This is a genomic window from Streptomyces sp. NPDC104307 (assembly GCF_055584045.1).
The window spans coordinates 1,563,376-1,603,972 of sequence record NZ_JBVJMU010000001.1 but is presented as its reverse complement, the minus strand read 5'-3'; the positions used below and the strand labels follow the sequence as shown (position 1 = coordinate 1,603,972).

Annotated in this window: 36 protein-coding genes and 2 pseudogenes (1 of these 38 cut by a window edge); 18 read left to right on the top strand and 20 right to left on the bottom strand. The window is 68.6% G+C overall.

Going from position 1 to position 40,597, the window contains the following annotated elements; genetic code table 11:
• Positions 1–323: 323 nt before the first annotated feature.
• Both ACZ601_RS06705 and ACZ601_RS06700 read right to left on the bottom strand, forming a co-directional pair.
• Complete coding sequence (locus tag ACZ601_RS06705; protein ID WP_469533740.1) at positions 324–1,073, bottom strand: SDR family NAD(P)-dependent oxidoreductase; 750 nt, start codon at positions 1,071–1,073, stop codon at positions 324–326.
• A gap of 811 nt (positions 1,074–1,884) precedes the next feature.
• Positions 1,885–2,331, bottom strand: a complete 447-nt coding sequence (locus ACZ601_RS06700; protein WP_469533738.1) for an ATP-binding protein — start codon at positions 2,329–2,331, stop codon at positions 1,885–1,887.
• Positions 2,332–2,453: 122 nt separating this feature from the next.
• Between ACZ601_RS06700 and ACZ601_RS06695 the strand changes: the two genes are divergently transcribed.
• Complete coding sequence (locus ACZ601_RS06695; RefSeq protein WP_469533736.1) at positions 2,454–3,122, top strand: GntR family transcriptional regulator; 669 nt, start codon at positions 2,454–2,456, stop codon at positions 3,120–3,122.
• 10 nt (positions 3,123–3,132) lie between these two features.
• Here ACZ601_RS06695 and ACZ601_RS06690 read toward each other — a convergent pair whose 3' ends face one another.
• A complete protein-coding gene (locus tag ACZ601_RS06690; protein ID WP_469533734.1) occupies positions 3,133–3,903 on the bottom strand; it encodes an SDR family NAD(P)-dependent oxidoreductase in 771 nt (256 codons plus the stop codon).
• Between the two features lie 90 nt (positions 3,904–3,993).
• On the opposite strand from ACZ601_RS06690, the gene ACZ601_RS06685 reads away from it, so the two are divergent.
• From ACZ601_RS06685 to ACZ601_RS06660, 6 genes are all read left to right on the top strand, one after another.
• Positions 3,994–4,641 (top strand): bifunctional 4-hydroxy-2-oxoglutarate aldolase/2-dehydro-3-deoxy-phosphogluconate aldolase, encoded by a 648-nt coding sequence (locus ACZ601_RS06685; protein WP_469533731.1) that lies wholly within the window; start codon positions 3,994–3,996, stop codon positions 4,639–4,641.
• Entirely contained in the window at positions 4,638–5,585 is a 948-nt protein-coding gene (locus tag ACZ601_RS06680) for a sugar kinase (RefSeq protein ID WP_469533728.1), read from the top strand. The genes ACZ601_RS06685 and ACZ601_RS06680 overlap by 4 nt, the downstream gene beginning before the upstream one ends.
• Before the next feature lie 23 nt (positions 5,586–5,608).
• Positions 5,609–6,535, top strand: coding sequence for an SMP-30/gluconolactonase/LRE family protein (locus tag ACZ601_RS06675; protein ID WP_469533725.1), 927 nt, complete (start codon positions 5,609–5,611; stop codon positions 6,533–6,535).
• Positions 6,536–6,660: 125 nt separating this feature from the next.
• On the top strand, positions 6,661–7,986 hold the full coding sequence (locus tag ACZ601_RS06670) for an MFS transporter (RefSeq protein ID WP_469533722.1): 1,326 nt from the start codon (positions 6,661–6,663) through the stop codon (positions 7,984–7,986).
• A gap of 47 nt (positions 7,987–8,033) precedes the next feature.
• The gene (locus tag ACZ601_RS06665) at positions 8,034–9,209 is read left to right on the top strand and encodes a mandelate racemase/muconate lactonizing enzyme family protein (RefSeq protein ID WP_469533719.1); all 1,176 of its coding nucleotides are present in this window, start codon (positions 8,034–8,036) and stop codon (positions 9,207–9,209) included.
• Positions 9,210–9,300: 91 nt separating this feature from the next.
• Positions 9,301–10,764 (top strand): twin-arginine translocation signal domain-containing protein, encoded by a 1,464-nt coding sequence (locus ACZ601_RS06660; protein ID WP_469533716.1) that lies wholly within the window; start codon positions 9,301–9,303, stop codon positions 10,762–10,764.
• Between the two features lie 527 nt (positions 10,765–11,291).
• Here ACZ601_RS06660 and ACZ601_RS06655 read toward each other — a convergent pair.
• Both ACZ601_RS06655 and ACZ601_RS06650 read right to left on the bottom strand, forming a co-directional pair.
• Positions 11,292–11,501 carry a hypothetical protein gene (locus ACZ601_RS06655; RefSeq protein ID WP_469533713.1) on the bottom strand — a complete coding sequence of 70 codons (210 nt, stop codon included), beginning with the start codon at positions 11,499–11,501 and terminating at the stop codon, positions 11,292–11,294.
• 741 nt (positions 11,502–12,242) lie between these two features.
• Positions 12,243–13,296: pseudogene (locus ACZ601_RS06650) on the bottom strand (IS701 family transposase); the annotation flags it as partial.
• 214 nt (positions 13,297–13,510) lie between these two features.
• Here ACZ601_RS06650 and ACZ601_RS06645 point away from each other — a divergent pair.
• Both ACZ601_RS06645 and ACZ601_RS06640 read left to right on the top strand, forming a co-directional pair.
• A complete protein-coding gene (locus ACZ601_RS06645) occupies positions 13,511–13,816 on the top strand; it encodes a hypothetical protein (RefSeq protein ID WP_469533710.1) in 306 nt (101 codons plus the stop codon).
• Between the two features lie 61 nt (positions 13,817–13,877).
• A protein-coding gene (locus ACZ601_RS06640; protein WP_469533708.1) for an IS630 family transposase occupies positions 13,878–14,944 on the top strand; the annotation gives its coding sequence in 2 pieces (ribosomal slippage) (positions 13,878–14,324 and positions 14,327–14,944; 1,065 coding nt in all).
• Between the two features lie 104 nt (positions 14,945–15,048).
• On the opposite strand, the gene ACZ601_RS06635 is transcribed toward ACZ601_RS06640, so the two are convergent.
• The 3 genes from ACZ601_RS06635 to ACZ601_RS06625 all read right to left on the bottom strand — a co-directional run bounded on the left by ACZ601_RS06635 (position 15,049) and on the right by ACZ601_RS06625 (position 17,307).
• Entirely contained in the window at positions 15,049–15,666 is a 618-nt protein-coding gene (locus ACZ601_RS06635; protein ID WP_469533705.1) for a DUF6461 domain-containing protein, read from the bottom strand.
• 798 nt (positions 15,667–16,464) lie between these two features.
• Positions 16,465–16,869 (bottom strand): hypothetical protein, encoded by a 405-nt coding sequence (locus ACZ601_RS06630; RefSeq protein ID WP_469533704.1) that lies wholly within the window; start codon positions 16,867–16,869, stop codon positions 16,465–16,467.
• Positions 16,870–16,884: 15 nt separating this feature from the next.
• On the bottom strand, positions 16,885–17,307 hold the full coding sequence (locus ACZ601_RS06625) for a hypothetical protein (protein ID WP_469533700.1): 423 nt from the start codon (positions 17,305–17,307) through the stop codon (positions 16,885–16,887).
• Positions 17,308–17,755: 448 nt separating this feature from the next.
• Between ACZ601_RS06625 and ACZ601_RS06620 the strand changes: the two genes are divergently transcribed.
• Together ACZ601_RS06620 and ACZ601_RS06615 are read left to right on the top strand one after the other, a co-directional pair.
• Positions 17,756–18,022 carry a hypothetical protein gene (locus tag ACZ601_RS06620; protein ID WP_469533698.1) on the top strand — a complete coding sequence of 89 codons (267 nt, stop codon included), beginning with the start codon at positions 17,756–17,758 and terminating at the stop codon, positions 18,020–18,022.
• 29 nt (positions 18,023–18,051) lie between these two features.
• Positions 18,052–18,324: a hypothetical protein gene (locus ACZ601_RS06615; RefSeq protein ID WP_469533696.1), complete on the top strand. Its 273-nt coding sequence runs from the start codon at positions 18,052–18,054 to the stop codon at positions 18,322–18,324.
• A gap of 143 nt (positions 18,325–18,467) precedes the next feature.
• Here ACZ601_RS06615 and ACZ601_RS06610 read toward each other — a convergent pair whose 3' ends face one another.
• Positions 18,468–19,997, bottom strand: a complete 1,530-nt coding sequence (locus ACZ601_RS06610) for a helix-turn-helix domain-containing protein (RefSeq protein WP_440573498.1) — start codon at positions 19,995–19,997, stop codon at positions 18,468–18,470.
• Positions 19,998–20,253: 256 nt separating this feature from the next.
• Here ACZ601_RS06610 and ACZ601_RS06605 point away from each other — a divergent pair, with 256 nt between their 5' ends.
• Positions 20,254–20,904 carry an MOSC domain-containing protein gene (locus ACZ601_RS06605; protein WP_469533693.1) on the top strand — a complete coding sequence of 217 codons (651 nt, stop codon included), beginning with the start codon at positions 20,254–20,256 and terminating at the stop codon, positions 20,902–20,904.
• 175 nt (positions 20,905–21,079) lie between these two features.
• Here ACZ601_RS06605 and ACZ601_RS06600 read toward each other — a convergent pair.
• From ACZ601_RS06600 to ACZ601_RS06585, 4 genes and pseudogenes are all read right to left on the bottom strand, one after another.
• Positions 21,080–21,310, bottom strand: a pseudogene (locus ACZ601_RS06600) (AraC family transcriptional regulator); the annotation flags it as partial.
• Between the two features lie 21 nt (positions 21,311–21,331).
• Positions 21,332–21,742, bottom strand: coding sequence for a VOC family protein (locus ACZ601_RS06595; RefSeq protein WP_328695290.1), 411 nt, complete (start codon positions 21,740–21,742; stop codon positions 21,332–21,334).
• Positions 21,743–21,768: 26 nt separating this feature from the next.
• Complete coding sequence (locus ACZ601_RS06590; protein ID WP_469533690.1) at positions 21,769–22,611, bottom strand: class I SAM-dependent methyltransferase; 843 nt, start codon at positions 22,609–22,611, stop codon at positions 21,769–21,771.
• Between the two features lie 158 nt (positions 22,612–22,769).
• Positions 22,770–24,998, bottom strand: a complete 2,229-nt coding sequence (locus ACZ601_RS06585) for an MMPL family transporter (protein ID WP_469533688.1) — start codon at positions 24,996–24,998, stop codon at positions 22,770–22,772.
• Between the two features lie 186 nt (positions 24,999–25,184).
• Between ACZ601_RS06585 and ACZ601_RS06580 the strand changes: the two genes are divergently transcribed.
• The 3 genes from ACZ601_RS06580 to ACZ601_RS06570 all read left to right on the top strand — a co-directional run bounded on the left by ACZ601_RS06580 (position 25,185) and on the right by ACZ601_RS06570 (position 27,725).
• Positions 25,185–25,937: a TetR/AcrR family transcriptional regulator gene (locus ACZ601_RS06580; RefSeq protein ID WP_469533685.1), complete on the top strand. Its 753-nt coding sequence runs from the start codon at positions 25,185–25,187 to the stop codon at positions 25,935–25,937.
• Between the two features lie 105 nt (positions 25,938–26,042).
• Positions 26,043–27,227, top strand: coding sequence for an alpha/beta hydrolase family protein (locus ACZ601_RS06575; RefSeq protein ID WP_469533682.1), 1,185 nt, complete (start codon positions 26,043–26,045; stop codon positions 27,225–27,227).
• 57 nt (positions 27,228–27,284) lie between these two features.
• On the top strand, positions 27,285–27,725 hold the full coding sequence (locus ACZ601_RS06570) for a glutaredoxin domain-containing protein (RefSeq protein ID WP_469533681.1): 441 nt from the start codon (positions 27,285–27,287) through the stop codon (positions 27,723–27,725).
• A gap of 91 nt (positions 27,726–27,816) precedes the next feature.
• Here ACZ601_RS06570 and ACZ601_RS06565 read toward each other — a convergent pair whose 3' ends face one another.
• Positions 27,817–28,488, bottom strand: a complete 672-nt coding sequence (locus ACZ601_RS06565; protein ID WP_469533678.1) for a response regulator — start codon at positions 28,486–28,488, stop codon at positions 27,817–27,819.
• On the bottom strand, positions 28,463–29,638 hold the full coding sequence (locus tag ACZ601_RS06560) for a sensor histidine kinase (protein ID WP_440573507.1): 1,176 nt from the start codon (positions 29,636–29,638) through the stop codon (positions 28,463–28,465). Before ACZ601_RS06560 ends, ACZ601_RS06565 begins: the two co-directional genes overlap by 26 nt.
• A 203-nt stretch (positions 29,639–29,841) precedes the next feature.
• On the opposite strand from ACZ601_RS06560, the gene ACZ601_RS06555 reads away from it, so the two are divergent.
• The 3 genes from ACZ601_RS06555 (at position 29,842) to acnA (ending at position 35,215) form a co-directional block, all read left to right on the top strand.
• A complete protein-coding gene (locus ACZ601_RS06555) occupies positions 29,842–30,057 on the top strand; it encodes a hypothetical protein (protein ID WP_440573508.1) in 216 nt (71 codons plus the stop codon).
• A 5-nt stretch (positions 30,058–30,062) separates the two neighbouring features.
• The gene (locus ACZ601_RS06550; protein WP_469533674.1) at positions 30,063–32,246 is read left to right on the top strand and encodes an MMPL family transporter; all 2,184 of its coding nucleotides are present in this window, start codon (positions 30,063–30,065) and stop codon (positions 32,244–32,246) included.
• Between the two features lie 254 nt (positions 32,247–32,500).
• Positions 32,501–35,215, top strand: coding sequence for an aconitate hydratase AcnA (gene acnA, locus ACZ601_RS06545; RefSeq protein WP_440573510.1), 2,715 nt, complete (start codon positions 32,501–32,503; stop codon positions 35,213–35,215).
• Positions 35,216–35,322: 107 nt separating this feature from the next.
• Here acnA and ACZ601_RS06540 read toward each other — a convergent pair whose 3' ends face one another.
• The 5 genes from ACZ601_RS06540 to ACZ601_RS06520 form a co-directional block, all read right to left on the bottom strand.
• Positions 35,323–36,246, bottom strand: a complete 924-nt coding sequence (locus ACZ601_RS06540; protein ID WP_469533671.1) for an FG-GAP repeat domain-containing protein — start codon at positions 36,244–36,246, stop codon at positions 35,323–35,325.
• Between the two features lie 142 nt (positions 36,247–36,388).
• Entirely contained in the window at positions 36,389–37,768 is a 1,380-nt protein-coding gene (locus ACZ601_RS06535; RefSeq protein WP_469533669.1) for a GH1 family beta-glucosidase, read from the bottom strand.
• A 13-nt stretch (positions 37,769–37,781) separates the two neighbouring features.
• Complete coding sequence (locus ACZ601_RS06530; RefSeq protein WP_469533668.1) at positions 37,782–38,636, bottom strand: carbohydrate ABC transporter permease; 855 nt, start codon at positions 38,634–38,636, stop codon at positions 37,782–37,784.
• 5 nt (positions 38,637–38,641) lie between these two features.
• Positions 38,642–39,598 carry a carbohydrate ABC transporter permease gene (locus ACZ601_RS06525; RefSeq protein ID WP_469533665.1) on the bottom strand — a complete coding sequence of 319 codons (957 nt, stop codon included), beginning with the start codon at positions 39,596–39,598 and terminating at the stop codon, positions 38,642–38,644.
• 12 nt (positions 39,599–39,610) lie between these two features.
• Positions 39,611–40,597, bottom strand: the 3' portion of a protein-coding gene (locus ACZ601_RS06520; protein ID WP_469533895.1) for an ABC transporter substrate-binding protein. It continues 276 nt past the right edge of the window; the window shows 987 of its 1,263 coding nt (coding positions 277–1,263); its start codon lies off the right edge, out of view — the gene reads right to left on this strand; its stop codon occupies positions 39,611–39,613.

Sequence of the window (40,597 nt, the reverse complement as noted above, 5' to 3'; positions counted from 1 at the left end):
CTCCTGCACCACGTCAACCCGCGGATCGGCCTACGGGAGAACGACTTCCACTCGCTCGCCGACTTCGCCCGGTTCCTGGACACCTCACGAACCACCAGTTGAGCACCTCGCCGGCTCTTCCGGCTGCTCTGCACTCGGAGCCAAGATCTTTGCGGGACAGTCCTTAGGCAAAGGATGCGTGCTTCTCCTCGGTGCGAAAGCTGCGGGTCTTACCGTCAGCATCGCGGACAAGGATCACGGCGCGGCCGTCGCCGTGTCCGGCGTTTCCCCATGTGGGGGACTCGAGCAACCCCCGGAGCGAGCCCGCAGGTTTTATCTCAAGCTCAGCCAAAGTAGAGACCGCTGTTAATGTTCACAACTTCGCCGGTGATGGACGCAGCCTGCTCCGAGGAAAGGAACACAGCGAGCGCAGCGACTTGCTCCGGGGTGGTGAACGCCTTGGTAGGAAGCATATTCCGCAGTTCGTTGCGACGTTCGGGGCTGTGGGCGCTGCGCAGCAGCTCCGTGTCGACGATGCCCGGAGCAATGGCGTTGGCGGTGATGCCGTACGACCCGTGTTCTACTGCGAGATTTCGAGTCAGACCCAGCGTGCCCGCCTTGGAAGCGGCGTACGAGGCGTTGTCGCCATAGATGGGTGATGACTTGGCAGCGAAGGACGCGATCGTCACGATGCGTCCCCACCCTGAATTCCTCATGCCCGGCAGCACGTGCTTTGAGCACAGGAAGGCGGCGGTGAGATTGGTACGCAGAACCGCTTCCCAGGTTTCCAGGTCGGTCTCTATGGTCGCTGCCGGGCGGCTGATACCGGCGTTGTTGACCAGTACGTCGACTGATCCGGCAGCCGCCACGGCTGCGGCGACTCGGCTCTCGTCGGTGACGTCCAGGCCCAGGCCTTTCACTTCGGCGCCGGTGGTTCCGGCAAGGTGCTCGGCGTGGGCGTCGGCGCCCTTGGAGTCGAGATCGGCAACAAGGACCCGCGCTCCGGTCTGAGCGAAGGCTGTGGCGATGGCTGCGCCGATGCCGCGCGCCGCGCCGGTGACGAGAACAGTGCGTCGGTTGTCAGTGGCTTGCATGGTGCTCGTCGCTCCTGGACACGTAGTGGATGTACTTCGACTGCCATGGCGTCCCAGCGGATGCGGGAGGGGCTGGAAAAAAGGTATCCGATATACGTTCTACTGGCAACAGTTGGACCGACACCCCTGGATCAACGTCGAAGACTGACCGACGCTCCTCAGGGGCATGCAGCGGCATGAGCATGGTGCTGCATGCCCCGCGAGCCCACTACATGGACACCGTCGAGACCCGTGCAGATTCCTCTGCGCGGAGCGGGACTTGAGAGCCGATGCACGATTCCACCGCCCACGCAGTTAGCTCCACCCGCAGACCAGCAGCCTCGACCACTACCGCCGTCTGCTGACCGCCCTGTTGCGCCGCCGCAGAGTCGCCACCAGCACACTTCTCGCCCAGCTTCTGAACGTCACCCACACCAATCTGTCCAACCAGGTCCAAGATGGCCACCGCCTCCTGGACCAGCACCGCGTCGCGGTCACCCCGCCACCGGACCCCCCATCCGCACCCTCGCTCAACTGCAGGCCCGCCTACCGTCACGCGACAACGCCACCCGTACAGATCAACTCTGACGGTTATTCCGACACAGACCTCCGACCTCCGGAAGCACTGCCATTGGACCCCGGCGGAGTGGACTTCCTTCGTGAGGGAACCCATGCCATCCACGAACAGCACGGCCTGCGCGTCACCGAGGCGTTCGACAACGTTGGGCCGGCTTCCGGCGCCCGACGGCGTCGGGGGCCCCGCCGGGGCTGACCCAGACGGCCGCAGCGGAAGACGGCACTTCGCACGGACAGCCGTGCGAAGTGCCGTTGCTCAGCCCAGTTCGGCCCACACGGTGTGTTCTTCCCGGTCGCGCCGGACACCCCAGCGTTGACTCAGTTCCGCCACGATGAACAGGCCCCTTCCATGGCACCGGTCGAGTGTGCCGTCGGACTCATTCCAGGAGCGGACTACGGCGTCCCGGTCGAATCCCTGCCCGAGGTCGGTGATCTCCAGGCGGACACAGGGACGCGTCTTCGCCGAGGCGGCGAGCCGGACCTCTGCCCGCGCGAGCCCGCCTCCGTACACCAAGGCGTTGGCGGCCAGTTCGCTCGCGATCAGGGTGAGGTCGTCGGCGAGGTCGGCGAGTCCGGCACGGGTCAGCCACATGACGATCCGGGAGCGGAGACGACCGGCTTCCTGGCCGCCTGCGGGCCGCAGGCTCCAGGTGCTCTCCTTGTCCCGGTCACCTGTTTGCGTATCTGGGAGAGAGAGAAACATCTCGGGTCTCCAGGCTGGTGATCAGCGGTTCAATAAGTGGACATTACAGATATAGTATACGAAAAAGCCACAGTCAAGAGATTCCGGTCCCTGCCTCTGCGAATATCGCATACGATGAACGAATGGTGGAGAAGAGTTGGGCCTCACGGCTACCGAAGGTACAGAGCAAGGCGGACCAGGCGTACGTGAGTCTGCGCGACGCCATCGCGGAAGGCCATCTGCTCCCGGGTGAGCGGATCAACATGGACGAGCTGGCCCGAAATCTGGGCATCAGCAAGATCCCGATCCGAGAGGCGGTGAAGCAGTTGGAGTCGGAAGGGCTCGTCACCGCTCGCGCGCACTCCGGGGTCGTGGTGTCGCACGTGGACGAGAAGGAGATGCGCGGCGTCTTCCTCGCCCGCGAGGCCATTGACGGCCTCGTGGCCCGCCTGGCCGCCGAGAACGCCGACGATCGGTTCTTGTCGGACCTGGACCGCGCCCAGGACGAGATGCGCGGAGCGCTGCGTTCCGGCGACACCGACGAACTTCAGCGGCTCAATTCCGCGTTCCACCGCTATCTCGCCGAGGCCAGCGGCTACAGCATCCTGAGTGAACTGACCGAGCAGCTGCTGCTCACCATCCGCCGTTACCGAGTCACCGCCCCAAAGGACATTGGCAACTGGGCCGCGGTCATCGAGGAGCACGACGTCATCATGGACACTCTGCGACGCGGGGACGCCGCCTCGGCTTCAGAAGCCGCCCAGGCGCATACCCGTTCCCAAGCGGGTCACGAGGTCGAAACTCCCAGGTGAGCGCGCGGGTTCAGTCCGCAAGCAGCGGCGGCAGTCCCATTCGCTCCCGATGTGCGTCCCGCGACAGGCTGGCCGGGCTGACGATCGACGCCCCGGCGTCCAGGACAAGCTCAGACCCGGTCAGCAGCGCGGCCTCGGGCGATGCGGCGTAGGCGACGGCAGCGGCGATCTGGGCCGGTTCGCCGAGCACTCGCATGGGGTTGCTCTCCCGCAGCCGGTCCAAGTCGCCGGCGCCGAGACGCGACTCGGTGGCCGGAGTGCGGACCCAGCCGGGGGACACGGTCACGAACGAGATGCCGTACTGCCCGTAATCGACGGCCAGCTGCCGGCCTAGTGCAGCCAGTGCGCCCTTCGCCGCGGCATAGGCGGGCAGGCCGGGCGCGGCGGTGCGGTGCAGGACTGATCCCAGCATGACGACGCTGCCCGAGCCTCGCGCCATCATGCCCGGTAGGACCTCTCGGACGCAGAGGAACGCCGAGGTCAGGTTCGCGGTCAGGACGGCCTGCCAGGCACCCTCACTCGTCTCGTGAAGGGGAGTCCCCTCGGTGATCCCGGCACAAGCGACGAGGACGTCCACGCCCCCGTGCTCACGGATCACGCGTCGCACGAGTGCCGCGACGTCGTACGCCTGGGTAACGTCCGCTGTATAGGAGGCGACTCCGGGCAGCTCCGGGTTCCTGAGGTCGGCACCCGCCACCGTTAGGCCGTCGGCGGCGAGGCGGCTCGCCACCGCGCTTCCGATCCCGCCCGCCGCGCCCGTGACCAACACTGTTCTGCTCATCCGACGACTCCTACCCGTCCCGCCCTGTGGTGTGTTGACCCGGTGTTTCCCCGGCCACAAGAAAGGTATACGATCTACGAAAATACGGCAATGAATCCGGAGGTCCTCATGCCGGCTCCCCACCTGCTCGACGTGCTCGAACGCGAACGGATCCTCGCCATCGTGCGGGGAGACAACGCCCAAGCGGTGCTCGACACGGTGCTCACCCTCTTCCGTTCCGGAATCAAGATCGTCGAGGTGTCGCTGACCAGTACTGACGCACTGAAGGTCATAGAACAAGCACGGGCCGTGCTTGGCCCGGACGCGCTTCTGGGCGCCGGAACCCTGCTCACCGCGGCACATGCACGGTCGGCCCTAGACGCCGGCGCATGCTTCGGTGTAACGCCCGGCGGCAGCGACGCGGTCGCCGAGTGCCGGGCGCTCGGGGTTCCAGTGGTGGCGGGTGCCGTGACTCCGACCGAGATCGTCTCGGTCTTGCGGGAGGGGGCTAGCGCGGTGAAGCTTTTCCCGGCCTCCGTCGGCGGGCCACCGTACCTGCGTGCTTTGCGTGATCCCTTCCCCGGTGTGCCGTTCGTGCCGGTGGGCGGCGTGGACACCGCGGCCGCCCGCGCGTATCTGGCGGCCGGCGCCCTGGCGGTGGGTGTCGGCGGTCCGCTGGTCGGGGACGCGCCCCGGGGCGGCCGACTCGCGGCGCTGGCCGCGCGGGCGGCCCAGTTCCGCGAGGTGTCCGGACGATGATCGATGTCCTGACTTTCGGCGAGACAATGGCCGCCCTGCGCTCCAGCCGACCGCTGCAACTGGGCGGCTCCTTGGAGCTGTCCGTCGCGGGCGCCGAGTCCAACGTGGCGATCGGGCTCGCACGTCTCGGGCACTCCGCCCGCTGGGCGGGTCTGACGGGTGACGACGAGTTCGGCCAGCTCGTACTACGCACCCTGCGCGCCGAAGGCGTCGACGTGTCCCACGCCGCCGTCACTGACGCCGGTCCCACCGGGCTGATCGTCTTCGAACCGCGCGTCGCGGACCTGGTCCGGGTCGGCTACTACCGCGCTGGTTCCGCCGCCAGCACCCTGACCGCCCACCACATCGAGCACGCACTGGCCGAGGGTGCCCGTGTCCTCCACGTCACCGGCGTCACCGCGGCGCTGGGCCCGGGGCCGCTGGGCGCCGTAACTGCGGCACTGCGCTCAACATCCGGTACGGACACCTATGTCTGCCTGGACGTCAACTACCGCTCCAGGTTGTGGTCGCCCGAGCAGGCGGCCCACGCCCTGCGTCCGCTGGCCCCGTACACCGATGTCCTCGTCGCCTCCGACGATGAGCTCCCGCTGGTGGCCGACGACCGCGCCCGGACTGAGGAAGCACAGGTCGAGTCTCTGCTTAGAGCCGGGGTGCGGGAGGTGGTGGTCAAGCGGGGCGCCAACGGGGCAGAGGTCTTCCACGCCGGGGGATCGACGGCTCTTCCGGCGGTGCGCGTTCCCGTGCGGGACACCGTCGGCGCTGGGGACGCCTTCGTGGCTGGATACCTCTCGGGCCTGCTCGACGGAGACCCGGTCACGGCACGTCTGGAACGGGCGGTCACCACCGGCGCCTTCGCCGTGGCGTCCTGCGGCGACTGGGAGGGCCTGCCCCGGCGGGACGAACTCGCCCTGCTGAACGCCGTACCCGGCAGCACCATCCGCTGACCCGACAACGAGGGACGGACGCCATGCGAGACAAACAGAAACTAGCGGCGCAGCAAGGTGGCCTCGACGCCGACGACTCTTGGCAGGTGTGGACACCTCAGCGCTACCAACTCGCCGAGGGCCTGCGTTCGCACGACGGGAGGATGGTCTTCGTCGACCTTCTGCAGGGCGCCCTCCACCGTTGTGGCGAGCGGGCAGGTGAGCAGGCCGAGACCTTGTTCCGCCTGAATGTGCCGCTAGGTGCCGCAGCCCCGTTGGCGGACCGGCCCGGCGACTGGATCGCGGCCGCCGACACCGGCTTCGCACTGCTCCTGGGCGGCCGCTGCGTCAGGTGGCTGGCCCGGCCGGAGCAGGACGCCCTGGTCCCCATGCGCATGAACGACGCCGCATGCGACCCGTCCGGACGCTTCTGGGCGACCAGCATGGCGCGTGCAGGCACTGGCGCGGTCGGCTCGCTGTACCGGCTCGACCCCGACGGCGGCGTCCATCGCATGCTCAGCGGTCTTACCGTACCCAACGGTCCGGCGTTCTCCGCCTGCGGACGCGTGATGTACCTCGCCGACAGCGCCGAGCGCATCATCCTTCGCTTTGCCGTGGACCCGGCCACCGGAGCTCTCGGCGCGTTCGAGGTGATCGCCCGGCTGTCGGTATCCGACGGGCGTCCGGACGGCATGGCCGTCGACACGCAGGGCGATCTGTGGGTGGCCCTGTGGGGTGCCGGAGAGGTACGCCGCTACACACCCGATGGCACCGCTGTCGAGCGCCTGCCCGTGCCCACCCGGCATCCCAGCAGTGTCGCCTTCGGCGCGGGCCGCATGTACGTCAGTACCGCTCGGCATGGGCTCGCTCTCCCCGATGCCTTGGCCGGCGCCGTCCTCTCCCGTTCCTCGGTCCGCACGGCCCCGTCCGCGTACACGTACGTCCATCAACCGACGGGCCGCTCAACGTAACGAAGGAGCCTCACGACACGTTCTCGCAATTTTCTTGGCCGAAACCTCTAGTTCTTATTTCGTATATCGAATACCTTGCTGGCATCTGGAATCTCTCCGTCCCCCTCAGAAGGTGGTGACTCATCATGAGCACTGTCGTGGTTACCGATGACAGTGGGATGAAGCCGCAGCATCCCAGAGCCAACCGGCGCACCATGGTCGCCAGCACCGTGGGCACGGTCATGGAGTGGTACGACTTCAACCTCTATGGTCTGGCCTCGGCGCTGGTCTTCGGCCCGCTGTTTTTCGGCTCCTCGTCGGTCGGCGGCACCCTCGCCTCCTTCGCGACGTTCGCCGTCGGCTTCGCTGCTCGGCCGATCGGCGGCATCCTCTTCGGCCACCTGGGTGACCGCATCGGACGTAAAACCGTGCTGCTGATCACTATGGTCGGGATGGGTGTGTCCACCGCTCTGGTCGGCGCTCTGCCCACCCACGCCGAGATCGGCGTCTGGGCCCCCGTCCTCCTGATCCTCCTGCGGGTCTGCCAGGGCATCGCGGTCGGTGGTGAGTTCGCCGGCGCCACCCTGCTGACCGTGGAAAACGCCCCGCCGGGCAAGCGCGGCCTCTACGGCGCCATTCCCGCGATGGGCACCGGGGCCGGCTTCGTGCTCGCCAGCGCGGTGTTCGGCCTCATCTCGATGCTGCCCGAGGGATCGTTCGAGAGCTGGGGCTGGCGCGTTCCATTCCTCGTCAGTGCCTTGCTCGTCTTCTTCGGCCTGTGGGTACGCAGCGGCATTGAGGAGACTCCGGTCTTCTCGGAGCTGGAAGACCACGGCCAGAAGGAGCGCTTCCCGCTTCTGACCGCGCTGAAGAAGCAGCCCGGCGCTGTCCTGCGAACCATGGGCATCACGATCTCCGGCTTCGTCTGGGGCTACCTCATCCAGGCGTTCGCGCTCTCCTACGCCACCAAGGACCTGGACATCGAGAAGTCGACGATGCTCTGGGCTATCGCCGTCGCCTCGACGCTGGAGATCGTCGCGATCCCCTTCTGGGGCTGGCTGTCCGACAAGATCGGGCGGCGCCTGATGGTCGCCATCGGTCTGGCCTGCACGGTGGCCTACGCCTTCCCCTTCTTCTCCCTGCTGGCGACACGCGACACCGCGCTGATCTACCTGGCGATGGTCCTGGCGATCCCGATCTGCAAGGACATGGTCTTCGGCCCCCAGGCCGCCCTGGTCGCCGAGCAGTTCGACGCCAGCGTCCGCTTCAGCGGCGTCAGCGCGGGCCGGGAGATCAGCGGCGCCATCTTCGGCGGCACCGCGCCGTTCATCGGCACCGCCCTGTACGCCGCCAGCGACTCGATCACCCCCGTCGCGCTGTACATCATCGCCGGCTGCGTGGTGACCCTGATCGCCGTATTCGCCGGCAAAGAGACCGCGCACGACGACCCGCACGGGCCCGCCCCCGCCTGAACCGGCACCGGAAATCCGGACCGGACCCGATCCGAGTGGAGTACGACGTGAGCAACACCCCCCTTCTCATCACCAAGGTCGAGGCGCTGGCCCTGTCCGCTGCCTTTGCCGACCTCTACGACTCGCCCGAGGATGTACCCGACTGGCTGCGCTACCCCGCCTCCAGCCACCGGGTCCTGCCCCGGCACGGCCAGTACGCCACCTTGCTCAAGGTGCACGCGGCGGACGGCAGCGTCGGCATCGGCGAGTGCTACGGACTTCCCTCCCCCGAGGTCACCGCCACCGTCGTCTCCACCGTGCTGGCCCCCCTCCTGGTCGGCCAGGACGCCCTCGCCACCACCGCAGTGTGGGAACGCCTCTACCAGGGCCAGGCGGCCGGCGGCCACAACCGCGGGTTCTACCTGGAGGCCCTTGCCGGCATCGACATGGCTCTGTGGGACCTGCGCGGCAAGGCCGTCGGGCAACCCGTGCACCGCCTCCTGGGCGGCCCGATCCGCGAGCGCGTCGACTGCTACGCCAGCCCCGTCGCCCTGCACGCCGACCCGCAGGCCTCTGCCGAGCAGGCCCGCTTCTACGCCGACCAGGGCTTCCGAGCCCTGAAGGTGAAGATCGGACGCGGCGCCCGTACGGACCGCGCACACCTGACCGCCGTACGCGAGGAGGTCGGCGACGACATCGAGATCCTCACCGACGTCAACTGCGCCTACGACCTGGACGAGGCCACCCGAGTCGGCGCGGTTCTGCGCGACCTGGACATCAGCTGGTTCGAGGAGCCGCTCCAGGTCGACGACCTTGCCAACCTCGCGGAGCTGCGCCGCCGCACCGGCCTGACGATCGTGAACGGCGAGACCCACTTCACCCGGTTTGACCTGCGGGACTCGCTGCTCCACCAAGCCATCGACGTCTTCATGCCGAACGTGGCCCGCTGCGGCGGCATCACCGAGGCCACCCGCATCGCGGCCCTCGCCTCCGCTTTCCACGTCGACATCGCCCCGCACGGCGTCGGTTCCGGCGTCAGTCTGGCCGCAGCCCTGCACCTGTGTGCGGCCACCCCCAACCTGCGCACCTACGAGTACAACCGGCTGCCCAACCCCATCCGTGAGGACATCCTGGTCGAGGCACCGGAGTTCCGCAACGGCGCGCTCACGGTCCCCACTGGCCCAGGTCTGGGCATCGAGCTGGACGACGCCGTGGTGGACCGCTACACCATCGCCCGCTTCTGACATTCCCAGGGCAGCGGGGACCGGCCACGGGACGGCCCCGCCCCGCCACCAACCACGTGTGATTCCCATCCGTCATCGAAGGAGATGCCGCATGTCCGCACACAGCCCGAGCCGCCGCTCAATCCTGCGGGGCGCAGCCGTCGCGGGAGCCGCAGCGGCCCTGTCGCCGCTGGTCAACTCCGCCTCCGCACAGGCTGCCACGTCCGGCAGCTACACCGTCCGCTACGACAACGGCCGCAGGCAGACCATCCTGGGGCTCGGCTTCGAGATCCAGTCCGACTCCATCGGGTCGAACAACGGCGGACTGCCCGACACGATCAGCGGGGTCCCGCACGACCTCACCCGCTCCGAGCAAGCACGCTTCTACCAGCAGATGCTCAAGGCCGGACGCTCCGACCGGGGCTTTCGCTACTGCCGCCTGGCCATGGGCCTGTACTACCGCGGCCTGGACTCCAGCAAGAAGTTCATGCGCGGCCGCTACCCCGGCCAGACCGCCGAGCTGGCAGACATGTGCAAGCGGGCCGGCATCGAGGGCCTGTCCGTCGAGTACTGGTCCCCGGCCCCCGGCTGGAAGTCCAACGACTCCTACATCGGCGGCAAGCTGAAGTCCTTCGAGCCAGACTTCCTGTCGGACTTCGCCGACGCCCTGGTCGCCGACCTCGACTACCTAACCGCCGGCGGCATGCACATATCCCAGTGGGGCCTGCAGAACGAGCCGCCCCTGAGCACCCCGTACTCGTCCTGCGTCTACAGCCCCGCGGAGTACACGGCGACGTTCAAGGCGGCCGCCGCAAAGGTCCGGGCCAAGTACCCCGAGGTGATGATCACCGCAGACAGCTTCGAGGGCTGGAGCGGCGAGATCGGAAAGGCCCTCATCGCCGACCCAAAGGCGTTGGACCTCGTCGACGCCTGGACCTACCACCGCATAGGCCACGACAGCAACGACCAGATCGACCACGACTTCCAGCGCGAGGCCCACGGCAAGCTCGTCTTCAACAACGAGTTCGAGTACCTCGACAACGAGACCTCCGACTGGCGGACCGTCAACACCGCGCAGTCGATCATGAACTGGATGACCTTCCAGAACTCCCCGACCTGGTACTGGTTGCACGCCCTCAAGCCGGTCGCCAACGCCGAGGCACCTGGCTACTCCCTCGGGTTCTGGCGGCCGCCGAACGACACCGACTTCTCCCGGTTCCCTGACCTGAAGCCGGGTCACTGGACCTGGAATCCGCAGAACTGGAACGCCGTCGCAGGCTTCGTGAAGTACCTGCCGTGGGACTCCGTGCGCTACCAGGTCGACGAGTCCACCGTGCTCCGGGACCAGCGGATCATGGCCTGGAAGACTCCGGGCAGCAGGCCCGTCCTCGCCCTCACCAACCGCTCGGCCACCGAGTCATTCACCTACACCGTGGACATGCAGACCGCCACCAGGTTCGAGGGCCGGCGCTATGGCCCGGCAACGAACGACAAGAGCCTGGGCCTCAAGAGGGGGCCGAAGCTCTCGATTGAAGTTCCTCCGCTCTCCATCGAGTTCTGGATCGGCAACTCCTGACCGCTCTCACACACGACCCGGGCCGGCCGCTGCACGCGCAGTGACCGGCCCCTTGCTGTGCCCGCGTAACGCGCCCAGTCGGGTCAAGATCGGTGGACCGTGCGGCGGCGATCCACTGGCCGAGTGCCCGCCATCGAGGCTGAGGCTTCAGGAGTGGGGCGAAGGACCGCAGGTGGGCTCCCAGTTGGATCAACTCGGGGCCCTCGGCGGTGAGCCGCGCCAAGAGGTCGTGGTGCTCGGCTTTGAGACTGTCGGGCTTGGTGAGGAACATCCGGGACGGTCGGCGTACGGAGATACTGCTGCGATCGGCGCCCGCGTGGCTTTGGTTGAGGCAGCCTGTGACGCCAAGGCCTTGATCTGTTTCCGGCGGGAGGGGCGTGCAATCCGATCCGTGAGACCGTCCCACGCGCGCACGGGCCGACTCAGCTGAGCAGGGCGGCACATTGTGGGCCGATCAGGCCGATGGGTTGACCGCGCTGAGTCGATGTGAGCCTTCTTGATGGGCATGCTGTCGGTTGTCGGGCAGGTCAGTGGATGGCGTCGGTGAAGCCGCGATAGTCGCGCACGCAACGTTTGAGCGCGGCGTGGTCTGCAGGCGGCGTCCAGGCGTTGCGGACTTGCAGGAGCAGCTCTTGTTCGGCGTCCTGGACGCGGGTGGTCAGGCTGTACTGCCTCGTACCGGCTTCGTCGAGGGCTTCTTGGAGCGTGGTGCCGCATTCACGATGCAGGAGCAGCACGATGTTGTGCCCGTACCCCAGGACAGCCTCTTTGCGCAGTGAAGCGTGGCCATGCCTCCAGTGTGGCCAGGAAGCGGTGGTGCCCGCATCCGGTCCGGATGCGGGCACCACTGGCAGCGCGAGGATCGGAGTACGGGCGGTGACTCGGGTGCACCTGACCCCGACCCGGCGCCTCCCTAACCGGCAGCCAGGTACCGCCTGCCAGCCCGCTCCCTGCGGATCGGCGGCACGGGAGGCTCAACGGGGGCGCTGGCGACGGATCGGTCGCTCCCATACACCAAGCCGGAGGCTGCTGCCGTCCTCCGGCTCCACCAGGGACTGCGCCAAGGCGCCGCCAGGCACCGGGGCGAGTTCGAGGAGATGGCCGCGTTCGCCCGCTGATGCCTACCCGGGCGCAGCCGGCCCGGCCTGAACTCGACCGGGTGGCCGATGTGGATGGATGCAGCACTGGCACTGTTCGTCACCAACAACGGTGCCGCGTGGAGATGTCGGAGTCCTAGTACTCCAGTACGACTTCGTGATCTAGGCACGTGAGCTTCTGGCGAGGCGTCGTCGATAGTGGCAGCGTCTGGCCTGTGCCTGATGGCGTCTGCGCCAGATTGACCAGATCAGCAGGCTGTTCACGGACGTGGCCGGTTGCTTGGACAGCGCACCGATCAGGTGGCGGATCTCCGCGATGGTGAGGTCGATCGGGTTGCTGCTGCGGGCGGGGCCGTTCGGGTCTGGGCCTCTGGCGGGTTTCGCACTGGCGGCGACGGCGGCCAGGAAGGCCAGGGCGAGCATGGCGAGGGTGATGTGGCGGTGCGAGGCGGTCCAGTGGCGAACCTGGTAGTGGTTCAGGCCGACCTGCCCCTTTGCGGCTTGGAAGCACTCTTCGATGCACCACCTGATCCCTGCGGCGAGCACCAGCGCGGACAGGGCCACCTCTCCCGGCGACCAGCACAGGTAGAAGGCGAGTTCGCTGTCCGCGGGGTCGCGGCGGATTAGCAGGCACCGGTTGTGGTCGGGGCCGATCTGGACCCAGGCCCAGTCGTAGTAGCGCGGGCCCATGGCGCCGGCGCTCTGTCGCTGCCAGGCGCCCGGGCGCAGTGCGGCTGCGGCTGTGTCGGCCTGGACCACCGTGCGGGCCTGGTTGATCCGTACGCGGGTGGTGCAGGCGACCGCCAGCACGTAGCCGACCCCGCGTGCCTCCAGGGCGGAGCGAAGCTGCGGGTCCTGGCCGTAGACCTCGTCGCCGGTGACCCTGGAGGCGGTACACCCAGCGTCCAGGGCCGCTTCGATCATCTGCCAGGCCAGGCGGGGCTTGGTCGCGAACTCGACGTCCTCGGGGACGCCGGAGCCCGACCGGCGTTCGGTGTCCTGGCACCAGGTGTGCTCGGGAAGATAGAGCCGACAATCTATCAGCGCCCTTCCCTGCGCCGAGGCGTAGGCGAGGAAGACCCGACCTGGTCGTTCTCGATCCTTCCCGCGGTGCCGGTGTACTGCCGCTGGACGCCCGCCGAGCGGTCGCCCTTCTTCAGGAACCCGGTCTCGTCCACGATCAGCACCCGTCGCCGCCGAGGTGGTCCAGGACGTAGGAGCGGACCTCATCGCGGACCTCGTCGGCGTCCCAGCGGGCGCTCCTCAGCAGCCGCTGCATCGGGCCGAGGCGGGTATGTCCGGCTTGTTCGGCCAGTTGCCAGCAGTTCTTGCGCTCGACGCTGGACAGCAACCCGAGCACGAACGCCCTTGCTGTCGCTCGGGGTTCAACGCGCCGGAACCGACCCGCGATACGGGCCATGGCCTGGCCGAACATCGCCCGCCAACGGGCGGGGTCTACGCTGTGGCCCGCGGCCAGCGCACCATCTTCAGGAGTCCACACAACCTCTGACGATCACGCGGCGGCCGCTCCCGTTTCCGGCCGGGTCCACCTCAGTGCTGATCTCCTCGCTTCGCCCGTCGGCCGCTCGTACCCGCCGATGCCAAGCCGGGTGGACCCAACGCAGCTCCTGACCGGCCAAGATGAGCGTATGACCAGCGAACCACTGCAGATCCCGCTCGATCAGCTTCGGCACGCCTTCGAGTTGGCGCTTCGACACGTTGAAGCGTCAGCCGGCAACACGGTGACACTCGATCACGACCACTTCTGGTCCGTTCCGGGCGATGAGCTCTATGACGTCCCCAACGAACCGAGCACGATGACGATCGGGCAGCTCTCCGAGTCATGGCAACACCTTGAGAGCCTGCTCGCCGACGAGGACCGGGCCGTGGGCTACCACCTGGTTTGGCTTGCCGACGTCATCCGGGCGATCGGCCAGAACACCGTCAGTTACTGAGATTGAACTCGTGAAGTCATAGGGGCTGACGGTTGGTGCCCGCCTGCGGTATCACCGGAGGATGGGGTATCCACAGGGTGGCGGGTTGACTGCTGAACGGCAGTGCAAGCGCGAGGAGTTACGGCTTCAGGCGGCTGAGCGGTTTGCCCGGGGCGAGGGCAGTTCAGCGATCGCCAGGGATCTGCGGGTCAGCGTCCGGTCGGTGCAGAGATGGCGTCAGGCATGGGCCGAGGGCGGTCCACGATCCCTGAGATCGCAGGGCCCTGCATCGCTGCCGAGACTCAGCGAGAAGCAGTTCGCTCAGCTGGAATCGGAGCTGGCCAAGGGGCCGGCCGCGCACGGCTGGGAGGACCAGCGCTGGACTCTGAGCCGTGTGAAGACGGTGATCGGACGGCGCTTCCACCTCAATTACACGATCCAGGGCGTACGCAAGTTGTTGGTGCGGAACGGCTGGTCCTGCCAGGTTCCGGCCCGTCGTGCCATGGAGCGCGATGACGACGCGGTGGCTGGGTGGGTCAAGGAGGTGTGGCCCCGCGCGGAAGACTAGCGGCGGCTCGTGGAGCCTGGCTGGTCTTCGAGGACGAAGCCGGCTCCTCCATGACGCCGTCGCATGCCAAGACCTGGTCCCAGCGCGGCCGGACCCCGGTGGTGCGGGTCCGCGGCCGCTCTCGCAGACGGATATCGATCGCCGCGCTGACCTGCTACAAACCCGGCCACCGATCCCGGCTGATCTACCTTCCCCGCCGGGACGACGGCCGACGCGACGGGCGCAAGAGCTTCTCCTGGCGCGACTACCGGGACCTTCTGATCGCAGCCCACCAACAACTCGGCGGCCCGATCGTCCTCATCTGGGACAACCTCAACGTGCACAAAGCCGCAGGTCTACGGAAGTTCGCCGCCTCCCGTCACTGGCTGACCATCCTCTACCTGCCTGCATACGCACCCGACCTCAACCCAGTCGAAGGCATCTGGTCCCTGCTACGACGCGGCTGGCTCTCCAACATCGCCTTCTCCACGCCAGAACACCTCATCCGCACCATCCGGAGCGGCCTACGGCACATCCAGTACCGCAGCAACCTCATCGACGGCCGCCTTACCGAGACCGGCCTGACCATCAAATCCACATGACGACACCACGAGTTAAATCTCAGTAGCCACTACGGCATTCCCACGTGACGCCAAATCACGAAGTCGCACTGGAGTACTAGACGAGTTGTTCTACCCGTGGGGGTTTACAGGCGTCGGCCCAACATGCTGCGTATTTCGGGCGGAGTCGTCATACGTAGCCCGGGGACCTTGCGTTCGAGGGCTGGGCGATCAGGGGTATCGACGACTGCGGAAAGCAATGGCCCAGTGAGTAGGTCCGCGGTCAGGGGCTGTCCGACGTGTTCAGAGATTACGTCCAAACATGCGGCTACGGCGTTCAGGGAGGAGGGAATGAGCTCGTGGGCCTTGCGTGAGAATTCGTGGTTGCTCCACCCCCAAGCACTGGGTGGGTAGCCGGGTTCAAAGGATTCCATCAATTGGCCGTTCACTACATATTGGAACACCTTGAGTGCTTTTGCTGTGTGGTAGAGAATGATCGTTTCGGTGTTCGTGGACAGGTTGCAAATCACGCCGTCAAGAAACCCAATCGGGTTCTCGAACTCGATGCAAAAAGCCCAGCTCCCCAAAGAACCGGTACGGAGTAGCGTGCTTTCACCAGTCGCCGTATCGCAGTCCTTCGAGGCTAGCCAGCGGGCTGCACTCAGGTCAGCACCATAGATTTCGATTACCTCTTCCGCGCTGCGTGCCGCAGACAGCGTAAGGCAGAAATTCTGACTCTTCTCAAGGTTCCAGGATTCCAACATTCCAGCTACTCCCGCATGGACAGTGTGATCCGACGCCGTCTGCCCGCGGAAGTTAGCTTCTGCGGGCAGACGGCACTACTGCTGAGCTAGCGAGTCAGGAAGTACTGACGTAGAAGGATTCTTTGTCGATCAGACGTTGGCCCTGGATTAGGCTGATCTCCGAGGCGACCCTCTTCCGGACCGATGTGTCACCCAACGGGCACCGCGTGCTGGTGTTTGCCGTCCCGCCCGAGCAGGCGGGGCGCCGTACCGACGCAGGAGCGGACCGGCCGCAGCTGGCGGTGATGGAGCTGCCATGGAAACCACAGCCACCCGCCAACGATGAATCACAATGGGATTCATTGCCGTCGAATTACGAGTGGAAATCAATCAGCCAGGCAATGGAGACTCTGACCTGGCAATAGCTATTGGGATGCATCCAGCCGTTTGACCGCGCCGCAGTGGGCGCAGCTATTCCTGTGCCCGAATTCCGGCGGGCCGGCGGTGGTGGGGCCGCGGTGGGGCCCGGCGCCGAGCGCGGCCGTGCTCCTCTGTTCCCCGAAGCCGGGATGGTCGACCGTCGTGCCGACGGCACTCGGTGACCCGCAGTTTTCGCAGAACCCCTCTCAGAGTGCAGTACGCGAGGTAATGCCCTTTTAGCAGGCAGCGCGATATCCCGGATCATCAGCGCTGACGGCGAAGCAGCGCGGTCGGAGCGAGGCCGGACGACGGTCCGGCAGCTGGTCGACGAAAAGCGTTGCCGTGATCCGCAGTCGGACCACGACAACGCTTGACCGCGTTCATCTGCCGGTTGGGATATCAGCCACCGGTGTTGGCGTAGAAGAGGGGACTTACGGTACCCGACACCCAGTGCTTGTTGTCGTCTGCGTGAATGCGCGAGTAGCTGCGGAAGCGGATTTCCGCGTTCTCGCGCATGTTGTAGTTGCAGTCCTTCCAGCCACCTTTTTCCCCGGAAGTATTGGCGCAGTAGTGTCCGGTTGCGAGGTCACTTGAATAGACCCAGAGACTGACTGCGGCGTGGTCGTCAGCTTTGGTGTCCTTGAGCCAAATGTGATCTCCGTAAGCGGCGAAGCAGACGGTTGACGTGGGCCCGACCGAGCAGGGCGCGCCGGAGGGCGGTCCGGAGGCGGCCTGTGCGGGTGCGGTGGTGAGAGCGAACAGGGTAGCCGCCGCTGCAGTGGCGACGAAGATCTTTCTCAGCATGGTGAGTCTCCGTTCTCAGGTGGTGACGTCGAACCGGATGCCGGTGCCGGAAGTGGGGTTGCCGTTGTTGTCGACCCAGCCCCATAGACTGAGGAGCTTCTTTTCGGGAATCAGGTCGTGCAGGTTATTGCACCAGGTCCAGCCCGCCTTCTGTCCGAGGCTGTTTTTGCACTCGTAGACGATGCCACTCGTCCCCCAGAAGAATTGCGCGACGATGGCGTGGCCGTCAGCCTTCTTGTCTTTGATGTAGATCTCATCGCCGTTCTGCTCGTAACACAGGGCGAAGTATGAGTTTTCGTGGCAGGCCGAGCCGGCTGCGGGGCCATGGGTCACATTTGTTGTGTGGTAGGTCGTTGCCGCGCTTGCCGGTGTCGCCGTCGCGGCGAGCACGGCAACCAGCACAGCGAGAGACGAGACGGCCCTCAGTATTGCTTTCACGACGCGGGTTTCCTTCGGGAAGGTCGATGTCGGCACGCATGACCTGAAAGACCATGCGTGACATGTACACATGGATGCTAGGTGAATCTTTCGCGGCGATCAATGCCTTTGCTGCGAAATCCACTGCGGGGCAAGGTAGTTCACCCCTCACGACTCCAAGTCCGCCTTACCTCGCGTACCGCACTCTCACAACCTCCGATTTCTGCGAAGCCGTTCTGAGAGACGCGGTCGAGGCGCCGTCACCTGCCGAGACCGGCTTAGCGTTACTGGCTGCTCCGCTGGTGAGCGGCCGCGGCCGTCGCGGCTCGTGGCCGCTCGGCCAACAGACCCTGGTTGAACCCTGGAAAGCCCTGCCGGTGCGTCACATCCAGGTTAGGCAAGCCTTATCGGGTATTCTCCCTGGAATCACCGGTAGCTATCTTCTACCTGTGAAGGATCTCCCGTGCCGATGCCTATACCGCACATCGAGATGGACGACCCTCGCGTGCTCGCCCTCGCCCGGTGGCGCCAGCAGCTCTCGCGCGAGGGCGTGTACAACCCGGCCTGGGAGGAACTGACGGACGAGGAGCGCGAGCATTCGCTGCCCGACGCCCGCAACTACCTCAAGGCCGCCATCCGTGCCGGGCTGATCCCCGACCAGACGCGGCTCACCCCCGCCACGGGTTCCCCCTCTCCCCGCCCGAGCGTCCCAACCTTGACGCGTACACGGACATGAGCACCCAACTCGGCGCTGTGTAAGCCTTCTTGCGTGCTCGCACGGAGGAGGGGCCGGTCATCTCGCCGGCGGTCCACCAGATGCTGGGCTACGCCACGGCGTGCGTGGAGAACCGGGAGCACGGCTTCCACGCCCTGCGCCACTTCTTCGACTCCGAGGAACTGGAGGCCGGCGAATCGGTCGTCTCTCTGGCACGCTGGCTCGGCCACTCGGACCCTGGGTTCACGCTGCGGAAGTACTCCCACTTCCTGCCCCGCGCCGGCGCACGAGGTAGCGCCGCCATCGACGTGATCTTCGCGTAGCCGCGATCGGTCCGCTGGGTCCGTGGAGTGTGGCTCGTAGCCCACCGCAGGCCCAAAGTCCCAGAGAAGTCCCAGACATGCCGCCGCACCCCTCCCTGACCCGCTAAATGGCAGGTCAGGCGGGATGCGGCGGCATCCGCGTATCAGATGTCGCGGAAGATCTCGATCTGGGCGCCCACCGAGTTCAGCCGCTCCGCCAGCTCCTCGTAACCGCGGTTGATCACATACACGTTGCGCAGTACGGAGGTGCCCTCGGCCGCCATCATCGCGAGCAGCACCACCACCGCCGGCCGCAGCGCGGGCGGGCACATCATCTCGGCCGCGCGCCACCGGGTCGGGCCCTCGACGAGCACCCGGTGCGGGTCCAGGAGCTGGAGCCGGCCGCCGAGGCGGTTGAGGTCGGTGAGGTAGATGGCGCGGTTGTCGTAGACCCAGTCGTGGATCAGGGTCTGGCCGTGGGCCGAGGCGGCGATGGCCGCGAAGAACGGCACGTTGTCGATGTTGAGGCCGGGGAACGGCATCGGGTGGATCTTGTCGATCGGCGCCTCCAGCTTGGAGGGCCGGACCGTCAGGTCGACCAGCCGGGTGCGGCCGTTGTCGGCCGCGTACTCGGAGGTGCGGTCGCAGTCGACGCCCATCTCCTCCAGTACCGCGAGCTCGATCTCCAGGAACTCGATCGGTACCCGGCGGATCGTCAGCTCGGACTCCGTGACGACGGCGGCGGCCAGCAGGCTCATCGCCTCGACCGGGTCCTCGGAGGGGGAGTAGTCCACATCCACGTCGATGGTGGGCACGCCGTGCACGGTCAGTGTGGTCGTGCCGACGCCGTCCACCCGTACGCCCAGCGCCTCCAGGAAGAAGCAGAGGTCCTGGACCATGTAGTTGGAGGACGCGTTGCGGATGACGGTGGTGCCGTCGTGCCGGGCGGCGGCCAGCAGCGCGTTCTCGGTCACGGTGTCGCCGCGCTCGGTCAGCACGATGGGGCGGCCGGGCGTGACGGTGTGGTCGACCCGGGCGTGGTAGATGCCCTCGGTCGCGGCGATCTCCAGTCCGAACCGGCGCAGCGCGATCATGTGCGGCTCGATGGTCCGGGTGCCGAGGTCGCAACCGCCCGCGTACGGCAGCTTGAACTGGTCCGTCCGGTGCAGCAGCGGACCGAGGAACATGATGATCGACCGGGTCCGGCGGGCGGCGTCCGCGTCGATGGCGTCCATGTCGAGCCGGGCGGGCGGGACGATCTCCAGATCGGTGCCGTCGTTGATCCACCGGGTGCGCACCCCGATGGAGTTCAGCACCTCCAGGAGGCGGTAGACCTCCTCGATGCGGGCCACCCGGCGCAGCACGGTGCGGCCCTTGTTGAGCAGCGAGGCGCAGAGCAGCGCCACGCAGGCGTTCTTGCTGGTCTTGACGTCGATGGCGCCGGACAGCCGGCGCCCGCCGACCACCCTCAGGTGCATGGGGCCGGCGTAGCCGAGCGACACGATCTCACTGTCGAGTGCTTCACCGATGCGGGCAATCATCTCAAGGCTGATGTTTTGATTGCCGCGCTCGATGCGGTTCACGGCGCTCTGGCTGGTGGCGAGCGCCTCGGCGAGCTGACTCTGTGTCCAGCCCCGGTGCTGGCGGGCGTCACGGATGAGCTTGCCGATACGTACGAGGTAGTCATCTGACATGCCAAAAGGCTATCTCAGATATGAGATGAGCCTGTTGGTGGGGTGTGGTGTTCGGGTGACGGGCGGGTGCAGGCCCGCGGCGCGGGACAGCGGTGCGGGCGCGCGGCGCGGCGCGGGCGCCGCCACCCATGCCCATGGTCCGCCCGCCGGAACCGGCCGGCACCCGGAGCGCGTCCATCGGGGTTGCCCCCGGCCGGGACCGGGCGGCGGGGAAAAGGGGTCGCCCCGGCGCGGAGGCGGTCGTATGGTCCCCGGAATGAAGCTGCTCTCGGTCAACACCGGCCGCCCCCGTCCCAACCCCTGGAAAGGGCTGAGCTCGACCGGTATCGACAAGCGGCCCGTCACCGGACCGGTCGCCGTCACCGCTCCCGGCCCCAAGGGCACCGGCGCGGTCGGCCTCGCCGGGGACCGGGTCTACGACGTGAAGCACCACGGCGGCTCCGACCAGGCCGTCTACGCCTACGCCCGCGAGGACCTCGACGGCTGGCAGGCCGAGCTGGGCCGGCCGCTGCCCGACGGGGTCTTCGGGGAGAACCTCACGACCCTGGGGATCGACGTCAACGGCGCCCTGATCGGGGAGCGTTGGCGGATCGGGGCGGAGGTGGTCCTGGAGGTGTCCTGCCCGCGGATCCCGTGCGGGACGTTCCAGGGCTGGCTGGGGCGTGACGGCTGGATCAAGCGGTTCACGCGGGCCGCGCTGCCCGGGGCGTACCTGCGCGTGATCGAGCCGGGCGAGATCCGCGCCGGCGACCCGGTCGAGGTCGTGCACCGGCCGGATCACGACGTGACCGTCGCTCTCGTGTTCCGGGCCATGACCCTGGAGGGCGAGCTGCTGCCCCGGCTGCTGGCCGCCGACGCGTTGCCGGAGGAGGAGAAGGAGCTGGTCCGGCGGCGGACGTCCGGGTAGGGCGTGTTTTGAAAGTGGCGTCGTCCGCCGCGAGCGTGCCAGGCGCCGCCGGGCAGACGGGACTTTCAGAACACGCCCTACGCGCGGTCAGGCCGCCGTCCGGTCAGGGCGCGAGCACCGGCGGGGCGGCCCCCCGGGCGAAGACGTCCGGGGCGGACGCTTCCCGATTCCTGTCGGCGCGCTCTGTACGACGTGTCATCAGGTACGCGTACGGCGATGCGCCGTACGCCAGCCGGAACCGGCGGCTGAGGTCACCGGCGGACATGTGGACGCCGCGCGCGAGCGCCTCGACGTCCAGCGGGCGCGCGTACTCCCGGTCGATCCGGTCGCGGACCCGGCGCAGGACGGCCAGTTCGCGCAACCGCTGGTCCTGGGCGCGGGCCCGCGCCCACGAGGGATGGCACACGAGCGGATCCCCTCTCAGCTCTCAGCGGAGTTCCTGGATGCGGACCATGTTGCCCGCGGGATCGCGGAAGGCGCAGTCGCGGATTCCGTACGGCTGCTCGGTCGGTTCCTGGACGACCTCGGTCGTGGCCGCCTGCACCTTCTCGAAGGTCGCGTCGAGGTCCCGGGTGGCCAGCAGGATCCATCCGTAGGTGCCCTTGGCCATCATCTCGGTGATGGTGCGGCGTTCGTCCTCCGTGACCCCGGGGTCGGCGGCCGGGGGTGCCAGGAGGATGGACGTGTCGGGCTGACCGGCCGGGCCGACCGTGATCCAGCGCATCCGTCCCTGACCGACGTCACTGCGGACCTCGAAGCCGAGGGCGTCACGGTAGAAGGCCAGCGACGCGTCCGGGTCGTCGTGCGGAAGGACGCTGGTGTGAATGGTGATGTCCATGGCGGTCAGACTAGGCACGGTCCGCGTCAGGCGCTTCTCGATTCCTGACCGGATCGAGACCCGCCCTGCGGACGGCGGCCCCAGGCCGAGATCATCGGGGCGGTCGCCAGGTCGAGCTCCCCGGTGGCGACGTTCGAGAGATGGCGGTCGATGTCCGCGTCGGACGCGATCCCCGCCGCCACCAGCCGGTCACGGATCTGCCGGACGGTCGCGGCCTCAAGGACGGTGCAGGCCGGCGAGGTGATCGGGAAGTAGGCGTCCGCCCGCACATCGAGCAGGCCGGCCTCGCGCAGCCGCCTGGGCAGGGTCCTGCCGTACGCGAGATCGGCCCCGCGCCCCGCCATCAGCTCCCGGAACCCGGACCGCAGGCGGTTGGCCAGCCGCTGCTCGGGGCCCGACTCGTCCGGGCACAGCAGGGGCTGCAGCCCCGGATCGGCGTCCTCCAGGAGCAGCACGCCACCGGGTCGCAGCGCCTGGACCATGCGGCGCAGGGCCTCGGCCCGGTCGACGACGTGCACCAGGACCAGCCGGGCGTGCACCAGGTCGAAGCCGCCCGGCGGCGGAGGATCGGCCGCGACGTCGTGGCGCAGCACCTCGACGGTGTCGGAGGCGGCTTGCCGGGCCCAGGACACGTCGATGTCGGTGCAGACGACCTGCCCGGTGGCGCCGACCCGCTCTGCGAGACCCGCGGGGACGGAGGGGCCGCCGGCGCCGACCTCCCAGCACCGCATGCCCTCGGTGAGGCCGATCCGGTCGATGTGCCGGAACGTCACCGGGTCGAAGAGCTCGGCCAGCGCGCCGAACCTTACTCCCGCCTCCGACTGCTGGTTGTCCAGCAGATATCCCTTGTCCTCGCCGTGCTCGGTCATGCCCGCCTCCCTGTCGCTGTCTCCGTCCGCCGGACTCGAAGTCCACCATGCCCGGTGCCGCCGGGCACCGCCCGCCCCGTCCCGTCCATGCGGGTGCCCGCCTCCCGGAGGCCGGGAGGCGGGCACACTTCGCGGGGGGGGGAGAGGGCCGTGCGTGGTCAGATCCGGGCCGGGTCCTTCGCGTACGACGACTCGGGCGACCCGGCGGTGGGCTCAGGCGCGGGGCCGCCCTCGCTGAGGCCGAACCGTCCGTGGACCCTGCGCAGGAAGCCGGGCGCGTACCAGGCGGACCGGCCGAGCAGCCGCATCGCGGCGGGCACCAGGATGCCGCGTACCGCGACGGCGTCGATGAGGATGGCGAGGCCGCTGCCCAGACCGAACAGCTGCATGAAGCTGAGCTCGGCCGTGCCGAAGGCGAAGAAGCTCACCGCCAGCAGGCACGCCGCCGCGCTGACGATGCGTCCCGTGTGCCCGAGCCCGTTGGTCACGGCGCTCTCGTTGTCCTCGCCCAGGTCGTGGAGTTCCTTGATCCGGCTGGTGACGAAGACCTCGTAGTCCATGGAGAGACCGAAGGCGATGCAGAACATCAGCACGGTCATGGACACCTCCATCGGCTGGGCCGTGAACCCGAGCAGCGAGGAGAGGTGGCCGTCCTGGAAGATCCAGGTCATGACGCCGAGGGTCGCCGCCAGGCTGATCATGTTGAGCACCAGCGCGCGCAGCGGCTGGACGATGCTCCCGGTGAACAGGAAGAGCAGCAGGAACGTGGTGAGGACGACCAGGGTCACCGCGATCGGAAGGCGGTCCGCGATCGCGCCCTTGGCGTCGACCAGTACGGCGTCGGTGCCGCCCACCAGGGCGTGCGCTCCGGCGGGCGGGGCGAGCGCCCGCACCTCGCCGACCAGGGCCTGGGACGCGTCCGACTTCGGGGCCAGCGCGCTCACCACGTTGATCCGCTGCGCGTCGGGGCGGCCGAGCGCGGGGTTGCCGGCGGCGGTGGACCGTCCGTCGGCGTAGGTTCCGGCGCTGGTCTCTACGCGGGCGACGCCCTTGAGGCCGGACAGTCCGGCCGCGTACGACGCCAGCGGGGCCTTGCCCACCGAGGTGTCGATGACGACGTGGAGGGCCGCGTCGTCATTGCCGTCGAACTTCTCCTGGAGGACCGCCGAGACCTGGCGGCTCTCGGCGCCCGAGGACAGCACGCGTTCGTCCGGTGTGCCGAAGGTGATGCCGAGGAGCGGGCTCGCCGCGACCAGCAGGACCGCGAGCACGGGCAGTGCGGTGAGCGCGGGCCGCCGCATGACGGTGCCGGCCAGCCGTCCCCACACCGGTGCCCGGTTGCCGGTACGGCCCGGCTTCGCCCACGGCATCCGCCCGCTGTTCACCCGGTGACCCAGCACGACGAACAGGGCCGGCATGACGAACAGCGTGCTGAACGCCGCGATGGCGACGACCCCGACCCCGGCGTAGCCGAACGAGCGCAGGAAGTACTGCGGAAACACCAGGAGCGCGGCGAGCGCGGCCGCCACGGTCGCGGCGGAGAACGCGACCGTACGGCCCGCGGTGCTCACCGTCCGCCGGACGGCGTCGTCCACGCTCGCCCCGGTCGCCAGCTGTTCCCGGAACCGGCTGATCATCAGCAGGGCGTAGTCGATGCCGAGACCCAGCCCCAGCGCCGTGGTGAGGTTGACCGCGAAGACGGAGACATCGGTGACGCTGCCGAGGAGGAAGAGCTCCGCGAACGTGCCGGCGATGGCGATGACGCCGATCACCAGCGGCAGCAGGGCGGCCACCGCGCTGCCGAAGACGACCAGGAGCAGCAACAGGGTCAGCGGTACGGCGATGCCCTCGGCCAGCAGCAGGTCCTTGCCCGACTGCGTCCCCATCTCGCTGGTCACGGCGGCGGCGCCACCCGCCCGGACCGTGAGCACGTCCTCGTACGGCCCGGTGTAGGCGTCGATGACGCTCTTGGCGTTCTCGTCGCGCTCGGTGTCGTTGCCCTTCACATGGGCGAGCACCATGGCCTCGCGGCCGTCCTCGGAGCGGAGGGCGGCGCTGCCCGTGTCCCAGAACGAGACGACGTTCTCCAGGTTCTTCTCCTTCTTGAGGCCGGCCAGCAGGGCCCGGCCGCTCCGCTGCGCGTCCGGGGCGTCGACGCGGCCCCCGTCGGCGCGGACCAGCAGGACCAGGTTCGTCTCCCCGCCGAACTTCTCGTCGATGACCTTCCCGGCCCGGGTGGACGAGGAGGCCGGGTCGTCGTAGCCGCCCCCGAGCAACTTGCCGAACGCGCCGGAGCCCAGGACGCCCATGAGGGCAACGGCCACGACGGCGACGACGAGTATCAACCGGGGCCGGCGGATGGCCAGTTCGGCTATGCGTTCAAACACGCACGATCTCCTTAGGTGCCCATGTGGAGGTGTCCACACGGAAGAGGTCCGGATGGGAAACGGCCCGAACGGCCGCGGCCACGAGTGACGTTAGTGAGGAGCAAGAAGATTTGGCAGTGTGAGATTTTCTTCATGGGTGACAAGTTCCTCTTGCCCCGCACGCGGTGGCCGCCGTACGGTCGCCCCATGCCCGCCGACGAACACGTGACGGTCCCGCAGACCCTGCGCCAGCGCCGCCGGGCCGCGGCGACCCGGGAGATCCTGGACGCCGCCGAGCAGCACATCGCCGAGAGCGGTCCCGCCGCCCTGTCACTGCGTGCGGTCGCCCGTGGCCTGGGGATGACCGTGCAGGCGCTGTACCACTACTTCCCGAGCCGCGAGGCCCTCGTCACGGAGCTGATCGCCAAGGCGTACGGCGACCTGGCCGATGCGGTACAGGCCGCCGTCGACACCGCCCCGGACGACCCCGGCCTGCCGCGCCTGGTGGTCGCGGCCGAGGGCTACCGCCAGTGGGCCGTCGCCCACCCGGAGCGTTTCCAGCTTCTCTACGGGACGCCGTTGCGGGACTACGCGGCCCCCGTCGAGGGCCCGACGACGCAGGCGATGCGCCGGATGAGCTCGATCTTCGAGCGCGAGATGTTCGACGGGTTCACCGTGGCGCAGCTCGCCGCCGCAGAGACCCCCGCGCTCTCGCCCGAGCTCCGGGCGTACCTGGAGCGACTGCCGCACTACGGTCCGGGGCGGCTGCCGCCTCCCGCGACCGCCCTGCTGCTCAGCGCGTGGGGACACCTCAACGGACTGGTCATCCTGGAGGTGTTCGGGCACGCCGCGTTCCTGGGCGGTCACCAGGCCGAGATCTTCCGCATCGCGATGCGGAACCTGCTGGACGACGTCCACCGACAGATCCCCGCGAGCGCGGGTGAACGGCCCGGCGGCTGAGCGTCGCGTGGTACCTGGGTCCGACACCGGTCAGACCGCGGAGGTATGTCCAAGTCGCCCTGTAGCAGCATGCGTTGGCGTCGCCCGCTGCCTAGCGTTGGTCGCATGACCACTACCGGACATCACCGAGCCGGCGCCGCCGCGCTGCTCGCCCTCGCCCTGTCCGCCCCGCTCCTGGGCGCCGCACCGGCCGCCGCGGCCCACACTCCACGGCCCCCGTCCCGGGTCGCCCCCGCGAACGCGCTGGAACTGCCTGATCCCACCGGCCCGTACGCGGTGGGCCGGCGCACCCTGCACCTGGTCGACCATCACCGCACGGACCCATGGGTGCCGTCGGCCGGCGACCGGGAACTGATGGTGTCGGTGACGTACCCGTCCCGGCCGGCGACCGGCTCGCCGGCGCCGTACATGACGACCGAAGAGGCGCGACTCCTCCTGGAGGCGCGGGGACTCGACGGCCTCGTGCCCCCGGAACCGGTCGCCCGGACCGGCACCCATGAGCGGGAGGGGGCTTCCCCGGCGCGGGGGCGCTTCCCGCTGGTCCTGCTCTCCCCGGGATTCTCGATGCCGCGCACCACCCTCACCTCGATCGCCGAGGACCTGACAAGCCGGGGCTATGTCGTCGCGTCTGTGGACCACGCCTACGAATCCGTCGGCACCGCGTTCCCCGGCGGCCGAGTGCTGACCTGTGCGGCGTGCGAGCAGGTCGAGAGGGACGAGAAGTGGACCGATGCGGTGCGCGGCCGGGCCGAGGACATGTCCTTCGTGATCGACGAGCTGACGCACGGCCGGAAGGCGGGGGCGCTGTCCCGACTGATCGATACCCGCAGGATCGGCATGGCCGGGCATTCGATCGGAGGCGCGGCCGCTGCGGCGACCATGGCCGGCGACCGTCGCGTCCGGGCGGGGGCCGACCTCGACGGTGACTTCTTCGTGAGCCCCGCCGCGACGGGGCTCGGGGGGCGCCCCTTCATGATGCTCGGCGCCGAGGACCTGCACAGCCCCGGCGGCGCGACCGGCGACTGGCCCGACGCGTGGAAGCACCTGGAGGGCTGGAAGCGCTGGCTGACCGTGGCCGGCGCCGGGCACTTCTCCTTCACGGACCTGCCGTACCTGGCCGACCGGCTCGGACTGTCGGACTCCGCCGTGCCGCTGCCCGCGGAACAGGGGTGGCACATCACCCGGGACTACGTCGCGGCCTTCTTCGACCTGCACCTGCGGGGCATTCCGCAGCCGCTCCTCGACGGCCCCTCCGCCAGGTATCCCGAGGTGGTGTTCCGGCGGCCCTGACCGGACGAAGGACCCTGTGTCGACGAGCCGTTCGGCTGATCGGTAGCCTGCTCCACCATGATGCGCGCCTGGATCCTGCCGATGCTCTACCTGCTCTGCGGCTCAGCCGTCGCGACGGGGTCGTTCCTGGAGGGGAGCATCGGTACGGCGGTGGCACTCCTGCTGGTTTTCCTGGCGCTCGCCGGACTGCACTCGCCCCTGATCTTCCCGAGGTCGACCGGTGCCGGGGAGGCGCAACGCCGCAGCGCGGCCGACGGCCGTCCGGTCGTCTTCTGGCGTCCTGGCTGCGCGTACTGCATGCGGCTGCGCATCCGGCTGGGCCGCGGCGCCGGCCGGATGCACTGGGTCAACATCTGGCGCGACCCGGAAGGAGCCGCGGCGGTGAGGGCGGTCAACGACGGCAACGAGACCGTACCGACCGTCTTCGTCGCGGGACTGCCCCATACCAACCCCGATCCCGCCTGGGTGCGCGCACAGCTCGCCCCTCGTCGGGGATGAGGCACGGGCACAAAGTCCTTCGGCAACGAATCGGGTCGTCTGCTCAGCGCTGATCCGCGACGACCATCCCGGCTCGTAGCCCCTCGGGGATTCAGCCCGTGAGCCAGCCGGGGGCGACCATGCGGTACTCGTAGGCCATGACCACGACTTGCGACCTGTCCCGAGCACCGAGTTTGGCCATGATGCGGCTCACGTGGGTCTTCGCGGTCAGCGGTGAGACGACCAGCTGTGCGGCGATTTCGTCGTTGGTGCGTCCGGCTGCGATCAGCCGCATCACTTCACGTTCGCGGCTGGTCAGCGCGTTGAGGCGCGGGTCGGGCTCGCGGGGGTTGTCCGGCCGGCCGGCGAACTCGGCGATGAGTCTGCGGGTGATGGAGGGGCTGATGAGAGCGTCGCCCCGTACGGCGACGCGCATCGCGTGCAGGAGTTCCTCCGGTTCGGTGTCCTTGACGAGGAAGCCCGTGGCGCCCGCTCGCAAGGCCCCGTACACGTACTCGTCGAGGTCGAAGGTCGTCAGCATGACTACCTTCACCGCCGCCAGTTCCTTGTCGGCGGCGATACGGCGAGCGGCTTCGAGTCCGTCCATGACGGGCATACGGATGTCCATCAGCACCACGTCGGGGCGCAGTTCACGGCAGGCGGCCAGGGCGGTCTCTCCGTCGGCGGCCTCGCCGACCACGTGCAGGTCGTCCTCGTCGTCGAGGATGCCGCGGATCCCGGCGCGCACGAGGCGCTGGTCATCCGCCAGCAGGATCCTGATCATCAACTGCTCCGCCGATCGGTTCGTGGTGGTCCGGAAACGGTAGCCGGGCCTGGACCGTGAATCCGCCCGCACTGCCAGGCTCGGCGCTCACTGTTCCGCCCAGGGCGCGTGCCCGTTCCGTCATGCCCGCGATCCCGCTGCCATGCTCGTGTCCGGAACGGGTCCCGCCCCTTCCGTCGTCCTGGACGCTGAGCGTCAGTTCCCGGGCGTCGTGGCGGATCCGGACGACGACGTGCCGGGCTCCGCTGTGCTTGACGGTGTTGGTCAGCGACTCCTGGACGATGCGATAGGCGGCGAGGTCCACCGAGGCCGGCAGCGGGGAGCGGGTTCCGCTCTGTTCGACGCGTACGTCCAGACCCGCCCGAGTGGCTGAGGAGACCAGTTCGTCGATCCTGGACAGGCCCGGTGACGGAGTGGTGGGAGCCTCTTCGTCGACCTGACGCAGTACGCCGAGGGTGGCGCGCAGTTCCCGCAGGCCCTCCTTGCTGCCCTGCTTGATGGCGGTCAGTGCCTCCTGCGCCTGGGCGGGGTCCTTGCGCAGCCGGTGCAGGGCGGACGATGCCTGGACGTGGATCATCGACATGTTGTGGCCGATCACGTCGTGCAGTTCACGAGCGATGCGCAACCGCTCCTGAACGGTGCGCATCCTCGCCTCCTCCTCGGCGTAGGCGATCCGGCCGTGGCGCATCGCCCCCAACGCCACCACCGCGACCAGCCAGCCGGTCAGCATGAACACCGCAGTGCCGTTGACATCGCCGGTGCCGGCCAGGACTCCCGCGCCCACACCGATGACCATGACCGCCGCCATGGCGACCGATGCCCGCGTCCGTCCCTGGGCCGCCAGCGCGTACAGCGCGGCGACCGGGACGAGGACAAGCGGGCCGTCGACCGTGCTCAGCAGGTAGTAGACACCGGTGCCGGTCACCGTGAACCAGCCGACCGCCACCGGGTGTGCGCGGCGCAGCGGAAGCGCCGCGCACACCGCCACGGCCGACAGCCAGCAGCCGATCACCGATCCGGTGACGGCCCGGTCCGCGCCCAGCCGCTGCCCCTCGGCCACACCTGTCAGGACCAGCACGATCCCGGCGAGCGCCAGGTCGGCGCGCCGCCCGGTGGGCAGGCGCGGGCGCGTGACATCGAGGCGCGGCATACCTTCATTCTGCCTGCGGCACGACCCGGACCAGGTGTATATGTCCGCCTTCGCGACGCGATGGCGTGCTGGAGAGGTACGCGCCGACCGCGCCGTACATCCGCTGGTGTACGGCGCGGCTGTCGCCATCCTGCTCCGGGTGCAGGCCGACTGTCAGCCGTGGGCCGATGACCGAGGCCGGTGTCCACGCGCACGATCGAGGCATGTCGTCGTCTTTCACCCCGTCCTGGATCAGTGCTGCCGCCGTCGGCGCACTGGTGGGTGCCGCTGCCGGAATTCTGCTGGTCACCGCTGCCGGAACGTTCTCCATCACGGTCAGTGGTGTGTGCGCCGGGCTGGCGCTCGGTGTCCCGGCTCTTGCCGGAGCGGTCGTGGGTGTGGCGATGACCGCAGGCAACACTCGCTCGAATTCGAGGTAGGCATCATGTCTTCGCCCCGCGGCTCCGCCGCGTCCCTTGCACCGTCCGTGCCACAGAGCGCCGCGTCCGCGCCCGTGGGACGGTTCGGTGCCCTGGCCGGCTGGGCGCAGCGTCATCGTTGGGCCGCCCTTCTGCTGTGGGTGGCCGTGGTGGCCGCCATCACGCTGGGCTCCGCCGCTGCGGGCTCCGCGTACCGAAACGACTTCTCGCTGCCGGGCACCGATTCCCAGGCGGCCACCGACCTGTTCACGAAGCACGGCAGTGACCAGGCCGGTGACAGTGTCGAGATCGTCTTCAAGGACACCGGGGGCATCACGAGAGCCCGGACCAGGGTGGAGCCGATGCTGGCCGAGGTGGAGCACATGGCGGGGGTCGCCGAGGTGCGCAGTCCCTTCGCCGATGCCTCGGCGGTGTCCGAGGACGGCACGATCGGCTACGCGTCCGTCACGCTGGACGGCAAGACGGAAGACGTTCCCAAGGAGGACGTCGCCAACATCATCGACACCGCGCAGAGCATCGCCACCGGTCACCTCCAGGTCGAGGTGGGCGGCGAGGCCGCGCGCAATGCCGAGGACAAGGCGGGACCGACCGCCGAACTCGCCGGGATCGTGGCCGCCCTGGTCATTCTGGTGCTGCTGTTCGGCTCGCTGCTCGCGGCATCACTGCCGCTGATCACCGCACTGTTCGCCGTCGGCGGCGCCATCGGCCTGATCGCCCTGGCCTCGCACCTCTTCACCGTCGCGGACTTCACCCCGCCCATCCTGATGCTCGTCGGCCTCGGCGTCGGCGTCGACTACGCGCTGCTGATCTTCTACCGGTACCGCCACGAACTCCTGGCCGGAGCCCAGCCCGCAGAGGCCGGCCGCAAGGCCCTCGACTCCGCCGGCCGCACGGTCTTCTTCGCCGGCTGCACCGTCATCGTCGCCCTGCTGGGCCTGGTCGCCCTCGGACTCGGCTCCCTGCGGGGCATCGCCCTCGCGGTAGCCATCACCGTCCTGATCACCATGGCCGCATCCCTCGTACTGCTCCCCGCTCTGCTGGCATTGTCCGGCGGCCGCATCCAGCGCCATGTCCTCAAGCAGCGGGCCAAGGGCACCGAGAAGGGCAAGACCGAAGGGGACGGCTGGCGCGCCATGGCACGCGCCGTGCAGCGACGCCCGATCCCGACCCTGCTGGCCGGCGTGATCGCGCTCCTGGCCCTGTCCGCACCGGCCCTGGGCATGCGCCTGGGCTTCGCCGACTCCGGCAACGATCCCGAGGAGACCACCTCCCGCCATGCCTACGAGTTGCTCGCCGAAGGCTTCGGCCCCGGCTTCAACGGGCCGCTCATCGTCCTGGTCAAGGGAGATCGAGAAGCCGGCGAGGCCGTCCGGGCGAAGCTCGCCACCACCGACGGCGTCGCCGAGGCCGGCCCCGCGATGCCCTCCGAGGACGGCGCCCTGTCCACCGTCTTCGTCTACCCGACGACCTCACCACAGGCCGAGGGAACCGTGGACCTCGTGCACCGTCTGCGCGACGACGTGGCGCCGCCCCTGGAACGCACCACCGGCGCCGACGTGCTGGTCGGCGGTGCCACGGCCGCCTCCCAGGACGTCTCCCAGACGCTCGCCGACCGGCTGCCCCTGTTCGTCGCTGTCGTTGTAGGCGTCTCCTCGCTGCTGCTCCTGCTGGTCTTCCGGTCGATCTGGATCCCCGTCAAGGCCGCTGCCTTGAACCTGCTGTCCATCTCCGCCGCGCTGGGCGTGATCACCCTGGTGTTCCAGCACGGCTGGTTCGGAGCGCAGCCGGGGCCCGTCGAAGCCTTCATCCCCGCGCTGATCTTCGCGATCGTCTTCGGGCTGTCCATGGACTATGAGGTCTTCCTCATCTCCCGTATCCACGAAGAATGGACGCGCACCCAGGACCCTTCGCAATCCGTACGCGAAGGGCTCGCCTCCACCGGCAAGGTCATCACCGCCGCCGCGGCCATCATGATGTTCGTCTTCGGGGCGTTCGTCCTCAGTTCGGACCGCATGCTCCAGCAGTTCGGGCTCGGCCTGGCCGTGGCCATCCTGCTCGACGCCGTGGTCATCCGCTGCCTGATCGTTCCCGCCGTCATGCAGCTGCTCGGCAAACGGGCCTGGTGGCTCCCTGCCCCGCTGGCCCGAAAGCTGCCCAAGATGTCCATCGAACGCCCTGAACACAGCTGACCCCGCCTCGGCGCGTCTCGGATCACTGCGACGGAACAGCGAGCCCCGACATGACCGTTCCCCGGCGATGTACTAGAGTTATCTCGACATCGAGATATATGCCGAAGGCGCACAGTGGGCCGCTACACGGTAAGGGTTACCTAACTAAGCCCTACCTTAGCGGATGGTCCGAGTGGCTGTAGGCAGCACCACGCGGCGCCCGCCGTAGTGAGGCGCGGCGCGGAGTTACGCGCACATTGATGAAGGAGACTGTCGTGTCGGCGAACAGCTTCGACGCCCGCAGCACGCTGCGCGTGGGCGACGAGTCGTACGAGATCTTCAAGCTGGACAAGGTCGAGGGCTCCGCGCGCCTCCCTTACAGCCTGAAGGTGCTGCTGGAGAACCTGCTCCGCACGGAGGACGGCGCGAACATCACCGCCGACCACATCCGGGCGCTCGGTGGCTGGGACTCCCAGGCTCAGCCCAGCCAGGAGATCCAGTTCACGCCGGCCCGCGTGATCATGCAGGACTTCACCGGTGTGCCGTGTGTCGTCGACCTCGCCACCATGCGTGAGGCCGTCAAGGAGCTCGGCGGTGACGCGACGAAGATCAACCCGCTCGCCCCGGCCGAGCTGGTCATCGACCACTCCGTCATCGCCGACAAGTTCGGTACGAAGGACGCCTTCGGCCAGAACGTCGAGCTGGAGTACGGCCGCAACAAGGAGCGCTACCAGTTCCTGCGCTGGGGCCAGACCGCCTTCGACGAGTTCAAGGTCGTCCCCCCGGGCACCGGCATCGTCCACCAGGTGAACATCGAGCACCTGGCGCGTACGGTCATGGTCCGGGGCGGCCAGGCGTACCCCGACACCCTCGTCGGCACCGACTCGCACACCACCATGGTCAACGGCCTCGGCGTGCTCGGCTGGGGCGTCGGCGGCATCGAGGCCGAGGCCGCGATGCTCGGCCAGCCGGTCTCGATGCTCATCCCGCGCGTCGTCGGCTTCAAGCTGACCGGCGAGCTGCCGGCCGGCACCACCGCCACCGACCTCGTGCTGACCATCACCGAGATGCTCCGCAAGCACGGTGTCGTCGGCAAGTTCGTCGAGTTCTACGGTGAGGGCGTCGCCGCCACCTCGCTCGCCAACCGCGCCACCATCGGCAACATGTCGCCGGAGTTCGGCTCCACCGCCGCGATCTTCCCGATCGACGACGAGACGCTGAAGTACCTGCGCCTGACCGGCCGCGACGCGCAGCAGGTCGCGCTCGTGGAGGCGTACGCCAAGGAGCAGGGCCTCTGGCTCGACCCGGCCGCCGAGCCGGACTTCTCCGAGAAGCTGGAGCTCGACCTCTCCACGGTCGTCCCCTCCATCGCCGGACCGAAGCGCCCGCAGGACCGCATCGTCCTCGCGAACGCCAAGGCGCAGTTCGCCCAGGACGTGCGCAACTACGTCTCGGACGACGAGGAGGCGGGCAAGGAGTCCTTCCCGGCCTCCGACTCGCCGGCCGCCACCAACGGCGTCCCGTCGAACCCGGTCACCGTGACGGCCCCCGACGGCACCTCGTACGAGCTGGACCACGGCGCCGTCACCGTCGCCGCGATCACCTCCTGCACCAACACCTCGAACCCGTACGTCATGGTCGCCGCCGCGCTCGTGGCGAAGAAGGCCGTGGAGAAGGGCCTGACCCGCAAGCCGTGGGTCAAGACCACCCTCGCCCCGGGCTCGAAGGTCGTCACCGACTACTTCGACAAGGCGGGCCTGACCCCGTACCTCGACAAGGTCGGCTTCAACCTCGTCGGCTACGGCTGCACCACCTGCATCGGCAACTCCGGCCCGCTGCCGGAAGAGGTCTCCAAGGCGGTCAACGAGCACGACCTGGCCGTGACCTCGGTGCTCTCCGGCAACCGCAACTTCGAGGGCCGGATCAACCCCGACGTCAAGATGAACTACCTGGCGTCCCCGCCGCTGGTCGTCGCGTACGCCATCGCCGGTTCGATGAAGGTCGACATCACCAAGGACGCCCTCGGCGTCGACCAGGACGGCAAGCCCGTCTTCCTCGCCGACATCTGGCCGTCCGAGGCCGAGGTGAACGACGTCGTCGCCAACTCCATCGGCGAGGACATGTTCAACAAGTCCTACCAGGACGTCTTCGCGGGCGACGCCCAGTGGCAGGCGCTCTCGATCCCCACCGGCAACACCTTCGAGTGGGACCCCGAGTCCACCTACGTGCGCAAGCCCCCGTACTTCGAGGGCATGACGATGGAGACCACCCCGGTCTCCGACATCACGGGCGCCCGCGTCCTCGCCAAGCTGGGCGACTCGGTCACCACCGACCACATCTCCCCGGCCGGTGCGATCAAGGCCGACACCCCGGCCGGCAAGTACCTCAACGAGCACGGCATCGAGCGCCGTGACTTCAACTCCTACGGCTCGCGCCGAGGTAACCACGAGGTCATGATCCGCGGCACGTTCGCCAACATCCGCCTGCGCAACCAGATCGCGCCGGGCACCGAGGGCGGCTACACCCGCGACTTCACCCAGAGCGACGCGCCGGTCTCGTTCATCTACGACGCCTCGCAGAACTACCAGGCCGCCGGCACCCCGCTGGTCATCCTGGCGGGCAAGGAGTACGGCTCCGGCTCGTCCCGCGACTGGGCCGCCAAGGGCACCGCGCTCCTCGGCGTCAAGGCCGTCATCGCCGAGTCCTACGAGCGCATCCACCGCTCGAACCTCATCGGCATGGGCGTCCTCCCGCTTCAGTTCCCGGAGGGCCACACCGCCGAGTCCCTCGGCCTGACCGGCGAGGAGTCCTTCTCCTTCACCGGCGTGACCGAGCTGAACAACGGCACCACCCCGCGCACCGTCAAGGTCACCACCGACACCGGAGTGGAGTTCGACGGCGTCGTCCGCATCGACACCCCCGGTGAGGCGGACTACTACCGCAACGGCGGCATCCTGCAGTACGTGCTGCGCAGCCTGATCCGCAAGTAGGACCGGCGGGCAGTACGAGGAGAGGGCCGCATCCCCGCGACGGGGATGCGGCCCTCCCGCATGTTCCGGTCCTGCCGAACCCCCGTCGGATCAGGCAGCCTGGCGGATCAGAAGAGGAACTTGTAGCTGTTCCAGCCGCTCGTGCCGACCTTCACCTTGGCCTGGTACGGGGCGGCTGCCTTGCCGGTGCCCTTGTACAGGTAGAGCTCGCCCTTGGCGTTGCGGGCGAGGAGGTCGGTGCGGCCGTCCCCGCTGATGTCCCCGGTGGAGACCAGCCGGTTGTACTGGTTCCAGCCGCTGCCGACCTCGGTGCGCTTGGCGAACGGCGCCTTCTGGTCGCCGGTGCCCTTGTAGAGCCACAGCACGCCGGACTTGTCACGCGCGACGACGTCGTTCTTGCCGTCGCCGGTCAGGTCGCCGTTGCCGGCGATCTCGCTGTAGATGTTCCAGCCGTAGCCGGCCTTGAGGCGCTTGGTGACCGTGCCGTTGCCGTAGCCGAGGTAGAGGTACAGGTCGCCCTTGGCGTCGCGGGCGAGCAGATCGCCCGCGGCGGCGCCGCCGATGTTGCCCGGGGAGACCAGCTTGTCGTAGATGTTCCAGCCGGAGCCGACCTTGACCGGCTTCTCGCCCTCGAACTTCAGGAAGCCGACGTTCCCGTTGGTCTCACGGAACCAGAGGCCCTCGCTGTACCCGTTGGCCTTGTTGTCGTTGTCGACCTGCAGTATGGCGCTGACACCGGTCCAGCCCGAGCCCTTGTCCGCGCGGGCGGTGAGCCCGCCCTTCCCGTTCCCGGTGTAGGCGTACAGGGTGCCCGCGGAGTTGGCGCCGTACAGGGCGAACCTGGGGGTGACGGCGGCTGCGGCCGCTGCTGCGGTGGCGGGCGCCTGGGCGGGCTCGGCGGCCGCAGCCGACGGCTGCGGGGAGTTGGCGGCCACGGCGGAGGTGCCGGTGGCGACGAGGCCCGCGGTGAGCGCCGCGGCTGCCGCGCGAGCGGCGGTGCGTCGGTGGGTACGGCCAGCGGTTTCGGCCACGAAGTGCTCCATGGATCGTGATCGGTCGTGGCCCGCCGCGCGGTGGCGGCGGGCCACGGATTCAGCCGAATCGTGTCATGACTTCGGGTCCGAAACCGGCGTTTTTCGTCAGAAGGGCAGGCGAAAGGTGTTCCGGGCCGGGCTACTTGCGGTGGGCCGCGATCAGCTGCTGGTACCAGCGGTAGCTGTCCTTCGGCGTGCGCTCCTGGGTGTCGTAGTCGACCCGGATGATCCCGAACCGCTTCGCGTACCCGAGCGCCCACTCGAAGTTGTCCAGCAGCGACCAGACGTAGTAGCCCCGCACCTCCACACCCGCGTCCATCGCCGCCCGCAGCGCCGTCAGATGGGTACGCAGGTACTCGACCCGGTCCGCGTCGCGCACCGAGCCGTCCGCGTCCACGGTGTCGGACTCCGCCGAGCCGTTCTCCGTGATGTGCACCGGCGGCAGCGCGTCCCCGTAGGTCTCCTTCAGCGCGGTCAGCAGATCGGTGAACGACTCCGGGACGACCGGCCAGCCCATCGCCGTCCGGCGGACGTCCGGGTACCGGCCCTCGCTGTACCGGTTGTCGGTGGCGACCCGCAGCGCCGGGTCCGCCTCGCGGTGCGGGGCGGCCGCCACCACGATGGGGCGGTAGTAGTTGATGCCCAGGAAGTCCATCGGCTGGGAGATCAGTTCCAGGTCGCCGTCCTGGCGGAAGTCCTGCGCGGTGATCAGCTCGCCCCAGGTGTCCTCCTCCGTGGCCGGGTAGCGGCCCGCGAGGACCGGCTCGGTCCACACCAGGTTGTGCTGGGTGTCCGCGCGGACGACGGCGGCCAGGTCGGCGGCCGAACCGGTGGCCGGGACGTTGCGGTCGAGGTTGAGCGTGATGCCCGCCTCGCGGACCCCGGCCGCCCGCAGCTCCCTCATCGCCAGTCCGTGACCGACCAGCAGGTGGTGCGCGGCGGCCAGCGCACCGCGCCCCTCCTTCGCGCCGGGCGCGTGCCGGCCCACCGAGTAGCCGAGGAAGGCGCTGCACCAGGGCTCGTTGAGCGTGATCCAGCGCGGCACCCGGTCACCCAGGTGCTCCGCCATGATCCCGGCGTACTCCCCGAACCGCTCGGCGGTCTCGCGCACCCGCCAGCCGCCCCGGTCCTCCAGCGCCTGGGGCAGGTCCCAGTGGTAGAGGGTGGCGGCCGGTTCGATGCCGGCTTCGAGGAGCGAGTCGACGAGCCGGGAGTAGAAGTCCAGCCCCTTGGGGTTGACCGCGCCGCCGCCGTCCGGCTGGATCCGCGACCAGGCGATGGAGAACCGGTACGAGTCCACGCCCAGTTCGCGCAGCAGCGCCACGTCCTCTGGGTAGCGGTGGTAGTGGTCGCAGGCGACGTCACCGGTGTCACCGCCGTCGGTCTTCCCGGGCGTGTGGCTGTAGGTGTCCCAGATGGACGGGCCTCGGCCGTCCTCCCGCGCGGCGCCCTCGATCTGGTACGAGGCCGTGGCCGCGCCGAAGACGAAGCCGGGCGGGAACACGGGGAACTCACTCATGGGTACGCAGTCCTTACTTGACCGAGCCGCCGGTGATCCCGGCGGCGATGTACTTCTGCGACAGGACGAGCAGGACCGCCGCCGGGATCGCCGACAGGACGGACGCCGCCATGACGGAGCCCCAGTCACCGACATGGGCGCCGATGTACTGGTAGATGCCCAGCGTGACCGGCTTCACGTCGTCCGTGGTGTTCAGCGTCAGCGCGAACATGAAGTCGCTCCACGCGTACAGGAACGAGAACAGCCCGGCGGTGATCAGGGAGTTGCGGCTCATCGGCAGCACGACCCGCACGAAGGTACGGAAACGTCCGGCGCCGTCCACCTCGGCCGCCTCGATGACCTCGCGCGGGATGGCCACCATGAACGAGCGCATCAGCACGATGGCGAACGGGATGCCGAGCGAGGCGTCGGCCAGCATCAGCCCGGCGTAGGAGTTGACCAGACCCATGTCCACGTACGCGCTGTACAGGGCGTTGGCGATGACGATCCCCGGCACCATCTGGGTGATCAGGGTGGAGAAGACGATCGTCCTGGTGCCGCGCAGCCTGAACTGGGCGAGCCCGTAGGCGGCGGGCGCGGAGACGGCCAGGCAGATGGCCACCGCGCCGAGCGCGACGGCCAGCGAGGTCAGCAGGTTGCGGCCCTGGTCCGTGACGGCCGAGCGGAAGCCCGACAGGTCCAGGCTGTGCGGGAAGGGGTCGACCTCCAGCAGCCCGGACTCGGGCTGGAGCGCGGTGTTCACCATCCAGTACAGCGGGAACAGCATCACGCACAGCACCACGACGCCGAAGACCGTGGCGCCCAGGCGCCGCTTCGGCCGGCCGGTGGGACGGGTGGGGGCGGCGGGGGTACGCACAGCGCTCGCCATGCCGGTCACTTCCCCTCGTTGCGGTTGGCCCGCAGGTAGAACACCGCGAACACGGCGGAGATCAGGATCAGGATGTTGCCGACCACGGCGCCCGCTCCGAAGTCCAGCTGGACGAAGGAGTTCTGGTACGTGAGGGTGCCGAGCGTCTGCGTGGAGTCGGCGGGGCCGCCGTCGGTGAGCGCCAGGATCAGGTCGAGGACCTTCACCGTCGACATGAAGCCGAGCACCAGCACCACGGTGATCACGGGCCGCAGCATCGGCAGGGTGATCGAGCGGAACGTCCGCCAGGCGGAGGCGCCGTCGAGCGAGGCGGCCTCGTACAGCTCCTTGGGGACTTCCTGGAGGCCGCCGTAGAGGATCACCATGTTGAACGGGATGCCGATCCAGATGTTCACCAGGACGACCGAGACCAGCGCCATGCCGGGGCTGGTCAGCCACGGGGTGTCGCCGAGCCCGACCGTGCCCAGGAACGAGTTGAGGACGCCGGTGTCCTGGTCGAGGATGCGCCGCCAGACGACACCGGAGACGACCATCGGGACCAGCCACGGCAGCAGGATCAGCGACCGCAGGATGCCGTTGAGCGGGAATCGGCGGCTGAAGAACACCGCGAGGCCCAGACCGACGCAGAACTGCCCGGTCAGCGAGCCGACGGTGAACAGGATGGTGTGCCACAGGGCCTTGCCGAAGAGCTCGTCGTTGAAGACGTTGCTCCAGTTGTCCGTTCCGTTGAACGGGGACCTGCCCGTGAAGAACGTGGACGGCGAGTAGTCCTGGAAGCTCATCACGACGTTGCGGACGAGCGGATAGCCGAAGAAGAGCGCCATGAAGATCACGGCGGGGGCGATGAAGCCCCACTGGGCCAGGCGCCCGCGGAGGCGGGTGCGCGCGGGGTTCGGCGGCTTCGCGGCCTTCGTGGTCACGGGCGCCGGAGCGGTGGCTGCGGAAGCGGTGGCGGTCGACATGGTTCGGATACCTCAGTTCCCGCTCGTGGCGCGCTGCTGGGCCCGCTTGAGGGCGCTCTCGCTCGACTCGCCGGTGAGGGCGGACTGGAAGGCGCTCTGGAGCGCGAGGGAGACGGACGACCAGCCCGCGCCGAGCTTCGCGGTGCGCGAGCGGGCGGTGGCGACCTGGCCGGAGAGGGCTGCCAGCTCCGGGACCTTCTCGCGCCACACGGCGGCGGCCTTCTCGTTGGCCGGGACCATCCAGCTGTTGAGCGCGTAGGTGATCTGCTCCTGTTCGCCCGACATACAGCCGATGATCTTCGCCGCCTTCTTCTCCCGGGCGTTGTCACCGGTGTTGGGCACGGTCAGGATCCCGCCGCCCAGCGGACCGACCGAGTCGGCCCCGGCCTTCGGGACCGGGATCCGGGCCATGCCCCAGTGCAGCGCCTTCTTGGTGTTGAGGGTCTCCACCTGCCACGGGCCGTTGATCATCATGGCCGCGTTGCCGGCCATGAACTGGTCGTTCACATCGGCCTGGGTCCAGTTGACCGTCGACTTGGACAGCGAACGGTCCTTGAGCAGGCTCTTCCAGTAGTCCAGTGCCCCGGCCACCTGCGGGCTGTCGAGCTTCGTCTCGTCGCCGCCGTTGGACCACATGAACGGGGTGAACTGGAAGACCCCGTCCTCCGCGCCGCCCGCGCTGAGCGCCAGCCCGTACCGCTTGCCCTTGGTGAGCTTCTTCGCGGTCGACCGCATCTCTGCCCAGGTGGCGGGCACTTTGAGACCGGCCCGGTCGAGGGTGTCCTTGTTGTAGAACAGCGCCAGGGTGTTCACGGTGCGAGCCGCGCCGTAGTACGTCCCCTCGTACGAGCCGAAGTCGACGATTCCCCGGGGGATGTCGGTGGTGGTCAGCCCCAGGTCCTTCAGCGGGATCAGGCCGCCGGCCTCGGCGAACGTCGGCATCTCGGAGGCGTCCAGCTGGAGGACGTCGGGCAGCGACTTCGAGGACGCCATCCGCAG

What these genes read in the sequence shown, in the direction of transcription:
- ACZ601_RS06705 (WP_469533740.1), bottom strand. Translation starts at nt 1,073, where the DNA reads ATGCAAGCCACTGACAACCGACGCACTGTTCTCGTCACCGGCGCGGCG.
- ACZ601_RS06700 (WP_469533738.1), bottom strand. Translation starts at nt 2,331, where the DNA reads ATGTTTCTCTCTCTCCCAGATACGCAAACAGGTGACCGGGACAAGGAG.
- ACZ601_RS06695 (WP_469533736.1), top strand. Translation starts at nt 2,454, where the DNA reads ATGGTGGAGAAGAGTTGGGCCTCACGGCTACCGAAGGTACAGAGCAAG.
- ACZ601_RS06690 (WP_469533734.1), bottom strand. Translation starts at nt 3,903, where the DNA reads ATGAGCAGAACAGTGTTGGTCACGGGCGCGGCGGGCGGGATCGGAAGC.
- ACZ601_RS06685 (WP_469533731.1), top strand. Translation starts at nt 3,994, where the DNA reads ATGAATCCGGAGGTCCTCATGCCGGCTCCCCACCTGCTCGACGTGCTC.
- ACZ601_RS06680 (WP_469533728.1), top strand. Translation starts at nt 4,638, where the DNA reads ATGATCGATGTCCTGACTTTCGGCGAGACAATGGCCGCCCTGCGCTCC.
- ACZ601_RS06675 (WP_469533725.1), top strand. Translation starts at nt 5,609, where the DNA reads ATGCGAGACAAACAGAAACTAGCGGCGCAGCAAGGTGGCCTCGACGCC.
- ACZ601_RS06670 (WP_469533722.1), top strand. Translation starts at nt 6,661, where the DNA reads ATGAGCACTGTCGTGGTTACCGATGACAGTGGGATGAAGCCGCAGCAT.
- ACZ601_RS06660 (WP_469533716.1), top strand. Translation starts at nt 9,301, where the DNA reads ATGTCCGCACACAGCCCGAGCCGCCGCTCAATCCTGCGGGGCGCAGCC.
- ACZ601_RS06645 (WP_469533710.1), top strand. Translation starts at nt 13,511, where the DNA reads ATGACCAGCGAACCACTGCAGATCCCGCTCGATCAGCTTCGGCACGCC.
- ACZ601_RS06635 (WP_469533705.1), bottom strand. Translation starts at nt 15,666, where the DNA reads ATGTTGGAATCCTGGAACCTTGAGAAGAGTCAGAATTTCTGCCTTACG.
- ACZ601_RS06630 (WP_469533704.1), bottom strand. Translation starts at nt 16,869, where the DNA reads ATGCTGAGAAAGATCTTCGTCGCCACTGCAGCGGCGGCTACCCTGTTC.
- ACZ601_RS06620 (WP_469533698.1), top strand. Translation starts at nt 17,756, where the DNA reads ATGCCTATACCGCACATCGAGATGGACGACCCTCGCGTGCTCGCCCTC.
- ACZ601_RS06610 (WP_440573498.1), bottom strand. Translation starts at nt 19,997, where the DNA reads ATGTCAGATGACTACCTCGTACGTATCGGCAAGCTCATCCGTGACGCC.
- ACZ601_RS06605 (WP_469533693.1), top strand. Translation starts at nt 20,254, where the DNA reads ATGAAGCTGCTCTCGGTCAACACCGGCCGCCCCCGTCCCAACCCCTGG.
- ACZ601_RS06595 (WP_328695290.1), bottom strand. Translation starts at nt 21,742, where the DNA reads ATGGACATCACCATTCACACCAGCGTCCTTCCGCACGACGACCCGGAC.
- ACZ601_RS06590 (WP_469533690.1), bottom strand. Translation starts at nt 22,611, where the DNA reads ATGACCGAGCACGGCGAGGACAAGGGATATCTGCTGGACAACCAGCAG.
- ACZ601_RS06580 (WP_469533685.1), top strand. Translation starts at nt 25,185, where the DNA reads ATGCCCGCCGACGAACACGTGACGGTCCCGCAGACCCTGCGCCAGCGC.
- ACZ601_RS06575 (WP_469533682.1), top strand. Translation starts at nt 26,043, where the DNA reads ATGACCACTACCGGACATCACCGAGCCGGCGCCGCCGCGCTGCTCGCC.
- ACZ601_RS06570 (WP_469533681.1), top strand. Translation starts at nt 27,285, where the DNA reads ATGATGCGCGCCTGGATCCTGCCGATGCTCTACCTGCTCTGCGGCTCA.
- ACZ601_RS06565 (WP_469533678.1), bottom strand. Translation starts at nt 28,488, where the DNA reads ATGATCAGGATCCTGCTGGCGGATGACCAGCGCCTCGTGCGCGCCGGG.
- ACZ601_RS06560 (WP_440573507.1), bottom strand. Translation starts at nt 29,638, where the DNA reads ATGCCGCGCCTCGATGTCACGCGCCCGCGCCTGCCCACCGGGCGGCGC.
- ACZ601_RS06555 (WP_440573508.1), top strand. Translation starts at nt 29,842, where the DNA reads ATGTCGTCGTCTTTCACCCCGTCCTGGATCAGTGCTGCCGCCGTCGGC.
- ACZ601_RS06550 (WP_469533674.1), top strand. Translation starts at nt 30,063, where the DNA reads ATGTCTTCGCCCCGCGGCTCCGCCGCGTCCCTTGCACCGTCCGTGCCA.
- ACZ601_RS06535 (WP_469533669.1), bottom strand. Translation starts at nt 37,768, where the DNA reads ATGAGTGAGTTCCCCGTGTTCCCGCCCGGCTTCGTCTTCGGCGCGGCC.
- ACZ601_RS06530 (WP_469533668.1), bottom strand. Translation starts at nt 38,636, where the DNA reads ATGGCGAGCGCTGTGCGTACCCCCGCCGCCCCCACCCGTCCCACCGGC.
- ACZ601_RS06525 (WP_469533665.1), bottom strand. Translation starts at nt 39,598, where the DNA reads ATGTCGACCGCCACCGCTTCCGCAGCCACCGCTCCGGCGCCCGTGACC.